Annotated in this window: 52 protein-coding genes and 1 pseudogene (1 of these 53 only partly in view); 33 read left to right on the top strand and 20 right to left on the bottom strand. The window is 60.8% G+C overall.

All coding sequences use genetic code 11. The features are described from left to right. Positions 1-346 carry the final stretch of a TonB-dependent receptor gene (locus tag RLO07_RS17880; RefSeq protein WP_462293497.1) on the top strand. Its footprint begins 1,832 nt before the window's first position, so the window shows 346 of its 2,178 coding nt (coding positions 1,833-2,178); its start codon lies beyond the left edge, outside the window; its stop codon occupies positions 344-346. A gap of 299 nt (positions 347-645) precedes the next feature. On the opposite strand, the gene RLO07_RS17875 is transcribed toward RLO07_RS17880, so the two are convergent. From RLO07_RS17875 to RLO07_RS17845, 7 genes are all read right to left on the bottom strand, one after another. Continuing rightward, positions 646-1,980: a short-chain fatty acid transporter gene (locus RLO07_RS17875; protein ID WP_462293496.1), complete on the bottom strand. Its 1,335-nt coding sequence runs from the start codon at positions 1,978-1,980 to the stop codon at positions 646-648. Between the two features lie 274 nt (positions 1,981-2,254). Then, the gene (locus tag RLO07_RS17870) at positions 2,255-2,665 is read right to left on the bottom strand and encodes a PaaI family thioesterase (protein ID WP_462293495.1); all 411 of its coding nucleotides are present in this window, start codon (positions 2,663-2,665) and stop codon (positions 2,255-2,257) included. A 114-nt stretch (positions 2,666-2,779) separates the two neighbouring features. After that, entirely contained in the window at positions 2,780-3,961 is a 1,182-nt protein-coding gene (locus RLO07_RS17865; RefSeq protein WP_462293494.1) for a thiolase family protein, read from the bottom strand. A gap of 167 nt (positions 3,962-4,128) precedes the next feature. After that, a complete protein-coding gene (locus tag RLO07_RS17860; protein ID WP_462293493.1) occupies positions 4,129-5,700 on the bottom strand; it encodes an AMP-binding protein in 1,572 nt (523 codons plus the stop codon). Between the two features lie 753 nt (positions 5,701-6,453). After that, positions 6,454-7,614, bottom strand: coding sequence for an L-lactate dehydrogenase (locus RLO07_RS17855; protein WP_462293492.1), 1,161 nt, complete (start codon positions 7,612-7,614; stop codon positions 6,454-6,456). A 4-nt stretch (positions 7,615-7,618) separates the two neighbouring features. Continuing rightward, positions 7,619-9,211 carry an acetolactate synthase large subunit gene (locus RLO07_RS17850; protein ID WP_462293491.1) on the bottom strand — a complete coding sequence of 531 codons (1,593 nt, stop codon included), beginning with the start codon at positions 9,209-9,211 and terminating at the stop codon, positions 7,619-7,621. A 138-nt stretch (positions 9,212-9,349) separates the two neighbouring features. Continuing rightward, entirely contained in the window at positions 9,350-10,027 is a 678-nt protein-coding gene (locus RLO07_RS17845) for a Crp/Fnr family transcriptional regulator (protein ID WP_462293490.1), read from the bottom strand. 282 nt (positions 10,028-10,309) lie between these two features. On the opposite strand from RLO07_RS17845, the gene RLO07_RS17840 reads away from it, so the two are divergent. Beyond that, positions 10,310-11,686 (top strand): FAD-binding oxidoreductase, encoded by a 1,377-nt coding sequence (locus RLO07_RS17840; RefSeq protein WP_462293489.1) that lies wholly within the window; start codon positions 10,310-10,312, stop codon positions 11,684-11,686. Positions 11,687-11,920: 234 nt separating this feature from the next. Here the strand turns inward: RLO07_RS17840 and RLO07_RS17835 are convergent, their stop codons facing one another. The 3 genes from RLO07_RS17835 to RLO07_RS17825 form a co-directional block, all read right to left on the bottom strand. Further along, positions 11,921-13,156 carry a penicillin acylase family protein gene (locus RLO07_RS17835; RefSeq protein ID WP_462293509.1) on the bottom strand — a complete coding sequence of 412 codons (1,236 nt, stop codon included), beginning with the start codon at positions 13,154-13,156 and terminating at the stop codon, positions 11,921-11,923. Between the two features lie 48 nt (positions 13,157-13,204). Next, the gene (gene istB / locus RLO07_RS17830; protein ID WP_462293508.1) at positions 13,205-13,933 is read right to left on the bottom strand and encodes an IS21-like element helper ATPase IstB; all 729 of its coding nucleotides are present in this window, start codon (positions 13,931-13,933) and stop codon (positions 13,205-13,207) included. Positions 13,934-14,428: 495 nt separating this feature from the next. After that, a complete protein-coding gene (locus tag RLO07_RS17825; protein ID WP_462293488.1) occupies positions 14,429-14,719 on the bottom strand; it encodes a hypothetical protein in 291 nt (96 codons plus the stop codon). Positions 14,720-14,851: 132 nt separating this feature from the next. Here RLO07_RS17825 and RLO07_RS17820 point away from each other — a divergent pair. From RLO07_RS17820 to RLO07_RS17800, 5 genes and pseudogenes are all read left to right on the top strand, one after another. Further along, positions 14,852-15,409 (top strand): annotated as a pseudogene (locus RLO07_RS17820) (IS3 family transposase); the annotation flags it as partial. A 395-nt stretch (positions 15,410-15,804) separates the two neighbouring features. Next, a complete protein-coding gene (locus RLO07_RS17815) occupies positions 15,805-16,053 on the top strand; it encodes a FitA-like ribbon-helix-helix domain-containing protein (protein ID WP_462293487.1) in 249 nt (82 codons plus the stop codon). Then, positions 16,050-16,478 carry a PIN domain-containing protein gene (locus RLO07_RS17810; RefSeq protein ID WP_462293486.1) on the top strand — a complete coding sequence of 143 codons (429 nt, stop codon included), beginning with the start codon at positions 16,050-16,052 and terminating at the stop codon, positions 16,476-16,478. The genes RLO07_RS17815 and RLO07_RS17810 overlap by 4 nt, the downstream gene beginning before the upstream one ends. Before the next feature lie 188 nt (positions 16,479-16,666). Further along, positions 16,667-16,951 carry a DUF167 domain-containing protein gene (locus RLO07_RS17805; protein ID WP_462293485.1) on the top strand — a complete coding sequence of 95 codons (285 nt, stop codon included), beginning with the start codon at positions 16,667-16,669 and terminating at the stop codon, positions 16,949-16,951. A gap of 14 nt (positions 16,952-16,965) precedes the next feature. Beyond that, positions 16,966-17,235 (top strand): ZIP family metal transporter, encoded by a 270-nt coding sequence (locus RLO07_RS17800; protein WP_462293484.1) that lies wholly within the window; start codon positions 16,966-16,968, stop codon positions 17,233-17,235. A gap of 75 nt (positions 17,236-17,310) precedes the next feature. Here RLO07_RS17800 and trxC read toward each other — a convergent pair whose 3' ends face one another. From trxC to RLO07_RS17780, 4 genes are read right to left on the bottom strand one after another with little or no spacing between them, the layout of a single operon-like run. After that, a complete protein-coding gene (trxC, locus tag RLO07_RS17795) occupies positions 17,311-17,760 on the bottom strand; it encodes a thioredoxin TrxC (protein ID WP_462293483.1) in 450 nt (149 codons plus the stop codon). Between the two features lie 46 nt (positions 17,761-17,806). Continuing rightward, on the bottom strand, positions 17,807-18,292 hold the full coding sequence (locus RLO07_RS17790; RefSeq protein ID WP_462293482.1) for a nitroreductase family deazaflavin-dependent oxidoreductase: 486 nt from the start codon (positions 18,290-18,292) through the stop codon (positions 17,807-17,809). A gap of 32 nt (positions 18,293-18,324) precedes the next feature. Then, on the bottom strand, positions 18,325-19,098 hold the full coding sequence (locus RLO07_RS17785; RefSeq protein ID WP_462293481.1) for an SDR family NAD(P)-dependent oxidoreductase: 774 nt from the start codon (positions 19,096-19,098) through the stop codon (positions 18,325-18,327). A gap of 56 nt (positions 19,099-19,154) precedes the next feature. Beyond that, positions 19,155-20,804, bottom strand: coding sequence for a M28 family peptidase (locus tag RLO07_RS17780; protein ID WP_462293480.1), 1,650 nt, complete (start codon positions 20,802-20,804; stop codon positions 19,155-19,157). Positions 20,805-20,976: 172 nt separating this feature from the next. Between RLO07_RS17780 and RLO07_RS17775 the strand changes: the two genes are divergently transcribed. The 4 genes from RLO07_RS17775 (at position 20,977) to RLO07_RS17760 (ending at position 25,479) form a co-directional block, all read left to right on the top strand. Continuing rightward, positions 20,977-21,915 carry an NAD(P)-dependent oxidoreductase gene (locus RLO07_RS17775; protein ID WP_462293479.1) on the top strand — a complete coding sequence of 313 codons (939 nt, stop codon included), beginning with the start codon at positions 20,977-20,979 and terminating at the stop codon, positions 21,913-21,915. A 33-nt stretch (positions 21,916-21,948) separates the two neighbouring features. Beyond that, positions 21,949-22,776 carry a M90 family metallopeptidase gene (locus tag RLO07_RS17770; protein WP_462293478.1) on the top strand — a complete coding sequence of 276 codons (828 nt, stop codon included), beginning with the start codon at positions 21,949-21,951 and terminating at the stop codon, positions 22,774-22,776. Positions 22,777-22,886: 110 nt separating this feature from the next. Continuing rightward, positions 22,887-23,615, top strand: coding sequence for an oxygen-binding di-iron domain-containing protein (locus tag RLO07_RS17765; protein WP_462293477.1), 729 nt, complete (start codon positions 22,887-22,889; stop codon positions 23,613-23,615). Positions 23,616-23,685: 70 nt separating this feature from the next. After that, complete coding sequence (locus tag RLO07_RS17760) at positions 23,686-25,479, top strand: hypothetical protein (protein ID WP_462293476.1); 1,794 nt, start codon at positions 23,686-23,688, stop codon at positions 25,477-25,479. A gap of 105 nt (positions 25,480-25,584) precedes the next feature. Here the strand turns inward: RLO07_RS17760 and RLO07_RS17755 are convergent, their stop codons facing one another. The 3 genes from RLO07_RS17755 to RLO07_RS17745 are packed head-to-tail and all read right to left on the bottom strand — an operon-like array spanning position 25,585 to position 28,767. Continuing rightward, on the bottom strand, positions 25,585-27,339 hold the full coding sequence (locus RLO07_RS17755) for an ArnT family glycosyltransferase (protein ID WP_462293507.1): 1,755 nt from the start codon (positions 27,337-27,339) through the stop codon (positions 25,585-25,587). 2 nt (positions 27,340-27,341) lie between these two features. After that, positions 27,342-27,938, bottom strand: coding sequence for a TVP38/TMEM64 family protein (locus RLO07_RS17750; protein ID WP_462293475.1), 597 nt, complete (start codon positions 27,936-27,938; stop codon positions 27,342-27,344). Further along, on the bottom strand, positions 27,898-28,767 hold the full coding sequence (locus RLO07_RS17745) for a glycosyltransferase family 2 protein (RefSeq protein WP_462293474.1): 870 nt from the start codon (positions 28,765-28,767) through the stop codon (positions 27,898-27,900). The genes RLO07_RS17750 and RLO07_RS17745 overlap by 41 nt, the downstream gene beginning before the upstream one ends. A 193-nt stretch (positions 28,768-28,960) precedes the next feature. On the opposite strand from RLO07_RS17745, the gene RLO07_RS17740 reads away from it, so the two are divergent. From RLO07_RS17740 to RLO07_RS17725, 4 genes are all read left to right on the top strand, one after another. Continuing rightward, positions 28,961-29,899, top strand: coding sequence for a histone deacetylase family protein (locus RLO07_RS17740; protein WP_462293473.1), 939 nt, complete (start codon positions 28,961-28,963; stop codon positions 29,897-29,899). Next, complete coding sequence (locus RLO07_RS17735; RefSeq protein ID WP_462293472.1) at positions 29,896-31,035, top strand: YcjF family protein; 1,140 nt, start codon at positions 29,896-29,898, stop codon at positions 31,033-31,035. Before RLO07_RS17740 ends, RLO07_RS17735 begins: the two co-directional genes overlap by 4 nt. Continuing rightward, positions 31,025-32,677 carry a GTPase family protein gene (locus RLO07_RS17730; RefSeq protein WP_462293471.1) on the top strand — a complete coding sequence of 551 codons (1,653 nt, stop codon included), beginning with the start codon at positions 31,025-31,027 and terminating at the stop codon, positions 32,675-32,677. The genes RLO07_RS17735 and RLO07_RS17730 overlap by 11 nt, the downstream gene beginning before the upstream one ends. 94 nt (positions 32,678-32,771) lie before the next feature. Then, positions 32,772-34,256 (top strand): FAD-dependent oxidoreductase, encoded by a 1,485-nt coding sequence (locus RLO07_RS17725; RefSeq protein ID WP_462293470.1) that lies wholly within the window; start codon positions 32,772-32,774, stop codon positions 34,254-34,256. Here RLO07_RS17725 and RLO07_RS17720 read toward each other — a convergent pair. Next, positions 34,163-35,257, bottom strand: a complete 1,095-nt coding sequence (locus RLO07_RS17720) for a DUF1853 family protein (RefSeq protein WP_462293469.1) — start codon at positions 35,255-35,257, stop codon at positions 34,163-34,165. The genes RLO07_RS17725 and RLO07_RS17720 overlap by 94 nt on opposite strands. A gap of 60 nt (positions 35,258-35,317) precedes the next feature. On the opposite strand from RLO07_RS17720, the gene RLO07_RS17715 reads away from it, so the two are divergent. Continuing rightward, a complete protein-coding gene (locus RLO07_RS17715) occupies positions 35,318-35,857 on the top strand; it encodes a manganese efflux pump MntP (protein ID WP_462293468.1) in 540 nt (179 codons plus the stop codon). Positions 35,858-35,963: 106 nt separating this feature from the next. On the opposite strand, the gene RLO07_RS17710 is transcribed toward RLO07_RS17715, so the two are convergent. Then, positions 35,964-37,958, bottom strand: a complete 1,995-nt coding sequence (locus RLO07_RS17710) for an LTA synthase family protein (RefSeq protein ID WP_462293467.1) — start codon at positions 37,956-37,958, stop codon at positions 35,964-35,966. 163 nt (positions 37,959-38,121) lie between these two features. Here RLO07_RS17710 and RLO07_RS17705 point away from each other — a divergent pair, with 163 nt between their 5' ends. From RLO07_RS17705 to RLO07_RS17670, 8 genes are all read left to right on the top strand, one after another. After that, positions 38,122-39,360 (top strand): cytochrome P450, encoded by a 1,239-nt coding sequence (locus RLO07_RS17705; protein ID WP_462293466.1) that lies wholly within the window; start codon positions 38,122-38,124, stop codon positions 39,358-39,360. A 4-nt stretch (positions 39,361-39,364) separates the two neighbouring features. Beyond that, on the top strand, positions 39,365-41,029 hold the full coding sequence (locus tag RLO07_RS17700; RefSeq protein WP_462293465.1) for a GMC family oxidoreductase: 1,665 nt from the start codon (positions 39,365-39,367) through the stop codon (positions 41,027-41,029). Continuing rightward, positions 41,026-42,474, top strand: a complete 1,449-nt coding sequence (locus RLO07_RS17695) for a coniferyl aldehyde dehydrogenase (protein ID WP_462293464.1) — start codon at positions 41,026-41,028, stop codon at positions 42,472-42,474. The genes RLO07_RS17700 and RLO07_RS17695 overlap by 4 nt, the downstream gene beginning before the upstream one ends. A gap of 100 nt (positions 42,475-42,574) precedes the next feature. After that, complete coding sequence (locus RLO07_RS17690) at positions 42,575-42,835, top strand: hypothetical protein (RefSeq protein ID WP_462293463.1); 261 nt, start codon at positions 42,575-42,577, stop codon at positions 42,833-42,835. Further along, positions 42,836-44,395: a sodium:solute symporter family transporter gene (locus RLO07_RS17685; protein WP_462293462.1), complete on the top strand. Its 1,560-nt coding sequence runs from the start codon at positions 42,836-42,838 to the stop codon at positions 44,393-44,395. It abuts the gene before it with no gap. Positions 44,396-44,432: 37 nt separating this feature from the next. Further along, entirely contained in the window at positions 44,433-45,404 is a 972-nt protein-coding gene (locus RLO07_RS17680; protein WP_462293461.1) for an AraC-like ligand-binding domain-containing protein, read from the top strand. A gap of 243 nt (positions 45,405-45,647) precedes the next feature. Further along, complete coding sequence (locus RLO07_RS17675; RefSeq protein WP_462293460.1) at positions 45,648-46,136, top strand: YybH family protein; 489 nt, start codon at positions 45,648-45,650, stop codon at positions 46,134-46,136. A gap of 52 nt (positions 46,137-46,188) precedes the next feature. Further along, positions 46,189-48,156, top strand: a complete 1,968-nt coding sequence (locus tag RLO07_RS17670) for an NAD(P)-binding protein (protein ID WP_462293459.1) — start codon at positions 46,189-46,191, stop codon at positions 48,154-48,156. Here RLO07_RS17670 and RLO07_RS17665 read toward each other — a convergent pair. Then, on the bottom strand, positions 48,131-48,811 hold the full coding sequence (locus tag RLO07_RS17665; protein ID WP_462293458.1) for a TetR/AcrR family transcriptional regulator: 681 nt from the start codon (positions 48,809-48,811) through the stop codon (positions 48,131-48,133). The genes RLO07_RS17670 and RLO07_RS17665 overlap by 26 nt on opposite strands. A 197-nt stretch (positions 48,812-49,008) precedes the next feature. Between RLO07_RS17665 and RLO07_RS17660 the strand changes: the two genes are divergently transcribed. Genes RLO07_RS17660 through RLO07_RS17620 form a run of 9 tightly spaced genes read left to right on the top strand, consistent with a single transcriptional unit; the run spans position 49,009 to position 57,639 of the window. Further along, positions 49,009-51,204 (top strand): TonB-dependent receptor, encoded by a 2,196-nt coding sequence (locus RLO07_RS17660; RefSeq protein WP_462293457.1) that lies wholly within the window; start codon positions 49,009-49,011, stop codon positions 51,202-51,204. Between the two features lie 28 nt (positions 51,205-51,232). Then, positions 51,233-52,654: an aldehyde dehydrogenase family protein gene (locus RLO07_RS17655; RefSeq protein WP_462293456.1), complete on the top strand. Its 1,422-nt coding sequence runs from the start codon at positions 51,233-51,235 to the stop codon at positions 52,652-52,654. 34 nt (positions 52,655-52,688) lie between these two features. Further along, positions 52,689-53,858: an amine dehydrogenase large subunit gene (locus RLO07_RS17650; protein WP_462293455.1), complete on the top strand. Its 1,170-nt coding sequence runs from the start codon at positions 52,689-52,691 to the stop codon at positions 53,856-53,858. A 1-nt stretch (position 53,859) separates the two neighbouring features. Further along, positions 53,860-54,399 carry a MauE/DoxX family redox-associated membrane protein gene (locus tag RLO07_RS17645; protein WP_462293454.1) on the top strand — a complete coding sequence of 180 codons (540 nt, stop codon included), beginning with the start codon at positions 53,860-53,862 and terminating at the stop codon, positions 54,397-54,399. A gap of 4 nt (positions 54,400-54,403) precedes the next feature. Beyond that, entirely contained in the window at positions 54,404-55,024 is a 621-nt protein-coding gene (locus RLO07_RS17640; RefSeq protein WP_462293453.1) for a redoxin domain-containing protein, read from the top strand. Then, the gene (locus RLO07_RS17635) at positions 55,021-55,539 is read left to right on the top strand and encodes a methylamine dehydrogenase light chain (protein ID WP_462293452.1); all 519 of its coding nucleotides are present in this window, start codon (positions 55,021-55,023) and stop codon (positions 55,537-55,539) included. The genes RLO07_RS17640 and RLO07_RS17635 overlap by 4 nt, the downstream gene beginning before the upstream one ends. Further along, positions 55,539-55,964, top strand: a complete 426-nt coding sequence (locus tag RLO07_RS17630; RefSeq protein WP_462293451.1) for a c-type cytochrome — start codon at positions 55,539-55,541, stop codon at positions 55,962-55,964. The genes RLO07_RS17635 and RLO07_RS17630 overlap by 1 nt, the downstream gene beginning before the upstream one ends. Positions 55,965-55,970: 6 nt before the next feature. Further along, complete coding sequence (locus tag RLO07_RS17625) at positions 55,971-56,534, top strand: c-type cytochrome (protein ID WP_462293450.1); 564 nt, start codon at positions 55,971-55,973, stop codon at positions 56,532-56,534. A gap of 19 nt (positions 56,535-56,553) precedes the next feature. After that, positions 56,554-57,639, top strand: coding sequence for an AraC family transcriptional regulator (locus RLO07_RS17620; protein ID WP_462293449.1), 1,086 nt, complete (start codon positions 56,554-56,556; stop codon positions 57,637-57,639). Positions 57,640-57,671 lie beyond the last annotated feature (32 nt).

Below are 57,671 nucleotides of genomic sequence, written 5' to 3'. Positions count from 1 at the left end.
AGAGGCTGTCGACTTGGACTTTGCTCGTGTACCTGAAAATCAGTATTCGGTGGCGTTGACGCATGAAAAAGATGTCGATGGGCTGGGAACCCTGATGAGTCGAATTAGCTATAGTTATACCGATGAAAGAGCGCTTGATGATAACAATTTCATTAATGTCTCATCCTATGAGGATCTATCTGCAAGTATCCGTTTGATGGATGCCAAGGGGCGCTGGAGTGTGGCCTTGTTTGGTAAAAACCTTACTGATGAGGAGGTTTTCACTTGGGGTCTAAATGTTCTGGGCGGTCTCGCATGGGGTGGCGCACCACGAACGTGGGGAGTTGAGTTAGCCTACGAGTACTAGAGCTTATAGCGAATCAGGGCTGTTGGCGGTTTCATGAAGTCTGAAGTCCCGTATCACGTACCGGGGACCGGAGGGTCACGAATGTGCCGTCATCGATAATGTTCTGCTCGCTGATGATGCCCCGGCACACATAGCGATCGGCTTCGGTCAGGACCGAAAGGCGCTTGCCGACACACGCAAAGTCGACAACCGGCTGAGTAGGTAGTCCGGGTGGCAGCACGAGGCCGATCTGGCGCAGCGCGTCAAGGATACGGGTGTGGGAGACCTTGGCCTGATAACTTTATCCTTGACCGACATAGTCACACCAACAGTAATGACAAGACGAAGACGGCGCCCGTCCAAAGAAGCGCCATGAAGGTGTAGCCCATCACAGCACGTGCGGGCAGCTGGGCCAGGGTCAGTACCGGGAGCAGTATCAGCGGTTGGATCAGGTTGGTCCATTGATCACCCATCGCCACCGCCATGGCGGTGAGCGGCAGGTCGGCGCCCAGTTGCTGGGCGGCGGTCAACATTATGGGGCCCTGTACCGCCCACTGCGCGCCCCCTGATGGAATGAAGACATTCAGCAGTCCTCCACTGAAGAAACCTAATAGCGGCAGGCTGTCGGCTGAAGCGGCAGCTGTGGCCTGCTCGACTATCAGGTTGCCTACGCCCGTGGTCGCAATCATGCCAGCGATCCCGGCGTAGAACGGGTACTGCAGCAAAAAAGGAATGACGATTTCGCCACCACCCGCCGCTGCTTTCAAGTAGCGACGCAGGTTGCCCGCACAGAGTATGCCGACGATCAGCAGCATTAAGTTCATGACGTTCAGGGTCAGTCCGCCGCCCCGGGTGCCATAGTGGGTGAACAGATAAAGTAATCCGCATCCCACGACTGATAGCGCCAGCCAGCGTGATTGTTCCAGCCGTGCAGCCGGCGTGTGCTCTTCAGGTGTGGCCTCGTGCGATTCAGCTTGCCGGTAGAGGTGATCGGGAATCTCGCGTATGGCCTCGGGCCGTCTCGGGTGAAGCAGTGTCATCATCCAGGGCAGCGTGAAGACAATCGCAAACGCAGTTAGTCCATTCCACCAGGTGAATAGCGTTTCGGCTGTGGAGATTACGCCTACTTGTGCTTCCAGGAAATGTCCTGGTGTGGCCAGCGTCAGTGGGATCGACGCGGACAGACCCTGATGCCAGACTACGAAGCCAGAAAAGGCTGCAGCAACCAACAATGGGTAGTGCACGCGGATTTCCCGGCGGCGGCAGTCTTCGCCAACGGCACGCGAGAGGATGCCGGCAGCCACCAGTGCCGTGGACCAGGAAAGCAGTGCAATGAGGCCGGTGAGCAGACAAACCAGCAGATAGGCCGAGCGCGCCGAGTGTACGCAGCCCGAGGCCCACAACAGGGTCTTATGCACTGGGGCTGTACTCGCCAGCGCGTAACCGAACAAAAGGGTCAGCGTGATCTGATTGGTGAAGGTCAGGAGGGACCAAAAGCCGTCACCCCAGGCATCAATGGCGCCGCGTGGCGTGGTATCGGTGAAGCACAATACCAGTATGAACGTGAGTAGTGTCAGGAGTACGGAAACCACCAGTGCATCAGGCATCCAGCGTTCGAAGAAGCGAACGATTATGGTAGTAATGTAGTCCAGCATATGGTGCGCCCCGGATGGTGTGGCAGATTGAGGAGCGCTGCCATCGGTTGTTGTGGATTGGTCAGGACTGTAAGGCCAGAACGCTGCCGGGGTTCATCCGCTGGCTGGGCTGGGACCAAACCGGCTAGCTGTGTCTTATGCCCAGCGACATTGTTGAGATTTTCAACAACAAAGCGAAACTGGCTATTGGAAAACTGTAGTGATTTAAAACCTGTCGTGCAGTTTGAAACGTTTTGCATCATGCACTTTCGGACCTGCCGGTACTGGGAGCAGCCTACGAGCTTTTGCCTGATCCCATAAGATAAACCATGCCGGTAAACGAGGCTATTAAAAGGTCCCGCTGATTAACGACATCTACACGATAAGTCGCCAATTTTCGCGACTTGGAAATTTCTTCTGCTGTTGCTGTGAGTATGTCGTCAACGCGCGCAGCTGAATTAAAAATAATACTTGCACTAATACCTGACGCCATAGTACCAGCAGCATTTGATGCCAATCCAAAGGCACTGTCAGCTAGCGAGAAAATAACACCGCCGTGACAGCCACCATTAAAATTCAGGTGGCGGTCTTCTATTTTACATCGCACCACAACCCGGCCCAGTGATACGTTGACAAGCTTGATTCCAATAGTTTTGGAATAGCGATCATCCGCTGCCAGATCTGCTACCAGACCAGTTTTACTCATTACCCCAAGACCATATAATTCAATCCCGTAGAAATAATCAAATGGGCCAGCGCCGACATCAAACTCTGAAGGCTACCCAAAGGAGATTGATATCGGCATTACGACGCGCAGTACTCAAGGGAGTCGTTCAATCAACATAGCCATCCCTTGGCCTGCTCCCAGGCACATGCTAATAATTGCATAACGGCCGTTTATAGCTTCTAAATGCTGCATAGCCATCATGGTCATTCGCACACCTGTTGCGCCAGGTGGGTGACCAATTGATATGCCTCCGCCGTACAGATTGGTTATTTCCCTTGAAATACCCAGCTGCCTTTCGGCGTGTAAATTGACCACCGCGAAAGCCTCATTAATTTCATAGTAATCTATATCGCTAACTTTTAGATTATTTTGAGCCAATAATTGCTCTATCGCAGGAACCGGAGCGATACCCATAATACGTGGTTCTACACCCACGATTGACCAATCAACGATTCTCGCCCGGGGCTTGATTCCATGCTTCTCAGCGGAAACTCGATCAGCGACCAGCGTAAACGCAGCGCCATCGGTAATGCCACTAGCATTTCCAGCCGTAACTGTGCCCTGGTGATGAAAGGCTGGTTTCAATTGCGCCAGTTTCTCCAGGGTTGTTTGCTTTGGATATTCATCGACGGAGAATAAGCGTTTGCCTTTCCGCTCTGGAACATGAATTGGAGAAATCTGATTTGCCAAAACACCGCTTTCAATTGCCATGGCGGCTCGCTCCTGGCTCAACTGTGCCCATCCATCCATCTCCTCTCGAGTGTAACCATACTGCTGAGCCACACTCTCTGCCGTGTCCCCCATTAGTTGTAGATCGAATGGATCGCGGTAGGCATAATCGAGAGAGTCTATCAGGCTTACCGGCCCGCGTTTTGCTCCCCAGCGAATATCGGAGCTCAGATACGGTGCGCGCGAAAAGTTTTCATATCCTCCAGCCAATGCCACGGACGAGTGACCGGTAGCTATCTGTTCGGCGGCGGAAATAATGGCCTGAACACCTGAGCCACAGGCGCGGGATACATTCAAGGCTCGGCTCTCTATCGATAACCCACTCTCTAAAGCAACAACCCGACTGGAAAAGTAACCACCCTGATCAACAGGTATTACATTGCCCAGAACTAAATGATCCACTTCGTTCGGCGACAACTTCAAATCGTCCAGGCAGGCTTTTGCTGCATGGGCGGCGAGCTCAGTGCCAGAGATGTCTTTTAAGGATTTTCCGAAATCGCCAAAAGGTGTGCGCATTCCTCCAGCCAAAATAATTTCGTTCTTCATAACTATTTCGTCTCCCTTAACAGAGTAGCTTAAGGATCAAAAAGGTGATCATTTCGTGGCTTTTACGATAGCCTGCGTTGCCGGGGCTACGGCCAACGAGGGGGCATGCTTGAGTTCAGCTTGTCTGCGTTTGGTGCCCCCCCCCGCTTCCAGGGTAATTATGCCAATCAGTCAAAAGTGGAGGCATATAACTCTTTGAGTTCTCGCTTTAGTATCTTGCCTGCGGTATTTTTGGGAAGGCTGTCTACGAATATGAACTTCTGTGGGCGCTTATGCTTTGCGAGGAACCTGCCGGATACTTCCGTTAGCGTCGATTCATCTGATTCAAACCCACGTTTTATAACGACTATAGCAACGATTGCTTCAATCCATTTCCTATGGGGCAGGCCAATGACAGCTACTTCGCCGACTGACGGATCATTGTAAAGTGCCTCCTCGACTTCACGACTCGCCACTAGTACACCTCCGGTATTAACGACATCCTTGATACGATCGACCAGATACAAGTAGCCATCTTCGTCAAAGTAGCCAAGATCGCCGGAATGGAACCAGCCGCCGACGAAGGCTTTCGCAGTTTCCTTCGGATTATTCCAATATCCCGTTGTTACATTCTGGGCACGGTAAACTATCTCCCCGTTTTCACCCGCCGCTAGTGGGTTCATTTCTTCATCAACAATCTTTACGCTTACGCCTAGTATGGGACGACCTACAGACAAGGGCTTTTTTTTATGTCCCGTTGGAGATAGCACCGTACTCACAATTTCCGTTTGGCCAAAACAGTTATAAAAACCTGCATCATCAAGCATGCCCATCATCTGCCTGATGACTTTCTCTGGCATGATTGACGCGCCATAGTAAACTTTATTCAGGCTGGTCAGGTCTCTGCATATACCGGCGTGCTCATCAATTTCTACTTGCTCCAAGAGTCCTATCCAAACCGTTGGTGGCGCAAAAAAAGAATTTATACGCTGCGCCTCTATCAAATCTAGACATAGTGCGCGCTCCGGGCTTTCAATCAATATTACAGTCGCCCCCATTATTAGCATGGGCATGGAAAAACCGTGTAACTGGGCGACATGATATAATGGAAGTGCCGCAAGGCAACGGTCGTCACTTGATACATCAAGATGAATAATATATGCGTTATAAAGCCCCATTAGGGAACGATGTGTATGCATAGCTCCCTTCGGGGCAGACGTTGTCCCAGAGGTGTAGCCTATCTGGACGACATCATCTTCCTGGATAATGATGTTCGGTTCGTCCGATGACGCATCGGAACATGTCATTGCCAGGATGTCATATTCTCTCCCCCCCCTGAAACTGCCATGCTTCAGCATGTCGATCTGACCAGCGATTTGCTGTAGATTCTCACGCGTCCCTTCGTCATCAAATATCGCCGAGGCGCCAGACTGCTGAATAATATAAATCAACTCCGCTCTTTGCAGTGCATAATTGATCGGTACATGAATTAGTCCAGATCGGGCACAAGCAAGCCAGAGGATATAATAGGCATCCGAGTTTTGCGCGTAAGCCGCAACCCGGTCTCCGCTTTTTAGTCCGGTGGCGAGCAAATAGTTGGCGACCCTGTTGACTGCGGAATCCAGTTGCTTGTATGTCCATGTCCTTTGGTCGAACTGTAGTGCTATTTTGTCGGGGAACTGATCAGCAGCCCGCCTAAAAGCATCGCCGATGGTATTTCGCCGACAACGTGTAATGTCTTGCTGAATACTGCCCGTCATGCCTTATCCTTTTTTAAAATTGGTACTTTTTTATAGCGGATTTATTTAGAAAGTTGTGCAGAAAAATAGTAATCGTCGCCAGCGAAGCTGGGTGCTTCAAAAGGTTCAGCAACAGTAGTGTTAGTTGACTTATACGATCTTTCTCAGCTTCTTAATGCGTTATATAAACTTTGGTAACTTGTTAGTCTCTGCCAACCTTTGATGCAAAATGCTCTCTCGCCCACAAGCTTTGTCCATATTTCGGCATAAAGTGCCCCTCATGTTTGGCCTGGGTGGTGCGTGGCGCTCGACGCTTGGGCCTCACTATGAGACTTCCGGGTCTTTTAAACCGAAAAGGTCCCCCGTAAAGTTGGGTGGTTCCCGTTTGCACAGGGACTTAAGTGCGTAACGCACACATTAACAAAACAACTGTTTGTTTAGTGGATGCTGTCATAGCACGGACTGACTGTCAAGCGACAGCCTTGTCGCTGATCGAACTGCGATAGCGTGAGCTTCCTCTCCAAGCAGAAAGGAGCAATGTCCCAGCTGGGGTTCTTGACGCATTCAAATTGGGGTGGTCGGCAAACAGGTAGTGCAGGGAAGAGGGGAGGTTGATAATTCACTTGCGCGGGATGGGTGAAACCGCTGTGGCAAATCAGTTCTGCCCAAGGGATCAACCCCGACGCAAAATGCCGCAGCTGTTCGCTCTGAAGCGCGGGGATTCATTATAGTAGTACGACGCGGGCACTTATCCCTCGGCGGCCTGTTTGCACGCTACCCGCTGTTGTCTAGCACCCGGGCGTCGATATCAGCGATACGGTTGACCCCCATGAGCGCCATGGCCGTGGCCACCTCGCGCCGGAACAGGTCGAGCAGATCTTCAACACCCTGCTGTCCCCGGGCCGCCACAGCGAAAACCCAGGGTCGACCGATCAGCACCCCGCGGGCACCGAGCGCGACCGCCTTGACAATATCGAGGCCGCTGCGGACACCGCCATCGACATAGACCTCGGCCTGTCCGCCAATGGCCCCGGCCACAGCCTGAACCTTGCTGGCGGAGCCGGCGACGGCATCAAGCTGACGCCCGCCATGATTGGAAACCACGACGCCATCGGCACCGGCATCGACCGCCGCGCGCGCATCTTCGGCCTCCATCACTCCCTTGATCAACAGCTTGCCCGGCCACTGATCGCGCAGCCAGTGGATATCTTCCCAGGTGCAGCTGGGATCGAACTGTGCATCCACGAAGGCCTTGTAGGCCTCCAGGTCTTCGGGATTGGCAACCTTGTCCGACAGGTTGCCAAAGCTGTGGGGCCGGCCCCTGAACCCGACGTCCCAGGCCCAAGCCGGACTGCTGGCGAGCTGCGTAAATTTCGACAGTTTGCCGGGAAGCCCACCGCCCAGCAGGCCGTTACGGAAATCGCGAAGACGCAGGCCCGCCACGGGCAGGTCCACGGTAAACACAAGGGTCTTGCAACCCGCATTGGCCGCGCGCTCCAGGAGGCCGCTGACAAACTCCCGGTCCCGCAGCATGTAGAGTTGAAACCAGAAAGGTCCCTGAGTCGCATTACTGATCTCCTCAAGCGAGCAGATACCCACGGTCGAGGCAGTGAAGGGAATCCCGGCCTGTTCCGCCGCGCGGGCCGCCTGCACCTCGGCACGGCGTGCAAACATTCCCGCCATCCCCACCGGCGCCAGCGCCAGCGGGAGGCTGGCCGTGCGCCCGAGCAGCTCGGTAGCAGTGTCAACGCCGGAGACATCCCGCATCACCCGTTGCTTCAGGCGCAGCCGCTGGAAGGCACTGACGTTCGCGGCGAGCGTCAATTCGTCGTTGGCGCCGCCTTCGGCATAATCGAACAGGAAACGGGGCAGGCGCCGCCGCGCCCGGCGCCGGTAGTCCGCCACGGTGATCGGAATCACGTCATAGATACTCATGGAGTCAATCCTGCGCGGCGCTCTCACCGTCGAAATTCAGGTCCAGGGGTGGAATGCGCGCATCGATCAGGTAAGGACCGCTGCCCGCCATCGCCGCGGCCAGCTGTTCGGAAAACGCCTCCGCGGTGGTGGCCACACTCGCGCTTACCCCCATGCCCTCGGCAATGGCCTTGAAATCCATGTCGGGCGTACCGATCGCAAGCGAGCTCGCGGCCTTCGGACCGGGTTTTCCACCGCGTGCGCCGGTACGGGCAAACTCGATCTCCAGCACGCTGTACTTGCGGTTGTTGAGCAGTACCACGGTAACATCCAGCTGTTCCCGGGCCATCGTCCAGAGGGCCTGCACGGTATACATGGCGCTGCCATCACCCTCCAGGCAGAGTACCTTCCGCTGCGGGGCGGCAATCGCCGCACCCACTGCCGCCGGTAGGCCCCAGCCTATGGCACCGCCGGTCAGGTTGAGCCAATCGTGCGGTCGCGCAGCGGCCGTCGCCGGAAAGCAGGTCAGACCCGAGGTGATGCCTTCGTCGACAACGATGGCGTTCTCGGGCAGGTGGCAAGCCAGCGCCTGGGCCACGGTGCCGGCATCCAGTGCCCCGGTGGGCGCGCCGGGCACCTGCAACTCGCGCAGCACCGGGGCGTGAGTGGTGTCGGCCAGCTGCTGCACCAGTGCCTCCAGCACGCCGTCGATGTCCTCCTCGGGGCCGGCCAGCGCCAGGGTGTCACAATCGGGCGGCGAGAGTTCACTGGCCACGTTCGGATAGGCGAAAAAAGAGACCGGGGCTGCTGTGCCCAGCAGCAACAGCTGCTCGGTACCCTCCAATTCGGCGATCGCAAGCTCTGCCAGATAGGGGAGGCGCTCAATGGCGGCGGTCCCGCCTCCACGCCGTACCCGGGCGGGAAAGGTTTCCGTCATGATCCGTGCACCCGTGGCCGCGCCCAGACGACTGGCCATCTCGCCCTGGCGCTGGCTGACGTTGCGCCCGCCGAGCATGATTACCGTGGGTTTGCCGTTTGTCAGCATTGCGGCTGCCTGCCCGATCCGCTCATCGGGAACCGGTGCCGGCAGGGCCGGTGCGACCGCGGCTACCGCGCCCGCGGGATTGTCACCCCAGGAGACATCCGCGGGCAGCATGAGGGTCGCAACCCGACCGATGCCCGCCTGGCTCACCGCTTCCGCGCCGTCGCGGGCGATATTCCCGGCATCACCGGACGTGCAGACCCAGTCCGACACCGGTCCGGCAATGCCCTCGATATCCGAGGTCAGCGGTGCATCGTACTGCAGGTGATAGGTGGCATGGTCACCGACGATATTGATCATGGGCAGGTGGCCTTTCCGCGCGTTGTGGACATTGGCCAGGGCATTGCCGAAGCCTGGGCCCAGGTGCAGCAGGGTTGAGGCCGGCTTGCCCACCATCGCCGCGTAACCGGCGGCCGCTCCGCTCGCCACGCCCTCGAACAGGCACAGAACGCAGCGCATACCCTCCACTTCATCCAGGGCCGCGACAAAGTGCATTTCGGAGGTGCCCGGGTTGGTAAAGCACACCTCGACACCACTGTTTACCAGGGTTTGAATTAGACTTTCTGCACCGTTCATGCTTATTCCTTTTTCTAACGTAGTGGCTCGACACCGCGGCTTGGGTTGGAGAACCAGAGCCTGGACCATAACTAGGTTACTGGAGTCATGCTCCGGAGACTGTCAGCCACGCGATAATTCTGCTTCCCGCGCAGTCACTCAATCATTCTGCATGGCCAAGCGCTCCAACTCGGCCATCTCGCGGACCACGAGGCTACCGTACGCGAGATCAATGACGCCGTCCTCCTGCCACTGGCGCAGCACTTTATTCACCGACTGACGCGAGCCGGCCACCAGAGAGCCAATGTCATCCTGGGTTATGCGAATATCAAAGTGGATGCCGTCGTCGCATTGCTGACCCATTGTCTTCGCCAGAAGCCACAGGCGCCGCGCCGTACGTCGGCACAAGGCATCCAGGCTGACTCGCTCGTAGAATCCGTATAGTCGTCTAGCCCGCGAGGTCTGGAGGCGAGCCACCGCCCAGGACACCTCGGGGTATACTTTCCACGCACGCTCGAAATGCTCGCGTGACAACACCTGCAGGACAACCTCGCCGATTGCCTGCGTTGTATGCGGTCTGAGGCCTCTGTCGATCAGGCTCGACTCACCGAAACAGGTACCCACTGGAAACAGGTCATAAAGGAGTTCCCTGCCGTCCTCGCTGACGTTGAAAATGCGGACATTGCCGCTCTCCACTCGGAACAGCTCATTCCCGGGCTCCCCGGCACGGTAGATTATATTACCGCTGCCGTAGTGGCGCCGGGGCATGCAGCGGAGCACTTCATCGCGCACCGGGGCCGGAAGCTCACTAATCCAGTCCTGCTGCCACAAGCTCATCACGCTGCTCCCAAACTGTCGCTGAGTCGACAGTAAACCAGAAAATTCCCTGCCGATACTAGTCCACGTACCAGGCCAGCCCAGCGTCGCGCAAGGGCGGCAGCTGGCGCCCGGTGTCTGATTTTGTTGAAGACAATGCAGGTTCCCGGAAATTCCCAGGCCGGTCGGAGAGGTGGACGATGTACTGCACGCGGCACATACTCCCCCTGGTTGCGGACTCTTCATCCTGGAACGGGCCCACCATCCAATGCTTACGTATTACCCGGATTGAGGTAACCCCATATGCACATCGCAACCGAACTCAAGGCATTTCTCGGGGATTCGGCGGTACTCGATGCCGATGCCCTGGCCACGCGCTCCGCCGGCTACCTGAGGCCTGACAACCTCCAGGCGGCCGCACTCGCTCGCCCGTCTAACACCTCCCAGGTTGCCGAGCTGCTGCGCTGGTGCCACCGGCACGATGTCAGCGTGGTCACCCAGGGCGGACTCACCGGCCTGGTGCACGGTGCCGACGCAGCGGCCGACCAGATCATTCTGTCACTTGAGCGGATGTGTGCGATCGAATACATCGATACTCGCCAGCGCTGCGTCACCGTCCAGGCCGGCGTCGTACTGCAGACCTTGCAGGAGAGCCTGGAAGAACACCACCTGATGTTCCCCCTCGACCTGGGTGCCCGCGGCTCCGCCACGGTGGGGGGCAATGCCGCCACTAACGCCGGCGGCAACCGGGTGATACGCTATGGCATGATGCGGGACATGGTACTGGGCCTGGAGGCGGTGCTGGCGGACGGGACGGTTATCTCCAGCATGAACAACCTGCTCAAGAACAACGCCGGCTACGATCTCAAACAGCTTTTTATAGGCTCCGAAGGCACCCTCGGCGTCATTACGCGTCTCGTCCTGCGCCTGCGGGAGGCACCCGGCACGCGAAATATGGGGCTGGTAGCGCTGGAGGATTTCGATACCGTCACGCGCCTGCTGAGGTTCATGGATCATCGCCTGGCGGGCACGCTGTCCGCATTCGAAGCAATGTGGCAGGATTTTTATCGTCTGGTCACGACCGCGCCGGCCCAGGGGTGGCCGCCAATTTCCCCTAACTATCCTTACTACGTCCTGTTGGAGTGCCAGGGCGCGGACCCGGAACTCGACAGCCAGCGCTTCAACAGCGCGCTGGAGGACGCTTTTGAGGCAGGCCTGCTGGCCGATGCCGCGGTCTCCCAGTCCGAAAGCGACTGCCAGCGCTTCTGGGCCCTGCGCGACGATGTCGGGCAGACCTTCCACGGCGGGCTGCCATTCGTGTTTGACATATCGCTTCCCATCACCGAGATGGAACGGTATATCGACGGCCTGCGCGCCTCGCTCGCGGAGGCGATCGGCGAGCACAAGCTTTGGGTATTCGGGCACCTCGGCGACGGGAACCTGCACGTGATCGTTCAGGTTCCCGGGGACATCAGCGGCAGCCAGCGCCCACAGGTGGAAACAGTGGTCTACGAACCACTGGCGGCTTTCAGGGGCTCCATATCAGCCGAACACGGTATCGGCCTCGAGAAAAAGCCGTGGCTGGGCATCTCCCGTTCCGACGCTGAAGTTGCCCTCATGCGCAGCCTCAGGCAGACGCTGGACCCGCGTGGCATTCTCAACCCCGGCAAAATTTTCTAGGGTCTGCGCCCTCGGCTGCTGTCACGCGTTCATAGTGGCGACGGTATCCACTGTGGTGGCGCCCATGTCAAAGGTGGGTCCGCTCAGGTAAGCCGCTTGAGCTGGCATTTGTCGCAGCCAACCGGGGGAAAACCGTGATTGAGGCGACCGCAATTCAGGCAGGCCTCGAATTCCCGGTGGACAGGGTGGGGCAGGGGCCTGCCATGGAGCTATTCGGCCCTTGGGTTTGGCTAATCAATGCACTGGGTGGAGGCTTGTTGTTATTCCGGTTACGTCTTCCGGTGAGTTGGCGAGCGTATCAAGCTCGCCCTTGAGCCAACTATCGAGTTGATCATCATAATAACGACTTGAAGGATGACCGTGCTGGCCACCTGGGGTAATCGCACGGACTTCCATGTCTTCCCCCATTTTCGCGACAACACGCACTGTTGCTCCCACGCGACCCTTGAATGGTTGATCATGGCTGTAACGAGCTCTCCCGAGCGTAGGGTTTCCTCCACCCCAGGGAATCGGGCCCCGGCTTAGCCAGCGATCCATAAATGGTGCTGCGCCATTGAGTTCGTGGACAAAACTTACTGAATGGGCGTCATCCCAGCGCCACGTTTCTGGACTTGTCCCGAAGAACTGGCTTAATTGCTGTATCGTTCGCATAAATGACTCACGCAATACCGTTGAGCGCTCAGCCCGCCACCACACCGAATGTGTTTCTTCAGCTATAAGCCGGTCCAGGGCATGGTTGAGAAGGTAATTCTGCTGCATTAGGCGGGTTAGCACGTCGTCCCCCAGGGCATGCCCAAACAGATTGCGTGCCAGTTCCGGATACCAATTTTCCCCTATCAGGGCGCCCGCCGAGTCCCGCGTGTTTTCAGGTTTTTGCGCCCACGACTGGAGCGTCCGAAACGCGGTAACATGAGCCTCATCCTTTAATTCGGAAAGGGCAGGCAGCATGAAGGGCAGCAGTCTTTCAGCTTGGCTATTATGGAGATCCAGTTGCAGGGCCTGCATGTCATCCAGTGTTAAGTCACTGCGCGAAGCGAGCACCGAGTGCAGGCGACTCATCCGGTAACCCCGCGCATTGTCTGCCGACACCAGAGGTGTACCTGGATGTACCCTGGCATTGGCGGCAGCAATATAGGCGGCAGACGGGTCTGTTAAACGCGGCATTTGTTGTAGCTCCACCACACCATTCCACTGGTTGCCTGAGAGGTTTCCGGCTTGCGGCACCAGCCCTCTGCCTTTGCCACGGTCCGGGATCAGACCGATGGTTTGAAAGGCAATATGCCCATTACGGTCCGCATAAGTGACGTTTGCCGAGGGCGCGTCGTGAAGCGCCATCGCCTGCTGGAAGCTCTCCATATCGACGGCAGTGTTCATCGCCAACAGTGATTCCATGCCCAAGCCGTGGAGATCATGGCCTGTCCAGCGCAGGGATAGTGGTGGGTTTTTGGTGCTAAATCGGCAAGATAAAATTGCCCCCCCTATCCCTTTACTGATGGCAATCAGACGACTGGTCTGTCTTCAACTGGACATTGCTCCGTCGTCCGGCATTAGCACGCCGGCCTTTCGTTTGTCTCTGAGGCGGTAGCTATCGCCTTTGATCTGGACAACATGCGCTTGGTGCAGCAGTCGATCGAGCATCGCCGCCGTGAGAGCCGAGTTCCCGGCAAAGGTCCGGTCCCATTCGCCAAAGGATAAATTCGAGGTCAGGATGACCGACCCGTGTTCGTAACGCTTGGCGATCACCTGGAAGAACAGGTTGGCCTGATTGCCTTGTAGTGGCAGGTAACGGACCTCATCAATAATCAAGATGCTCGGCCCAAGCAAGGAACGCCGCATATAGTGATCGAACTGGCCCCGTTGTTGCGCCTTCTCGAACTGCATGACCAGATCAGCAGCGGCGATGAAGCGCACCTTAATGCCTGACTGCGTGGCGAGATAGCCCAGCGCGATGGCCAGATGGATTTTGCCTGCGCCACTGGGTCCGAGGAAGATGACGTTCTCCTTGCGCTCAACAAACGCCATGGACAGTAGCGTCTGCACGGTCTTCTTCGGAGCGCCGGCTGCGAACTTGAAGTCGTAGTCGTCGATTAGCTTGATCGCGGGGAAGCCGGCAAACTTGGTCAGCATGGTTTGCGAGCGAGTGCGTCGTTCATCCTGCTCTGCCTTGAGGCAGCGCTCCAGGAAGTCGACGAAGCTGGCATCGTACAGATGGATCCGCAGGCGCTCATTGATCAATCGGACCGGCACCGAATAGAGCACCCGGCGCAGGGTGAAGGTACTGGAACTGGTGGCCCGCACGATCGCTTCGGTATAGTTCACACCGACTTGAAAGGGTAGCGGCGCCAGGCACTCGCGCTCGGTCCGAATGCGCGAGGCGTCGATTCCATAGTGCCGGCACAGCGTTTGGTACCGTTTGGTCACATCCTCTTGGGCCACCGGATCCAGGTTGCGGTAGGCGGCCGATAGACTATCGGTGCGGTGTTCAGCCGGTACGCCGCCAAGGTGCTCCAGGGAATCGGTCAGCCCTTCGGCCAATGCCGTGAAACTCTCGCCGCCGAGTACTACACGTGCATGGCACCAGCCGCTGAAGGCTAGCCTGAAGTGGTACAGCAAATGCACCAGTGCCACTCCGCCGACGTTGATCACCTGGTCCTTGAGCTTGGTGAAATCCGACAGGGCGCGCTGGCCGGGTGAGTGGGTCTGAGGGAACATGACTTCCTTGTCGGGCCCGTGCAGGGCGCGCTAGGCCTTGACCCGGCGCTGCAGGGTGCGCAGCAGATGGTCGGGATAGTCGCCGGGATAACGCTCCTGCAGCCACTCCAGCAGCGTCAAGGCCTGCAGCGAAGGCTCAAGCGCCAATTGCTCGGCGACTTCATCCCAGACCGCTGCAAACGGATCATTCCGCGTTCGCCACTGACGTGACTTGCGCCCCTTGCCGCTGCCTTCCCGCTCGATCCGACGGGCTGTTCGCTCAGAAATCCCGGCCTTCGCTGCCGCGGCTACCTGGTTTGCGCCTGCTGCTCTGCTATCCATGAATACTTTGACCTGTTGCTTGGTGGCAGCCATCCAAAACCCCTTTGCGGGTCCAATGAACAAGCGGCCAAGCTTAGTGGCAACCGGCCAAAATAGTTGTCGTTGACCGGCCAAAGTAATTGTCCTCTAACAACCACGCGCCGGCACCCGGAGAACAAAGTCTATCCGTATTTACTGCGTAATCTGGCAGTGACACGACCCAGACAGGCGTGGGCTATGGACATCACCTACATTCCCATGGCGCGCGGGTTTGTCTATCTTGCGGCTGTGGTGGACTGGTTCTCTCGGCGCGTATTGGCCTGGAAAGTCTCGACCACCATGGACGTCCGCTTTTGCCTGGAGGCTGTTGAGGAAGCCATAGAGCGGCATGGCAAACCAGAGATCATGAACACCGACCAGGGCAGCCAGTTTACCAGCCAGGAATTCACGGACCTGCTCAAGGACAATGGTATCCAGATCAGCATGGACGGCAAGGGGGCCTGGCGAGACAACGTGTTCGTAGAGCGCTTGTGGCGATCAGTGAAGTATGAAGAAGTGTACCTGCATGCGTACGATACGGTGTTGGTTGCCAAGACAGGACTGGATCGCTACCTCCGGTTCTATAACAGCCGCCGCCCACACAGCAGTCTTGACCGGCAGACACCGGATCAGTTTTACTTTGAATCGCTGCCACTACCCATGGCAGCTTAAACCCCGGGTAGGCATCCACTTATAGAATGGGTATTGCTGTTCAAACAATTGGGGCCACCTCTCCCTTATCCCCACTAGATATTTTATATAAATCATAAAGATACATATATAACCTCAAGTCGATTAATAATAAGTAACGATATCGTTACCAACAAAACTCGCGCGCCCACTGCGGCCACGCGTTAGCCATCTACCACCAAATACACGCCAGCCCGCCACGGACCCGAGACACGCAGCCGTTCCAGCCGTTGGCAGGTAATCACCGGTCGCTTTGATCGTGCGTGGTTGCGGCAGTCCGAGACCAGGCATGGAAACTAATCACGCGTTGCAAGTGTCTTATTCAATGCATAAAATGCAGTCATTGACTAATCGGCAGGGTACGGAGGGAGGTTGCCATGGCAACCATGACCATTCGCAATATCGATGATCAGCTCAAGGCCCGACTGCGGGTGCAGGCCGCGCAGCACAACCGCTCCATGGAAGACGAAGCCAGGGACATCCTGCGAGCGGCGCTTTCCCGGGAGCCGACCCGACCCACGTCGCTGGCGGCCGCGATTCGCGCGCGCTTGGAGCCTCTGGGCGGCATCGATCTGGAGTTGCCTGAACGAGAGTCCGTTCGCCCCCCGACGGTATTCGACACATGATTGTGCTGGACACCAACGTGTTGTCGGAAACCCTGCGCCCTGCGCCAGCCCCGGAGGTCATGGCATGGCTGGCCAGCCAGCCCAGTAGCGCGTTGTTCACAACGACAATCACTCGGGCCGAGCTGCTCTACGGCCTGCAGCTTCTGCCTGATGGCCAGCGCAAGGTTGGTTTTTTATCTGCTATCCACGGTATCTTCGATCAGGACTTGGCCGGGCAGGTCCTCAGCTTCGACGATGCCGCCGCCGATGCCTTTGCCCGAGTTGCAGCCTCCCGCAAACTGGCAGGGCAGCCCATTAGCCAGTTTGACGCCATGATTGCCGCCATTGCCCAATCCCGCGGCGCCACTCTGGCCACGCGCAATAGCAAGGACTTTAACGATTGCGGTGTTGAGTTGATCAATCCCTGGGATTTTGCAGGTAACTGAGCCAGCGCCGGATGCCATGGAGTGCAGGGTATACGATATGGTAGTGGAAGGGTCGTGCTGGACTGAGAAATGGCTCTACCCAACTAACGGGGGATGAGCCGGTTTTCACTAAGCGTGGCTGATGCTGAAAAGCCCGGAAACTCCGGTTTGTCGAGAACAGTCCACCCGTAGCCCGGAACCAGGCAGTCATGAATCACCCCTGCGCCGACACGGCAAAACTGAAGATCAAGGTAGTGCCGGGCGCCTCTCGTACCGGGATTTCGGGCTGGCTTGGTGACAGCCTGAAAGTCAGGGTTTCCCAGCCACCTGAAAAAGGCAAGGCAAACGCAGCGGTTGAGGTTATGCTCTGCAGGGCCCTTGACCTGCCGACTGGCTCGGTCAAGGTCGTTTCCGGTAGAACTTCACAGCACAAAATCATTGAGATAACGGGGTTGGGCGACGTGGAAGTACGACGGCAGCTGGGGAGGGGGTGATACCCAGGTTGTGCATGTCGGTTCGGCGGGCCCTGTTGCTGAACCTTGTCTCGGCATTGACCTTTCCCGCGGGTGCCCTTATCGCCTACGCCGTCTCCCGGCATTTCGAGGTGGCCTGGCTGGTGCTGTTTGGCGCCGGGAATTTCATCTATATTGCCGCTTCCGATCTGGTTCCGGAGATCAAGTTACTGACCAGCTTCCGTGCCTCGGTGACTCATTTCAGCTTCTTTGCTCTGGGCCTGGCGCTGACGCTCGGTATCGCTTGGGGTTTCCGCGGAATCTGAAAAGAGGGGCCCGGGTTAACAGCGCTACACTCCGCTGCCTGAGGTTACGACGGCTTGCTGGGTCTTGGTGCGATGTCAGCGCGGTAGGTTCCGCAGCACCCAGGCGCTGAACTGCTGCTTGGGCAGGGCTCCCGCCTGCTGGACCAGCTGCTTGCCACGGTGGAAGATCGCGAGGGTGGGGATGCTGCGGATATTGAAGTTGGCAGCCGTGCGCTGCGCCGCCTCCGTGTCCACTTTCACGAACCGGGCCTGCGGTTCCAGGCTCGCCGCGGTGGCGGCGAACACTGGCCCCATCATCTTGCAGGGGCCGCACCATTCGGCCCAGAAGTCGACCACCAGCGGCAGCTCCTCTTTCGCCAGCAAGCGACTGAACAGGGCATCATCCGCGGCCAGCGGGGCGCCGGTGAACAGTGCCTTGTGGCAGCGTCCGCAGTTTGGTTTCTGCCCGAGACGGGCTTGCTCGATACGGTTGATGGTGCCGCAATGGGGGCACAGTGTCTGCAGTACTCCTGCACGGGCATTCATGTGCTTGTTCTCCTGGCAGCCGGAAGTGGATTGTGGTCAGTAGAGCTTACCGCGGCGAGCATATAAAAACCGGGATGTTGCGGTCGGTGCGCGCCTGGTACTCATCGAAATCCGGGTACAGGCTCAACAGGTGGGGCCAGAGCTGCCGCTTTTCCTCGTCACTGGCCTGGCGTGCGAGCATGTCCCGACGCTGGCCACCGATCGTCACATCGATTTCCGGGTGAGCCTTGATATTGTAGTACCACACCGGATTCTGCTCCATGCCGCCCTGCGAGGCCACCAGCAGAATACTGTCTTTCCAGGGCAGGTGGATCAGGGCGATTTCGCGGCGTTTCCCCGACTTGCGGCCGGTGGTACCCACCACGCAGATGGGGTGGCCGCCGGGGAAATTCTTCATCAGCCGGCCCCTGCTGAATTTGAATACCCAGACATTCAGGCGCGTGAACCAGCGCATGAATACTTTCACCAGGCCCTGGTTGGGGATGGGGTCCACGTCCTCGCGGCGGGTCTTCACGTAGTCAAACTGGTTCACGGCCAATCCTCTTTACTATTGTGATTGTAGGTTCAGCGGGCGATGGTGGCGCCATCCACCACCAGGGAATGGCCGTTCACATAGGACGCCTGCGCGCTGCACAGCCACAGCGCCGCGGCGGCAATTTCATCCGCGGTTCCGAGCCGGCCACAGGGGATGCTGTTGAGAATCATCGTCTCCAGCTCTGGTCCCTGGCGCATGGCGTCTTCCAGCATGGGCGTGCGGGTGGAGCCGGGCAGTACCGCGTTGACCCGCACCCCGGTGCGCGCTACTTCCATTGCGGCGGTCTTGGTCAGGCCCAGCACCGCGTGCTTGCTGGCGCAGTAGGGGGCAAGACCGGGAGTCCCGATCAGGCCGGCGCCGGAGGAGATGTTGACGATCGCGCCGCTCCCGGCCGCTTTCATTGTCTTGAGCTGGTGCTTCAGACAGAGGAACACGCCGGTGAGGTTGATGCTGGTCACCCGCTGCCATTCTTCCACGGTGGTGTTTTCCAGCGGCGCTGGCGTACCCGCCACACCGGCGCTGTTGACTGCGTAATCCAGGCCACCGAAATGTGTCTGGCAGGCGGCAACTGCCTCAGCGACCGTCTGCTCCGCGGTGACATCGCCGCTGATCGCGTGCGCGCCCAATTCCGCGGCGAGCGCCGCCAGCCTGACACCGTCGCGGTCCAGCAGTACCAGGCGGCACCCCTGGGCGAGGAACTGGCGTGCGCAGGCCTCGCCAATGCCGGAAGCGGCGCCGGTCACCAGGGCGACTTTGCCCTCCATGTCGGTATAGCTGACCGCCGGCTCACTGACCTTGTTCACATCGCGTTTCCCCTGTGGTGCTGCCCTGGAGGGCAACTGGCTGCGGGCGCGGCAGCTTATTGCCTGGCAGCGCTACTGGCGTCGCGCACTGCCTTGAACTCCGAGCCGGCTTTCCACTCCGGCCAGCGCCGGGAGTTGCCCAGGTCTTCGATCAGCAGCTGGAACAGCTCGATATCCTGAACCACGCCGGCCAGGTTCCAGTCCGGGTCCCAGGCATCACAGGTCTGGTGGTAACAGTTGCCGACATAGTCAGCGACCCATTGATTGCCGGCAGCCCGGCCACCCTCGACCAGGTCATTGCCACCGGCGATGGCCATGAGCAGCAACACCGGGACACCGCCGCGGGCCATGGAGAAGTGGTCGGCGCGGTAGAAGAGGCCGTTTTCCGGCAGGTTTTCCGGGGTGACCACGCGGTCCTGCGTAGCGGCAAGCCTGGCCAGATCGTCCTCCAGTTCACTCTGGCCTTCGCCCACCAGGATCACGTCCCGGGCCAGACCGGCAGTTTGCAGGATGTCGAGGGTGAAATTGGCGACAGTGGTGGCCAGCGGATAGACGGGGTTGTCGGCATAGGCCAGGGACCCCAGCAGGCCGCTTTCCTCGGCGGTCCAGAGAGCAAAAAGCACACTGCGCTCCAGCGGTGGGCCAGCTTCCAGTACACGGGCCAGTTCAAGTACACCAGCAGTGCCCAGCGCGTCGTCGTTGGCGCCCGGACGTACGGTCCGGCCCTGATCGTCGGGCGCGCCCTGGCCATAGGAATCCCAGTGCGCCGCCGCCATCAGGATTTCATCCGGATAGGTGCTTCCGGGCAACAGGCCGAGCACGTTTTCGCTGTCGAATTCCCTGACCTGCACCTGGAAATCGGCGCTGAAGCCGGTGTCCTCCAGCTCAAAGGCTTCGAAATCCGGGTCGCGCGCAGCGACCCGCAACTGTGCCAGATCGTGCCCGGCGTCGGCCAGCAGGCGCGCTGCTGCATCGCCGTGTATCCAGCCCTGCATTGCCACCGGCTGTGCTTCCGCGTTGGCCAGGGCATAGTTCTCGCCCGGGGAGGAGGAGGCCACGCTCCAGCCATAGCCGGCGGCCTCGGTCTCGTGAATCACCAGCGCTCCCAGGGCACCGCGGCGGGCGGCCTCCTCGAACTTGTAGGTCCAGCGACCGTAGTAGGTCATGCGCCGGTTGCCGAAACGCCCGGCTACGGGCTCGTCGGCAGCCGCGGCGAAATCGGGATCATTGACCAGAAACAGGGCGATTTTGCCGCCCAGGTCGATGTCCCCGAAGTCATCCCAGTCGCGTTCGGGCGCCGACACGCCATAGCCGACGAAGACCATTGGGGCCTTGTCGACCACAAGGGCGGGGTCCGAGCGCACCGTGCTTATTTCGATATCAGCCGGCTGTCGCAGCGGATAACTGTCCCCGCCGTGACTGATCCTGAGGCTGCCCTCTTCGTTGAGCAGCGTGTGGATCATGGGCACGGTTTGGGTCCAGTTGCCGTCCGGGCCGCCGGGTTCGATGCCGATGGCTTCGAATTGCTCGATCAGGTAAGCAACTGTTTTCTCCTCTCCCGGCGTACCTGGCGCGCGCCCCTGGAACGCATCCGAGGCCAGTATCCTCACGTGCCCGGACAGGCGCTGGGCGTCAATCCGGGCCGGCTCCACGGCAGGGGTTTCGGCGGCAACCGGCGGTTGCTCTTTGGCACAGGCTGCAACCAAGAGCACTCCTGCGGCCAGAGTGAGTAGTGACAGGCGGTTATTCACAGGCATTCCCTCGCGGCGGATGGTGGTAACAGTGAGCGAACCTTAACACTCGGCCGGCCGGGTGACGAGCAGGCACGCGGGGCGCTGCTTGCGCTACACTGGGCGCGGTTTGGAGAAGGAGACCCCCATGCGCTTGCTCACAGACCTGCGACTCCCGGATCTGCCGGCCCGGATCGAGGCTTGTGCTCCGGGAATCGAAGTGGTCCAGATTGATAACGAGGTCGGCGTGCCTGCGGACCTGCGCGGCGATGCCCTGTTCACCACCGGCATTCCCGGTCCACACCTTGAAGCGCTGTTGGCACCGGGCGTTGGTGTGCGCTGGATTCATCTTTACGGTACCGGCGTAGACGGGTTTCCCCTGCACCTGGTGGGTGACCGCGTGCTGACCTGCTCCCGTGGGTCCACTGCCACTGCCACAGCCATCGCCGAGTGGGTGCTGGCGATGCTGCTCGCGGATGCCAAGCAATTGCCGTCCAGCTGGGTCGACGCTCCCCCCGCACACTGGTACTTCGCCTCGCTTGACACGCTGGCGGGCAGGCGGCTGGGACTGGTGGGGTTCGGCGCCATCGGCACGGCAGTGGCCCGGCGCGCGCTGGCCTTCGAGATGTCTGTCAGTGCCCTGGTGCGCACGCCCAGAGTCTTGCCGGAAGGGGTCGAGTGCGCCGCCGATGTCGAGTTCCTGCTGGCCGACAGTGATTACCTGGTATTGGCGGCCCCGGCCACAACGGCTACCCGGCATCTTCTCGACCGTGGGCGGCTCGCCCGGGCAAAACCCGGACTGCGGCTGATCAATGTCGCCCGCGGCAGCCTGGTCGACCACGATGCCCTGCGCTGGGCCCTGGACGAGGGCATTGTGGCCCATGCCTACCTGGACACCACGGAGCCTGAGCCGGTACCTGCGGGACACTGGCTCTATACGCATCCCGGCATCAGCCTGAGTCCGCACATTTCCTGGTGTGAGCCGGCGGCGCAGGAGCGGGTGCTGAGGCTGTTCTTCGCCAACCTGGAGCGTTTTGTGCGCGATCAGCCGCTGGCCGGGCGGGTCGATCCCGATGCCGGCTACTGAGCGGCGCAGGGCTCTGCCCGGACCTGAAGCTGCATGAACCTGTTGGCGGCGCTTCTGGTCGTGGTGCTGGCTACCCTGCTGATCTGTGTCCTGCCCGCATGGCGCCGTCGACGGACGTTGGCTGCTCCCTTTGCCCCCGCCTGGGATGCGCTGCTGACCCGGCGCCTTGAACCCTACGCAGGGCTGGCGCCAGTGGAGCGGCAGCAGTTGCAGGATCTTGTGCGCCTGTTTCTCGCCGGCAAGCACTTTCACGGATGCGGCGGGCTCGAGGTCAGCGAGGACATGCGCGTTTGCATTGCCGCCCAGGCCTGTCTGCTGTTGCTCAACCGGAGAACCCGCGTGTTTCCCGGGTTGCAACACATTCTGGTCTATCCCGGCGCCTTTGTCCGCGAGGGCGAGGAGTGGCACGAGGACGGTACCGTCAGTGAGGTCAGCAGCGAACTGCTGGGGGAATCCTGGGATGCTGGCAAAGTGATCCTGTCCTGGGAGGATGTCGATCACGATCTCGATCATTTCGGCGATGGCTTCAATGTCGTCCTGCACGAATTCGCTCACCAGCTCGACAGCGAAAGTGGTAGCGAGAACGGCACCCCAGTGCTGTCTGCCGCCGAGTCGGACGAGTGGGTGCGAGTGATGACGCGTGAGTACGAGGTTCTTGCGGCGGCGGCAGACCGCGGCGAGGACACCTTGCTGGATCCCTATGGTGCCAGCGCGCCGGCAGAATTTTTCGCGGTGATAACAGAAACTTTCTTTGAGCTCCCGGATCAACTGAGAGAGCGACATCCCGAGCTGTTTGCGCTGCTGCGGGATTACTATCGGGTGGATCCAGCAGGATGGTACCGGGTGCTTGCCACAGGGTGAGTAACGCCAAGGAGCCTGCTGGCAAGAGGTTAGCGCCCGGGCGCGCGCTGGTCTATTGTTGGCAGAGCGGTTACTGCGGGGAATTTACAGGGCTTGAGGGGAACAGCGCCATGATCATCAGCAACAGCCAGAGCGGTACCAACGTGTATGAGATAGCCGCTGGTATTTTCCGGATCAATACGCCTGTGCCACTGGCAGGAACCACGGGCTTCTCCTTCAATCAGTACCTCATCGTCGACGACGAACCACTGCTGTTCCACACGGGGCCGCGCAAGCTGTTTCCACTGGTGTGCGAGGCTGTGGCCACTGTCCTGCCGGTAGCGAGCCTGCGCCACATCGGCTTCTCCCATGTAGAGGCGGACGAATGTGGCTCACTCAATGAGTGGCTGGCGGTGGCGCCGCAGGCCACACCGCTGTGCGGGCAGGTGGCTGCCCTGGTGTCGATTGCCGACCTGGCTGACAGGGAGCCTCGGGCGCTGGCAGATGGGGAGCTGCTGAAGCTGGGTACGCACGCGGTGCGCTGGCATGACACACCCCACCTTCCCCACGCCTGGGACTGTGGATTTCTCAGCGAGGAAAGTACCAATACGCTGCTGTGCGGGGATCTGTTTACCCAGGGCGGGACTGACCTGCCGGCACTTACCGGCACCGATATCCTCGGTCCCAGCGAGGCTTTCCGCAAATCCATGGACTATTTCTCCCACACTCCCGATGCACGACCCATGCTCGAACGCCTTGCCGCCACCTCGCCATCCACTCTGGCCTGCATGCATGGCAGCGCCTGGCAGGGGGATGCTGCGGCGCTGCTGCGCGCGCTCGCGGACGAGCTGTCGGGCTGAGGGAGGTCTCGCGCGCTGTATGCGACAGAACCGACCAGTAGCTGACCCTGGGCACAGGCATGCATTGTCGTTGCCCGCTTTGCTGGGCATGACTCTCGCGCTGACATTGCTCTACTGCTACCCGCTGCAGAAAATGACTTCCCTGACTTTGCCGCTGGTGGTGGTGGCGCTGGGCTGGGTGATTTACCAGTATCTCGAGCCCTTGCGCCTGCTGCAGCGGCACGCCTACCTGGCCGAGCTGACCACGCGGGAGAGCTGGATCAGGCGCTGGTTTTGGCAGGGGTTCTTGCTGCGCCTGAGACTGGTCGCCGCGGCGCTGGTGTCTGCCGTGATTGCACTCCTGTATGGCGCCACGATCAGGCCCCAGGAATGGCTTTTCCTGCTTGCCAGCGTGCCCCTGTTCCTGGCCCTGTTCATATTGGCTTCGCGCCTGCTGCGCGGCCAGCTGGCCCCACGATATCATTTTCCGCTGGCGCTGCGCTGGGCCAGCCGGGGCACGGTGGCGTTGCTGGTCCTGGGGCTGGCGCTGTGGCAGGTGTACTGGCTGGAAGTCCCCGCGACCCATCATGCAACGCTGCAGCAGGTGCTGAGTAGTGGCTTCGAACGTGGCGCGGCGACAACCGCGATGCCGCTGGTAGGCCAGGTGTTGGGCCTTGCCTACGCGGTGGATGCCGGCACCTGGCACCTGATGCAGGTGACGACCACCGTAGCGGGCGCGAGCCGCTGGGTTTACCTCACTGCCTGGGCGGGTGTCCTGCTCTGGAGTGCGCTCAAGGTGGGTGCTGTCTGGATGCTGCTGCTCGGGGCTGTAACCCTGGCAGCGCGGTTGCAGGAGCGACCGCGGCAGGCGGCGGGGGATGGCGCCACGCTGCTGGCGTTTGCGCTTGTAGTGGCGTCCCTGGGTGTTGGCTATCTGGGATATGTTCGTATTGACCTGCGCCAGTTTGCCGCGCTGGTCGATCCGTGCCAGGTGGTGGGCAAGGCTGAGCAGGCCAGGCTCATCGCCGACGCCAGTGACCGTCTGCACGCACAAGAGCAGGCTTTCAACAGCGATATGAACAGTTTCGTCAGTACCCGTATTGATGCTGCCTACGCTCTTGCCGGGCAAGGCGTGAAGCATTTTCTCGACTGGAATTTCAGCCTCAAGGGGCAATACCAGCAACTGGCCTGGGTGCTGGCTGCCGGGGTGACCGATGTCTCCCTGGCGGATCGGGTCGGCATGCAGGTGGACCGACATGTACACGAACTGGTGGCGCCTGCACTCACGGTGTTTGGGTCTGACATGGAGGCGGAGCTGCAGGGTCGGGTGAACGCCATCTACTCGGGGCAGGAGGCCTTTGTCACAGAGTGGTTTGCGGCAGCGGATTGCCTGAGCTTGCCGCCAGCGGATGCGGGGCTGGCCGGGCTGGCGGAGAAGTCCTGGGTCGGTGGTGGTGCTGCCGTGGGCATTGTCGGCAGGCGCGTCGCCGCGGGCCTGGGCGCAGCTGCGGTCAGCCGCGTGGGCGTACGGCGCTTGCTGGCGGCCGTGGTGACCCGAACCGGTGCCAGGGCGGCGACGGCGGGGCAGGCCAGCAGTTCCGGGGCGCTTTGTGGCCCCATGGCCTGGGCCTGTATCCCGGCGCTGGCGGGCACGGCCTGGCTGGCAACGGATCTGGCACTGAATGAGGTTGACGAGGCACTCAACCGGACCCGCATGCGCGCGGAATTGCTGGCGGCGATCGAGGCCGAGAAAAGTGCCCTCAAGTCGGAACTTGGCAGGCACTATGGCCAGATCGCGATGCGGGTGTTCAGTGACATCGAGCGTCGTCAGGAAGAAGTCTTCAACCTGTACCGGGACGGAGGGAGAGTGCCGAAGGCGACCTGAGTGAACTCACTGCACGGAATGCAGCGGTGACAGCCGGACAAGGAAGATGAATCATCATGCAAAATACAAACATTCAAATGTCACTGGGGCCTGCGTCTGGCCGCTTTAGTTCTGGTCCAGCCACCGCCCCGGCCTGGGGGTAAAGAACGACTGAAATTTTTCGGGCGCAGGGCAGCGCCGCAGCTGTTGCTCCTGCGCAAGCAGAACCCAGGTTTCCCGGTGAGCGACACCAGCGTCGGTGGCGCCATTTTTCTGAAAGCAGGCCAGCGGCAGATCCTTCTCCACCAGCAGGTAACGATTCGACCCCTCGCTCATCCAGCGCCAGGCGTTGCGCTCCTGCTCATTGATACTGGTCGAATGGCTGAAATGCGTCACGTCCAGCGGCGAGAACAGGATGAACTGTTCAGAGAAATTGATCAGCCCCAGCTGTGACCCGGTGGGCAGGGCTGCGGCTACACTGCGAAGAACACTCTCTGGCGTACGGAATGGTTCCGCCAGTACGTATCCCCAGGTGCTGTATATCAGCCAGGTCAATGTCCAGGCAATGAACAGCCTGGCGAGAGCGTGGAAGCGGGGCAGCAATAGCAGTGTGCCGACCCAACAGAGCCCTGTGACGAGGATGAGCGTCCCTAGTTGATGCAGGTGGTCGGGGTTGCGGGAATAGTCGCCGATTTTGTCCACCAGAGTGGGGTGGTCTGCCCACGCCATGATGCCCAGTGTGACCAGGGCAATGGCCAGAAGGCCATGAATGCCTGTCAGGACTGGGCCCAGCCAGCGGGCGCCGGATTTGCCTTGCACGATGATCGCCAGGGCAAGGGCAAACATGGGCAGGGCCGGCAGCATGTAAACGCCGCGTTTACCCGGACTGACGCTGAAGAACAGGATGACCAGGGCGATCCACACCAGCAGTGTGAATACCACCCGGTTCTCTCGCAGGGATTGCCAGGCCGGGCGCCAGTACGCGATCAGTACCAGTGGCAGCGGGAACCAGAGTGATGGTATTGCATTGCTGATAAAGTAGTGCCACGGCAGGATATGGCCCCAGGAATCCGCGTACCGTTCCCCGGTCTGCTTGAAGAGGATGTTGTCACGGTAATTGAGGGCGTATTCCGTGCCCAGAGAGTCCACATACAGTGCCATGGGAACGACCCAGGTGGCCGCGGCTGCGAGCATGACCAGCGGTCCCAGCAGACAGCGCCATTTCAGCGCCTCCCGAAAGCGCTCCCGGTCACGCAGGGCAAGCAAGACGATGGGGGCCATCATGAACAGGGGCAGAAAGCCGACGCCTTTGGTAATGATGCCCAGCCCCATGGAACCCCAGCTGGCAAAGTACCAGCCCCAGTTGGGCCGCTCGAAAAAGTGGCGCAGTAGTCCATAGCAGGCGAGGGTGACCCAGCAGGCCAGCATGCCGTCTATCTGCGCACTCTTGGCCTGGATCAGGAACTGGGGGGCGAGCAGCAGGAAAAAGCCTGCGGTCAGGGCAGTGCGGTGGTCTACCAGCCGGCGCCCCAGGTCAAGCACCAGCCAAAAGGTGAGCAGTCCACAAAGCGCGTTGGGCAGCAGGAAGGCGGCTTTCAGACTGCCGGTGAGCCAATAGAAAAGGGCAATGGCCCACATGAACACGGGAGGCTTGTCCGGATAGAACTCGCCACCTCGCATGGGTATGAGCCATTGGCCGGAATCCACCATTTCCCGGGCTGCTTCGGCGAACCGGGGTTCGTCCGCCGGCCACGGCGAGCGCAGGCCCAGCCCGATAAAGATCGTGACAGCAGCAATCCCCAGTAGCAATAGTGTTTGGGTGCGCGGCGTCAGGCTGAAGAAACGCCGGGTCAGATTGCCCGGGAAGCTGTCGGTTATCATGATCAAGTGGGCAAATGAGGCTTGATGACGGATTCTGCAAGTATGCGGTTGCGGTGATCCCGGTATAAAAACAGGCCCAGCCCGGCAGCAACAAGGAACATGCAGGTGGCCAGTACAAACTGCAACTGGCTGGCTTGCCCAAAGCCGGCGCCAATCAGGGAAAAAATCATCATTTGTGGTAAATAACCGATGCCGCTTCCCAGTAGAAAAGGCCCGGCGCCAATCCTGCTGCTACCGGCGAAGAGGTTGGTCAGCAGGTTGCTGCCCACTGGAAGCAGCCGGATCATCAGAATCTTGATGAGGGGTTGATCCCGAGTCAGCGCGTTGAAGGTCTTCATGCGCTGGTGGGCACGGCTTTCAAGGGCAGACCTGAGAAACAGTCGCGCGATGTAAAAGCAGCCGATAGCACCTGACAGAGTGATTGCGGTGGCATAAACGGTCCCCCAGGCTGGCCCCAGAGCAAAGCCACTGATAAACGCCAGTAACTGCCGGGGGCCGCCAAAACCGGTAAAGATTGCCCCGGCGCCGCTGATCAGCACAGCATTCCAGAGGCCCTCTTCAAGGAGATGGTGCTGAAAGACCGTCTGGTTCGCCAGCATATCCAGCCAACCGAGTTTCACCGCGGCTACTCCCGCGCTGACAATAGCCAGGAAAAACAGGGGTCGGACCCACTTGCCCATGTGAGGAATACTCCCGATTGTCATCGGTTATAAAGTCTGGGTTCGGCGTGCGCGCAAGTAGCCAGCGCACGCCGAACAGGTCCACAATACCGACCCAGGCTCTGTTCCATGCGGAGTACTTGGAAATTCCTGCCCGCCGTGGTCTGTGGCCCACCCTCACTACCCGGATTTCACCGCCGATGCCCCGCACCAGGGCGGGAATAAAGCGGTGAATATGATCAAACCAGGGCAGCTTCAAGAACGTGGCCTTGGGTAACAGTTTAAGCCCGCAGCCAGTGTCCGGCACGCCATCGTGCAAGAGCGCATTGCGTACCCTGTTGGCCAGCCGTGACTGGAATCGTTTCCAGGCCGAATCCTGACGAGCAAAACGAAAGCCGGCGATGCAGTAGTCGGGATTGTTGATCATGGCTGCCTGTTGCAGCAGAAGGGGAATATCTGCCGGGTCATTCTGGCCGTCGCCATCCATGGTGATGACAAGAGCGCCTCGCGCAACGTTCACGCCGGACCTGAGTGCGCCGCTCTGGCCAATGCTGTGCCGATGGGCGACACCCTTGAAGGCGCAACCCAGGGCCTCGGCAGTGTTGCTCGCAACCGTCAGGGTCTGGTCGCGGCTGCCATCGTCAACCACCACTATCTCGTAGTGACGGTAGTCCCGAAGCACTGAGTGAATTTCATGGATGACACCGGCGATATTCTCGGCTTCATCTCGGGCCGGAATGACTATGGAGACGAAAGATTCAGATGTCATGTCGGGTTACCTCGGCACGGATCGCCTGCGCAAACAGTGAGTAGACCGGCCTGATTTATCGGAAGCAGGGTAATGCTACAGTCCAAGTCTTAAGGCAGGCTTAATTTCGCCCGGACAGCTGCCAGACTGATCCACACCCTATGCTGCAGTTGCGCCTGCTTGTACCATGAGGGGTGTTCAGGGGAGGTTCAGAGTGACTGTTGCGTATATTTCCCACCCCGACTGCCTGCTGCACGACATGGGCAGCGGCCATCCCGAGCAACCGGCCCGGCTGCGCGCCGTTCACCAACGGCTGGTCGAGAGCGGGCTGCTCGCCCGCATGCAGCAGCGCGAGGCACCCCTGGCCACCGACGCGCAGCTGCGCCTGGCCCACCCCGAGAGCTATCTGCGCCGGCTGCAGGCCTGTAGCCCCGGCAGGGGCCTGTATCCCCTCGATGCCGATACGCACATGAATCCCCACTCCCTGAAGGCTGCGCGGCGGGCCGTCGGAGCCGCACTGTTGGGGGTGGATCTGTTGCTGCGCAATGAGGCAAGCGCGGCCTTTTGCGCCGTGCGCCCGCCCGGGCATCACGCTGAACGCCAGCGCGCCATGGGCTTCTGCCTGTTCAGTTCGATTGCCATCGCCGCCCTGTATGCACTGGAGCACTGGGGGCTGCACCGGGTAGCGATTGTCGACTTCGATGTTCACCACGGCAACGGTACCGAAGACGTGGTGGCCGGGGATGAGCGGATCCTGTTCTGCTCCACCTTTCAGCACCCGCTCTACCCCTATTCAGGTACTGGTCCGGCTGCGCCCAATGTCATCAATGTACCGTTGCCGGGGGGCTGCGATGGTCAGCGGTTTCGCGCCGCGATGCTGGAGCAGTGCCTGCCCCGGCTGGCCACCTTCGCTCCCGAGCTGGTGCTGATATCTGCCGGTTTCGATGCCCACCGGGCCGACCCGCTGGCGGGCATGGCGCTGGAGGCCCCTGACTTTGGCTGGGTGACGGCACGGCTCGCGGAACAGGCTGGTCTCAGTGCCGACGGCAGGATCCTGTCCTGCCTGGAGGGGGGCTATGATCTGGAGGCGCTGGCGAGCAGCGTGCAGACGCACCTGGAAACCCTGCTCGCGGCTGGGACGGCGCCGCTTTGAGGGGCTTTGCCGAACGCCTCTACGCCGCCATCGTCAACCCGCCGGCGGACGCGACCCTGCAGGCGGTGCACGACGTCCTGCCACTGCCGGTTATCTGGCTACTCGGCAAGACCGGGGCCGGCAAGACGTCGGTGGTCCGGCAGCTGACGGGCGACAGCAGCGCCGCTGTCGGCACTGGTTTCCGACCCTGTACCTCGACTGCGAGTGCTTACGACTTCCCGGTTGCGCACCCGATTGTGCGGTTCATCGATACCCGCGGTCTGGGGGAGTCGGGGTATGACCCGGAAGCAGATGTCGCCGAGCTGGGCACAGGCAGTCATGCCCTGCTGGTCGTGGTGCGCCTGGATGATCCGGAGCAGAACACTGTACTGCAGTTGCTGCGGACGATGCGCCAGCGTTTTCCACACATTGGCGCCGACGCCATTGTGGCCGTGTACACCGGCCGTGATCTTGTCGCCGGCGCGGGGCGCGTGCGCACGCTGGCGCATCAGCAGTCGGAACTGGAGGCGGCCTGGGGCACGCCGGTGGCGCATTGCCTGGTGGATTTCAGTGAGACAGGCGAGGATCTTGCGGCCGACAACGGAGCCGTTGAGCTGCGGGAACTGCTGGCGGACAAGCTGCCGCAACTGGGCCTGTGGTTGCAACAACAGCAGGCCGGCAGTCAGGAACAGGCCAATTTCCAGCGCCTGCGTCCGGAAGTCCACTGGTACGCGGCCACCGCGGCTGCGAGCGACGCAGTGCCGGTCGTGGGTCTGGCTTCCGTACCGCTGGTGCAGGGCAAGTTGTTGCACAGCCTTGCGCGCCGTTACGGTACCGTCTGGGACCGGCGCAGCTTTTCTGAATTTGCCGGGGCCCTGGGATCCAGCGTTGCGCTCAAGTACGCACTGGGCCATGGTGCCCGGCAGTTGGGCAAGTTGGTTCCCGGCTACGGCCAACTGGTGGGAACTGCCCTGTCGATGTCCGTGAGCTACGCCAGCACCTGGGCAATCGGTCGTGCAGCCTGCTATTACCTGTATCAGCGCCAGCACGGCCTGGCGCCGGATCCGCAGGCCCTGCAGGCACTGTACCGGGATGCCCTGGCCAGTGGCCGGCAACAGGGGTCGGCGGTGGCCGAGCAGGCCCGGCATGAAGAGTAACTGGCTGCGCACGCTGTGGACCCAGCTGGGTGAGCGCCGGGCGGAGCTTTACCTCGCGGCCTTGCTGCTCTGGTTGTTGCCGGCGCTGGTGCTGCTGGCGCTGGGACTGGTCTGGTTGTGGCAGAACGGCTGGATGCTGTGGTTCAGCGGCGGCCTGTTCATGCTGGCTTTGCTGACGCTTGGGGGACGCTGGTTGCTGCGGCCCCGGCAGGATGACGCGCAGTCTTCGACAGCCGCAGTCGCGCACCTTGCGCCCCGACCGGACTGGGCGGCCCGGGACGAGGCTGTCTGGGGCAATGCGCTGCAGCGTATTGTGCAATTGGACCTTGCGGCAGTTGCCTGGGAAGAGATGCCCGCGCTGGCCATGGAACAGCTGTTTTTCGTGGCCCGTTGCTACCATGCCGACGACACCGAGGCAGAATATGCCTTCAGTGCGCCAGAATTCCTGTTGATGCTGGAGACCTGTAGCCACCGCTATCGCGCCGACGTGCTGGCACAGCTGCCGATGGCCCAGCGCCTGCGCATATCAGACTTGCGCCGGTATTGGCGCCGGGGTGAACGGGCCCATCGCCTGTACCAGCGCAGCTCGCCCTGGTTGCGCCTGGCCGGTGTCGGCCTGAATCCGGCCCAGGGGATTCTGCGTGAGCTCGGTTCCCGGCTGGCCGGCAGCATGCTCGGTGAATTGAACGCGCATGTGCAGCGTAATCTCAAGATCACCCTGCTGGAGCAGGTAACGCAGGTCGCGATCGACCTCTACAGTGGTCACCTGCAGCTGTCCGAGCGGGAGCTGGCCGCCTGGCGCCTGCAGCAGCAAGCGCCGGAGCCGGAAATCCTGCAGCCTTTGACTGTGCTGGTGCTGGGACAGGTCAATGCCGGCAAATCCTCGCTGGTAAACGCCCTGCGCGCGGCTGCAGTGGCTGAAGTTGACAGCCTGCCCAGTACCGACGGATTCCGGCGCTATCCTCTGCAGCTGGCCAACGATACGGAGCTGGTACTGATTGACAGCCCGGGCCTGGACGGCAGTGACACCGCGAGTGACCGGCTGCTGGCAGCCGCCGTGGAGGCTGACCTGTTGCTGTGGGTTAATGCCGCCAACAAACCGGCCAAGGCGCTGGACCATCAGTTCCTGCAGCGCTGGCGTGACTGGTGTGCTGCCAACCCGCGACGGCGGCCACCGCCACTGCTGCTGGTGACAACCCATAACGATCTGCTGCCTCCGCGAGGAGAATGGGAGCCGCCCTATGATCTGGCGGGAGAGGACAACCCCAAGGCCGCGGCGATTCTTGAGGCCCTGGAATACTGCCATGACGCCGTCGGATTCGATGCGGAGGAGCCCGCGTTGGCGATTGCGCTGCCCCCGGTGCAGCCGTCCTGGAATATTGAAGTATTGCAGGAACTGCTGCTGGAGGCAGCCGGGCAGGCGCGCTCGGCCCAGCTCAACCGTGAACGCCTGCAGGCGGCGGGCAGTGGCGGCCCGCCCCTGTCGCAGTTTCTGGCCCAGGCCCGGGGTCTGGTGCACATAGGCAAACAGGTATTGGGGGGGGCGGCGCTAGCGCTGTGTGAGCAGCCCGCACCCGGCGTGGGCAGGATTGGCGGCACACTGGGGATAGCGTGTCAGGCGCCACCTGGAATCACATGTTGAACCGGCACTGGCCACTTGCTCCAGGGCTTTGCAAATACCCGGTGAAGCCGACATATTGCCCCCCAGGCTTGTCTTTAACGAGAGGAATGCAACTGTGTCTCCCCGATTTTCCGCCGCCACTCCCTGCCGCCTGGACCAGGTGCCGCAGTGGGATACTGAAACCGATGTCATCGTTGTTGGCTTCGGCATCGCCGGTGCCTGCGCCGCCATTGAAGCGGCCAGCGCCGGAGCACAGGTCACTATTCTCGAAGTTGCCGGCACCCACGGTGGCAGCGCCGCCCTGTCCGGTGGCGAGTTCTATCTGGGTGGCGGTACGTCGGTGCAACAGGCCGCCGGCTTCGATGACAGCCCGGAAGAGTTGTTCAAGTATCTGTTGCTAAGCGGTGGCCCGGGCGCAGATGCGGAGAAAGTCCGCCTCTATGCCGATGGCGCTGTCGATCATTTCGAGTGGATCCGGGCCCAGGGCGTTCCGTTCAAGGGCACGTTCCTGCCGGGCAAGTGGCTGGAGCCGGTGACGGATGACACCTTGATCTGGTCCGGCAGCGAGGCCGCCTGGCCCTTTTCGACGGCGGCGAAACCTGCGCCGCGGGCTCACGCAGCGCAGATGGAGGGGATGGGTGCCGGCCGTATCGTCATGGATGCGTTTGCGGCGAGAGCCCTGGCAGCGGGCGCCGAGGCCCGGTTCAACGCCCGTACGCTGTGCCTGGTGGCCGATGCGGTGGACGCGGTCCACGGCGTGGTGGCGCGCATCGACGGGGAAGTGCGCTATCTGCGGGCCCGCAAGGGCGTGATCCTCTGCGCCGGCGGCTTCATCTGCAACACGGAGATGCTGCAGCGGTTTGCCCCCGCCGCCCTGGAGGCCGCCGGGCTGCCGACCACCGGCGGCAACGACGACGGCTCCGGCATCCGCATGGGCATGTCGGTGGGCGGCGCAGTGAGCCACATGGAGGAGTTCTTCGCGACCAAGCCCTCCTTCCCCCCGGACAACATGGTGTTCGGCATCTTCGTCAACGAGCGCGGCCAGCGCTTCATCAACGAGGATGTGTACCACGGGCGCGCTACCCGCTACCTGATGCGCCAGCCCAACGGTCGCGCCTGGCTGTTGATGGACAACGCGATTTTCGCGCGTCCGGATTTCAACCCGGATATCCACATCGCCGCGGTGGGGGAGAGCTGGGCGGAAGTGGAGGCGGAGCTGGGCCTGCCTGCGGGTGAGCTGGTGCATACAGTGGAGTCCTACAACCGCTACGCCGCTGCCGGCGAGGACCCGGTATTCCACAAGGGCGCCAAGTGGATGCAGCCGCTGGTGGAGCCTCCCTTTGCCGCCCTGAGCTTTGGCGCCGACGACTACCCGGCAACCGGGTTCACTCTGGGTGGGCTGTTGACGCGACCCACCGGCGAAGTGCTGAATGCCGATGGCGAGCCGGTGCCGGGGCTGTTTGCCGCCGGCCGCACCAGTTGTGGCCTGCCGCGCTGGGGCGAGGGCTACTGTTCCGGGATATCCCTCGGCGACGGCAGTTTCTTCGGCCGTCTGGCGGGGCGCCACGTGGCCGCATTGCCTGTGGACAAGCCCTGGTAGCCCTGGATTCCAGGCCAATCGCAATCGGTGAGGAAGAAACGCCGGATCTCGCAGCCGTGCTCGTCTACCTGGGCGACGAGCTGGGGCCGACCGCCGCGCGAGAAATAGTGCTCCATTTGTGTGGCGAGCGTTTCCGGCGCCAGCGCTCCGGTGCCGCGCAGCAGTGGCGACAGCCAGCACAGCCGCGGCAGGATGACGAACCGCGCTGCCGCCGGCGCCAGGGCCCGCCAGGCCGGCAGTGCATGCCAATCCAGCAGAGGCAGGGCAGGGTTGTAGCCCGGCGGCGGCACCAGAGGGTCCCGGGCCGGCTGAAAGAGAGCCCCGCGCAACGCGATCTCCCGCAGCGGTTGCGCCACGCCCCGGCTTGCCAGCAGCGCCCGGGCCGCCGGATCCAGAGACAATCTGCTCTGGTGCTGCAGCAGCCGCTGCAGCTTCAGGTCCAGGCGATCCACCGTGTTGGGCCCCAGCCACGTTACCGTCGTGTTCTGGTCAGCACCGGCAGCCGAGCTCCGGCAGCCCAGGTAAAATTTCACTGCCAGTTCCAGATGCACCGGCCGCCTCCGCTCGTGACAGTAGTACAGGCAGTCGAATTCGCCCACGGTTCTGCCATTGCTGCTTAGCGGCAGGTTATGGGCGATCAGCTCGGTTGCGCTATCCTGTTGCAGGAAAAAGTGCCACAGATGCTCGAAATACAGACCCAGGCGCGTAGCGGGGCGCGCCTCCAGCCAGGTGAGCAGTGGCTGTGGTTGCCGGTCCAGCTGCTGCAACCAGCGCGCCCTGGCGGCAGTCAGCGTCAGACTGGCGGTAGTGACTCCGCTGGCGGACTTCAGTGTTTCCATCTGCAGCAGGGGAGGGCCCAGGCAGGCCCAGGCGAGGTCGCGAACCCGGGGGTTCGTCAGCTCAAGCGCTACGAGTTCTTGACTGGTCTCGGGCAGGTGCACTGGCCACCACGCTTTGGTCTCGGAAGCCCATGATACCGGCGGAAAGTGCGTCAGTGCCATGGCACGGTCGGCAGGGCTTGCTTACAATTGCCGCCCCTTCGGCCGCTGTCGGGTATGCCCGTGATTGAAGTCCTGTTTCTCGCCATCGCCCTGAGCATGGATGCATTCGCCGTATCGATTGGCCTCGGTTCCAGGCCCCACGGCAGTTCGCGTCGGCTCGCTTTGCTGTGCGCCGTCTACTTCGGTGTATTTCAGGGCTTGATGCCGCTGATCGGCTACCTCGCTGGTACCAGCGTGCTGGGCTGGGTGGAAGTGTATGCGCCCTGGATTGCTTTCCTGTTGCTGGCGGTTATCGGCGGCAAGATGATTGTCGAGTCTTTTGGCGACGGGGTGGAGGAGGATATCCGCCGGGTCAGCCACCGGGTGATGCTGTTGCTGGCACTGGCAACCAGTATCGACGCCATGGCGGCGGGCTTCGCCCTGACGCTGCTGGAAGTTGGACCGTCGCTGGCCTGCATGATGATCGGTGTGGCCACTGCCTTGTTCAGCTGGGCCGGCGTGTATATCGGCAGGCGCAGTGGTACCTGGCTGGAAAGCAAGGCGGAGCTGCTGGGTGGTGGGGTATTGATAGCCATCGGGCTGCGGATTCTGCTCGCTTGAGTCCCGGGTAAACAGCCAGCTTCGTTGTTACTTCACGCTGGTTGATGGCTTTGGATCAGAATACGGTTCGCTGTGGTGCCTGCGTCTGTCTATGGCGATCGGGGTGTCAGCTGGCGCCGGGCCGTTGCGGGACGACCACGACAGGCGCCGGCTCCAGACTGTAACCCCCGGTGCGGTACAACCAGGATGGTAACAGGGCATGGGCCAGGGCGCGCTGGTGCGCCTCAGGGTGCTCTCCTGTAACAGGGGTCACTCGTCTCCCGGCCGGATCATAGTGCGCGAATACCGGTGGCTGCTCCGGCGAAAGTATCACCAGCTCGCTGTTTTCCATCCACGCGAAACTGTCGCCGAATTGCATCATGGCGCGTCCATTCCCCTGGTCGTCGACCGCGCTGAAGTCCCGTCCGAGCATGGGGTGGCTGGCGCTGATACCGATCAACGACAGGGCAGTGGTCGGCAGGTCGATCTGGCTGGCGACGGTCTCGATGCGGCGCGGAGCGATATCGGCTCCGAGGATCATGGCTGGAATGTGGAACCGCTCTACCGGTACCAGGTTGTCGCCCACTACCTGGTTGTCATGGTCCGCGACGACGACAAACACCGTGTCCTGCCAGTAGTCCCGGGTGCGGGCGATGGCGAAAAAACGCCCCAGGGAATAATCCGCGTAGCGAATGGCGTTGTTTTCCGTGGCTGCCGGCTCATCGTAGTGTTCGATACGACCTTCCGGGTAGTCGAAGGGGGTGTGGTTGGATGACGAGAACACCAGGGTAAAGGACGGCTGGTCTGCGGCGTGATGTCGCTGCAGGCGCTCATCGGTCTTGGTGAACAGGTCCTCATCGGAGACGCCCCAACTGCCTTTGAACACCGGGTTTTTGTAGTCCCGCTCGTCGACAACCTGGTCGAAACCGTTGGCGAGAAAGAAACTGGCCATGTTGTCGAAGTGGCCCTCGCCACCGTAAATGAATTCGCTGTGATATCCCTCCCGTCCCAGCAGGCTCGCCAGGGTGAAGAAGCCGCCGCGCGATCCCAGCAGTTTGACCATGGCCCTGGCCGGAGTGGGCAGGAAGCCGGTGGTCACGGCTTCGATGCCGCGCACGGAGCGGGTGCCGGTGGCATAGAGGTTCTCGAACCACCAGCCCTGGGTGCCCAGTTGCTCCAGGTTCGGGGTCAGGCCTTCGATGCCACCGAGAGTGCTCACATAGGTGGCTCCCAGGCTTTCCTCAAGAATGATGACCAGGTTCAGACGGCGTTGATCCGTGCGAGCGCTGGTCTGCTGGTGCAGCGTCGGCAGCTTGGGGTGATCGGCAAACCCGGTGATGCCATAGTCCGCCGCGGTGGTTTTCACTGTCTCCAGTATTTGCGCCTCGGTCATTTTGCCGTAGCGCTCCCCGGCGCGGGATTCGTGGCGCAGGTTGTACACCGCATGGGCAAGGGACCAGGTGGAGTTCAGCATCAACTGGTTCACCAGGTTGTCGCTCGCAAAGGCAAACCAGGACGGGTTGAGAGGACGGTGGTCCAGGGTGGAGCGGACGCCCATGGTCAGGGCGAGGAGCAACAGCGGCCAGGCGGCAACGGTGTGCCAGGCGGGTTTCTGGAACGGCAGGGCGGCGAGGGTGTGGCGCAGCCACAGGACCGCCGCCACTGTCGCCAGCACAATCAGCGCGCTGCTGGCCAGCAATTGCAGCCGGAATCCGCCCCAGAGCATGCGCAGGGTCTCGCCCGGCCAGGCCAGGTATTCGAAGAACAGCCGGTTGGGGCGTGCCTCGTACTGTCCCAGGAAGGCCGGGGTCGAGGCCTCCATGAACACCAGCAGCAGCACACAGGCCGCCAGCCAGGTTGCCGCCAACAGGCGCCAGAGCGGCCAGCTGCGCCGCCACCAGGCCAGCGGCATCAGCAGCGCCGGGGGCAACAGTATCAGGCTCATCATGATGCTGTCCGCCCGCAGCCCGTGCAGGAACACCTGCGGCAGCAGGTTCGAGGCGCTGACACGCTCCAGTTGCCACAGCACCAGGCCCAGCCGGGCGGTGAGCAGGAGCAGCAGGCCCAGCACCAAAGTGTGCAACAGCAAGCGGGTTGCGGGTGTGGCGGGTGGTACAGGCACTTCGACTCCAGGGCTGGTGCAGGACTGCAGGGAGAGTAGCGGCACCAGCTTAAGACTCGCTTAAACACCCGCCTTGACCAGTATTGTACTCCACAAGACTATACAAATGAGCAATTATGTCGCATTGTCTTGCTGCGACTACTCACTGCAAACGGAGTCCCCCATGTCAGGCTGTCCCTTCGTCAATCTCCTTGACCCCACCACCTATGTCGAGGGCATGCCCTACGCCGAACTGGCCAGGATCCGGGAGGTGGGCCCGCTGGTGAAACTGGATGATCCCCTCACCGGGGTCCCTTACTGGGTGGTGACGCGGCAGCGGGAGCTGGACGAGATCTGCAAGAACCCGCAGCGGTTTTCCTCCGCCGAGCGTTCGCCGTTTCCGACCGAGTATGACGACTGGTTGGTCGAGGAGGTGCATCGCCGGACCATCATCGGGATGGACCCACCGGAGCACCAGATCGTGCGCCGCATCGTTCGCGCCGCCTTTACGCCGGCGAAGATCGCCGCCCACGAGCCGAGCCTGCGCGCGCATGCCAGGCGCATTGTCGATGCGGTTGCGAGTCGCGGGGAGTGCGAGTTTGTGGAGGAGGTCGCCGCTGAGCTGCCGCTGATCGCGATACTGGAACTGCTCGGAGTCCCGATTGAGGACCGCAAGCAGTTTTTTACCTGGACCAACACCATGATTTTCGCCGATGACCCGGAGATGTCGGTGTCAGAGGAGGCTGGACAGATCGCCTCCGCGGAGGTGATCGGCTACGCCATGCAGCTGGCGGAGAAGCATCGCCTGAACCCGCAGCCGGGGCTGTTGCAGGACCTGCTGGAGGGCGAGGTCAAGGGTCGTACCATCACCGAGGAAGAGTTCGGCTGGATGTTCATTCTGATCCTGGTGGGGGGCAACGAGTCTACCCGTACGGTGCTTTCCCACGGCATGCGCCTGCTGATGGAGCACCCGGAGCAACTGCAGTATCTGGTCGACAACCCGGAGCGAATCGCGGATGCCTGTGAGGAGATCCTGCGCTACAACACGGCGTTTACCGCCATGCGCCGCACAGCGATGGAGGATGTCGAGATCGGCGGCCAGCAGGTGCGCAAGGGCGACAAGCTGGTGCTCCACTACCACACCATCAATCACGATGAGCACGTGTTCGGCGACGATGCGATGCGCTTTGATGTGCGGCGTGCCGAGCGCCAGCCGGACCTGTCCAACCAGCTGCGTTCATTCGGTATCGGCCAGCACTTCTGCATCGGCTCGCACCTGGCCCGGCTGGAGCTGCGTCTCATGCTGGAGGAAATCATCCCGCGCCTGCGCAATCCGCAGTTTGTGGCGCCGCCGCGCTATGTGCAGTCCTTTTTCGTGAATGGCATGAAGGACATGCACATTCGCTTCGACCCGGAGGTGTAACAAAGTGTCAGCAGAGCGGTACGACTACATCATCGTCGGCGCCGGTTCGGCCGGTTGCGCCCTGGCCTTGCGCCTATCCCGGGAAGCCAGCCGCAAGGTGCTGCTGCTGGAAGCCGGTGGCGCGGATCGCAATCCCATGATCCACATTCCGCTGGGCTTTGCGTTCCTGATGAAGAACCCGGCGGTGAACTGGTGCTATGAGACCGATCCGGAGCAGCGCCTGGCCAACCGCCGCATCGCCTGGCCCCGCGGCAAGGTTTTGGGCGGCACCAGTTCGATCAACGGCATGATCTACGTGCGCGGCCAGCGCGAGGACTACGATGGCTGGGCCGATGGCGGCTGCGAGGGCTGGGACTTCGACAGCGTGCTGCCGTATTTTCGTCGGGCCGAGCACAAGGCCGAGGGCGGCAGTGAACTCCATGGCACCGGCGGACCACTGTGGGTGGAGGAGGTTGCCGCGGCAGATAAAATGCTGCCGGCGGACATGTTCGTGCAGGCGGCGATGGAAACGGGTTTACCCTTTAACGCCGACTTCAATGGACCACAGCAGGAGGGTGTGGGTTTCTACCAGCTGAATACCCGCAAGGGTCGGCGCCAGAGTGTCAGCAAGACTTACCTGGCCCTGTGCCGCTCGCGTCCCAATCTGACCCTGGTGACCGGTGCTCACGTACAGCGGGTGCTGGTCGAGGACGGGCGTGCGGTGGGTGTGGAATATAAAACCCGGCAACGCAAACGAGAGCAGACCCACCGGGTGTGCAGCCATCGCGAGGTATTGCTTTGCGGCGGTGTCATCAACAGCCCGCAGTTGCTGGAACTGTCCGGCATTGGCAACGGCGAGCGTCTGGATGCGCTCAATATCAGGGTGGTGCAGGATCTGCCCGGAGTGGGGGAGAACCTGCAGGACCATCTCACCGTCAATGTGATCCAGGGCCTGCGCGGGGTCAGGACCTTCTACGAGGAGAGTCGTCCGCTGGCACTGGCCGCCAACATTGCCAAATACCTGGCGTCCGGGCGCGGCCTGCTGGCGCACCCGGCCTCCCAGGTGGGCGCCTTTTTCCGCACCTCGGAAACGCAGGACCGCCCCGACGCCCAGATTCACTTCACCCCTGCCGCCGGTGAGCCCGACGCCAATGGCGTGATGAAAACCCGTCCGGGAACCACTGCCACCGTCTGCCACCTGCGTCCGAGCAGCCGTGGCAGCGTGCATATCCGCAGTGGTCTGCCGGAGATGGCGCCGGCCATCATCGCCCGCTATCTGGATACCGAACACGACCGCCAGGTCATCATCGCTGCGGTGCGCAAAGTGCGGGAAATTTTTGCCGCCGCCACCTTCAACGGCTACCGCGACCGGGAGTACCAGCCCGGCGAGCGGGTACAGACCGACGCCGAGATTCTCGCCTCTGTCGCCGAGATCGCAGAGTCCGTATACCACCCGGTGGGGACCTGCAAGATGGGCAGCGACCCGTTGGCAGTGGTGGATGAACGCCTGCGGGTGCGCGGCGTCGATGGACTGCGGGTGGTGGATGCCTCGGTCATGCCCACCATTGTCTCCGGCAATACCAATGCCCCGACCATCATGATCGCCGAGAAAGCTGCGGACATGATTTTGCAGGATGCCGGGGTGCTCACCCATGTCCCAACCGTTGTCAGCAAGGAATTCGCATCATGAACCAGGCACTCGCCCCGAAACCGGTGGCTGCGCCACTGCAGGCATTACTGGACAACCAGCGCGCGGCATTTCGCGCCGAAGGTGAGGTTGCCCTCGCCACCCGCATTGACCGTCTCGACCGCTGCATTGCCCTGCTGGTGGATCACAAGGACGCCATCTGCGCCGCGGTGGAGCAGGATTTTGGCTGCCGCTCGCGCTACGTGACGCTGATGATGGATGTGATGAACTCCGTCGGCAGCCTCAAGCATGTGAAGAAAAACGTGAAAAAATGGATGAAGCCCGAGCGTCGCACGCCGCTGGTGCCGATGAATTTTCTCGGTGCGAAAGCCTATGTGCAGTATCAGCCCAAGGGTGTGGTCGGAATCATGACGCCCTGGAATGTGCCGATCAACATGATCTTCAGCCCGTTGGCGGATGTGTTGGGTGCTGGCAACCGCGCCATGATCAAGCCGTCCGAATTCACCCCGGCCACCGCCGCACTGATGCAGCGCCTGTTCGCCGACTATTTCGAGCCTTCGGAGATCTGTGTGGTCACCGGCGGGCCGGAAGTCGGCGCCGCCTTCAGCAGCCTGCAGCTTGATCACCTGATTTTTACCGGCGCCACCGGCATCGGCCGCCATGTGATGCGCGCGGCGGCGGAGAATCTGGTGCCCGTGACCCTGGAGCTGGGCGGCAAATCGCCGGTGATCGTGTCGGCACAGGGGGACCTGCGCAAGGCAGCGGACACCATTATTACGGGAAAGGCAATGAACGGTGGCCAGCTCTGCGTGAGCCCGGACTACTGCTTCGTACCCCGGCATCAGCTCGAGGCGTTCGTGCGCGAGTGCCAGGCGGTCGTTGCCGGAATGTTTCCCGGCATCCAGGGCAACCCGGACTTTGTCGCCTGCGTCAACGAGCGCCACTTCGATCGCATCAGCGGCTATATCGAGGAAGCGCGAGAGCGGGGCGTGAGAGTGCTGCCGTTGTGCCCGCCGGGCGAAGACCTGTCGGATCGGGCCGCGCACAAGATTGCCCTGCACTTGCTGATTGATCCTGCGGACGACCTGGCCTGCATGACCCAGGAGATTTTTGGCCCGCTATTGTGTATCAAGACCTATAGTGCGATCGACGAGGTGATCGACTACATCAATGCCGGCGAAAAACCGCTGGCCCTGTACTACTTCGGCACCGACAAGGCGGAAAAACAGCGGGTACTGGGCCGGACCAGTTCCGGTGGCGTGGCGGTGAACGCGATTGCCACCCAGGTGGGCTGCGACGACCTGCCTTTCGGCGGCATCGGCCACAGCGGCATGGGCAACTACCGGGGCCGCGACGGCTTCCGCACCTTCAGCCACGCTCGCGGTGTTTACGAGGAAGGCTGGGTGAATATTGCCAGGCTGGCCGGTACCCTGCCGCCCTACGGTGAGAAGATCGCGAAAATGCTGGAGAGCCAGATCAAGCGCTGAGTGGGCATTCATTGCAGGGAATCGTTGACGGCCGCCGGAGCTGGGCTGGTATATTCCCCTGCGGACTGAAACCTATAACCCTAAACCTCCGGGGCGCCGCATGGATACCGCTGCCAAACTCCAGGTGATCAGGGCCAGAACACGACGCCGTTTCGTGTTTACCCTGATCACGCTGGTACTGTACTTTTCCTTTGTCTTCAACTGGACCGCAGTCGGCGGCCGTCTTGGCGAGCGCCTGGGGGCGTCCCATATTACCGGTTCCCTGCTCATGTTTGCTGCGCTGATCGTTTTTTTCATCCTGCTGGAGCTGGTCTTCCTGCTCTTGAATCAGGCGACTTCCCGTTCCGGGGAGGAAACCTAGGTGGCCATCAGCATGTTCCTGGTGTTTGTCGTTGCGACGCTCGCCATCAGTTACTGGGCTTCCCGCCGCACCCACAGCAGCCAGGACTTCTATACCGCCGGCGGGCAGATGACCGGGCTCCAGAATGGTACGGCCATCGCCGGCGACTTCATGTCCGCGGCCTCGTTCCTGGGGATAACCGGGCTGATGTTCCTGGGTGGCTTCGATGGCCTGGTGCTGGCCATGGGCGCGTTTGCGGCCTGGCCACTGTTGCTGTTCCTGCTCGCGCGCCGGGTCCGCAACCTCGGCAGTTTCACTTTTGTCGATGTGGTGTCCCAGCGCCTGGAGCGTACCCGCATCCGTCTGGTTGCGGTGGGCGGAACCATCGTCGTGGTAGTGTTGTATCTCATCGCCCAAATGGTGGGAGCGGGCAAGCTGATACAATTGTTGTTCGGGCTGCCCTACGAAGTGGCGGTTATTGCCATCAGCGTGCTGGTACTGGCCTATGTGACCTTCGGCGGCATGCTGGCCACCACCTGGGTCCAGATCATCAAGGCGATCCTGCTGATGACCGGGGTGACCATCACCGCCTTCATGGTCATGTACCTGAGTGGTTTCAGCCTGGAAACCCTGTTTGCAAACGCTGTGACACAACACCCTCGGGGCGAGCGCATTCTGGCGCCGGGTGTGTTGTTCGATTCGCCGGTGCAGGTGGCGACCATCCTCGTCTCCATGTTGTTCGGAACTCTCGGGCTTCCCCATATCCTGATGCGCCTTTTCACGGTCCCCGATATGCACGAAGCCAAGAAATCCGCTTTTTACGCATCGCTGTTCATGGGCTATTTTTATCTGGCGCTGGTCATAGTGGGTTTTGGCGCGGTTGCCTTTGTTTATGGCAATCCCGCATTTTTCGCCGACGATGGCCAGCTGATTGGCGGCAGCAACATGGCTGCGATTCACCTGGCAACCGCAGTTGGGGGCAATCTGCTGACCGGCTTCATGTCAGCGGTAACCTTCGCCACCATTCTCGCGGTCGTGGCGGGGCTCACCGTATCCGGAGCCGCGGCGATATCCCACGACCTGTATGCGGAGGTGCTGTGCAAGGGCGCGCCGGATGCGCGCCGGGAATTGCAGCTCACCCGCATAACCACCATTGTCATCGGCGTCATTGCTGTCATTCTGGGCATCCTGTTCCAGGATGAGAATGTTGCCTTCATCGCCACCATGCCCATGGTGGTGGCGGCTTCCGTGAACTTCCCCATTCTCTTCCTCTCGCTGTATTGGTCGGGTCTCACCACCCGGGGCGCGATTGCCGGGGCCCTTGTCGGTCTGGTGTCTTCGGTGTCGCTGATCGTTGTCGGTCCCCAGGTGTGGGTATCGGTGCTCGGGTTTGAGCGGGCCCTGTTCCCGTACGACTACCCGGCCCTGTTCACCCTGCCGCTGGCAGTACTGGTGATGTCTGTAGTATCGTGGCTGGACAACTCCGAGCGAGCGGGTATCGATCGGAACAATTATCATTCACTGCTGGTACGCTCCGAATTTGGTGAGCTGGGCCGGTCCCCACCGGTGGCGAAACACTGAGGCTCCGACTGGGAGCGAAACAAGGGTCGGATTGGCAATGCTGACGACTACCGCATCTCTGGAACGCTTTGATGACCAGGTCAGGGAAACGTTTTTTCCCATGGACTGCGAGCTGGCGCGGGATTATCCCGGCGAATTCCGCGGCCTGCTCAATTCACGCCAGCTTGGCCAACTCGGATTTGCCGCGGTCAAAAGCACCCCCCTGGACGTTTACCGGCGCCGCAGCCATATTGGCGAGGTGGCGGATTCCATCTACCTGGTGAAGGTGCAAGTGGCGGGCGAAAGCCAGATTATCCAGCGCGGCCGTGAGGCCCACCTGCAGCCTGGAGACTTTACCCTCTGCCTCAGCTCAGAACCCTACGAGCTGCATTTTGCAGACGAGTATTCCCAGGTGGTGCTGGCTATTCCCTCGGCGCTGATGGAAGAGTGTGTACACCAGCCAGAGCGGCACCTCGGCGTACGCATGGCTGCCCAGAACGGCGCCAACGGTTTGTTCTCGCAGTTCGTGACCTCCATCGCGCAAAAACTGGATGGCATGGACGGTGTGCTGGCCCAGCGCCTGGAGGCCAACGTGATTGACCTGCTGGCCACCACCCTCGGTTACACCGGAGAAGCCCAGCGCCGCGATCTGCTGTGTAATGGCGTCAGGCAGGAATACCTCAACAGGATCCGCCAGTTCATTCGCAAGCACCTCGGTGATCAGCGCCTGACTCCGGACTGGATCGCCGCCGCTCACAACATTTCAACCCGTTATCTGCACATGCTGTTCGAGGCGGAGAGCGTTTCGATTTGCCGGTACATCCAGCAGTTGCGCCTTCAGGCCTGTAGCCAGGCACTGGTGGACGGTGCCTTTGCCCACTTTACGGTGGCCGAAGTGGCGTACCATTTCGGTTTCAAGGACGCATCTCATTTCAGCCGCGCGTTCAAGGCGGAGTTCGGCGCAACGCCGGTGCAGTTCCGGCGTGAACATGCCGCCGGTGTCAAAGGTATTTCCCTGCCTGATCAGTGATCATCGCGGCGGCCGCCTGGCGCCAGTTCGGTGCTGAACGCCCGGTCCAGCCATGCATTGCCCGTGAAACCTCAATCGCGAGTCGATGTAGTCACGACCCTCCGATAATTGGTTATGAGCTAGCTTCTTCTTAGAGTGAAAAATTCTTTGACGGCAGCTGTTCGGGATCTTAGTATTATTGGTCATATGACCTAATAAACATGCGTGCGCATGTCCGTCGTGAAGAGGTGAAGGGTGCTCGGTATGAAAACAGCAAAGTCCTTGATTCTGAGCTGGCTGCTCGCCTGTCCCGGTCTGATGGCCGGGGATGCGACCCAACTGGCGCATTTCAAAGCCGCTATCGAAACAAAATACAGCCTGAAAGAGGCAGCGTTCGCCGCTGCTGACGCCACGCCGATCATCGAAAACTTTTATACTGACGATGTGATCGCAACCGATAACGAAGGCAAAACCCTGTTTGGCAGGGCTGCAATCCGGCCACTCTACGAGGGACTTGTGCAGGACTTCAATGTGAGCGTGGAGTCAGTGCATACCTACGTCAATGGAGATGCAGGCTGGGATTGGGCCAATTTCCACGTCGTGCCCAAAGACCCGCAAGCCCAGGGCTTCTCCTTCAAGATACTGTTTTTGTGGGAGAGGATCGACGGCGAGTGGTGGTGCAAGGGTGATATGTATGTGCTCGGTGCTTTTGATGTTGCAGGCACCCCGCAGCGCCAGACTCTGAACCCATAGTGATTTGATCTGCACTGGGGACCCTGGCTGCGAACAATTGGAGGGTTATGCCATGAGCGACAAAAAAGCCGACGGAAATCGGGAGCTTGGTCCAGAGGTTACACGGCGCGACTTTGTCGGTGGCACGCTGGTCGGGGCGGGAGCTTCCTTGCTGGCGATGAAGGCCCCAGGTGCTCTCGCGCAGACTCAAGCCAATCAATTCAAGCTGGGACGATCCATGCCCATGCCGTTAACCGGCCTGGGTCCCGATTGGACTGGGCCCGGTGGCGTGGGTGATTATGCGAATGCGAACGGCAACACTCATGAATTGGTAAACGCCGCACACACTATTCGAAACCGCGATTTCAAGCGAGTTGTGCGGTCGGCCGAAGATACGGGTGAGGTATACGACCTTGTTGTCGTTGGTGCCGGTTTTGCCGGGCTCGCGGCTGCATACCGTTATCGCACAGAGCGCCCGAACAGCAAGGTTATTGTATTTGATGCTGCCCCCATTTTTGGAGGCGAGGCCAGACAAAACGAATTCGAAGTGGATGGCTATCGTCTCTGGGGGCCCCAGGGATCAAATGGAAACGTGTACCCGATCGACGAGGCGATTGATGCAGGCTTCGGGGCACCCCTCTGGCGCGAACTGAATTTGCCGGAACAGTTCGAGTGGCAGGATGCAGAGGGCCTCTCCAGAAAAATCACGATCCCCATGGATGTGTACAGTCCCATGCACGTGTCGTGGGAAAGCGCGGACCAGGCATTTTTCTATGAAGATCACGGCTTCGTGCTTAATCCCTGGCAGAACCGCTTTGCTGAGGCGCCTATTCCGGATCAGCTGAAGCAGGACATGATCTGGATGGAGACTTATCGGCAGCCACCGCAACGCGATGATTGGCAGCAGTGGCTTGATTCAATGACCTACAAGGATTTCCTGGTCAATGAAATGGGCATCAAGAGTGATGTGCATACCTACCTCAACCCACAGATGGCCGCGATGGGTACCGGGCTTGGCTCAGATGTCGCATCTGCCTATTCCGCCTACCGGTTTTTGCAACCGGGAGTGGTTGCCTATGACCGCTATCCGGGCCCACCTTTCTCTGATCCCACGGATCGCGTTTGGCTGGCAAGCTTTCCGGGTGGAAACACGGGACAGCTGCGTTACATTGTGAAGAACCTGATTCCGGGGGCGTTCCCCGGAGGGATGGGTCTGACTGATGTGCTATTTGGTTCCGTGCAATGGCAAAACCTGGACAGGGCCAATGAGCCCGTGCGCATTCGCCTGTCCTCCATGGTTGTCGATGTTAGACACATAGGCCACTCCGATTCAGCAAAAAACGTCAGCGTAACCTATCAAAACAATGGTCAACTCAGGAGACTGACCGGGAAAAACGTCATTGTCGCCGGTCAGCAGCATCTGAACAAGCGCATCGTCAGCGATTTGCCGCCGCACCTCCTGGATGCCATGGATACCTTTATGCATGCGCCGATCGCAACCGTGAATGTGGCGCTGCGGAATTGGAAATTTCTTGACCAGCTTGGAGCCAGCGCTGTGCGCTGGTTTGGTGAGTTTGGCTGGTTCTTCAGCTTGCGCCGGCAGATGATCATTGATGGCAAGGCCCCCATGCCTCTCGACCCATCGAAGCCGACCGTGGTGACCCTGTACAACTCCTTTTGTAACCCGGGATTATCGCCGGAACAGCAGACGGTAGCTGCGCGGATGCAGCTGTTCGGCATGTCGTACAAGGACATTGAGCGAAAAGTCGTTGATCAATTTACCAAAATGTTCGCCCCCTATGGTTTCGATGCCAAGCGTGATATAGCGGGAGTCGTCGTGAATCGCCAGGGTCATGCCTATGTCGTATGTCCTCCGGGCTTTCAGTTTGGTAAAGCGGGCAAGCCAGCTCCGAGAGAAGTCATTCGCGCCGGCTACGGCAGGGTGCGCTTCGCTCATTCGGAACTGGAGGGTGCGCAAATGTGGGAAGGCGCGGTGGCAGAAGGCGAACGAGCAGTCAGGCAGATTCTTGAGTTGGGTTAATCGGATCGGTACCGCTGGCAATAGCCAGTGCGGCTTGGACACAGGCCTCCAGCAGGGCCTGCCGTCGCCCGGTATCGTTGTCCGTGTCGCGGATCAGCAATAGCAGGCCCTCGGTAAGCGCCGCGATCAAGGTGGCGCGCTGTCGGAGCTCGCTTGCAGATAGTTCAGGGTGCAGGGCCCTGATGTGCGCGCTGAGCTGGCCGATGTCAATGGCATAGAGCTCCCTGATATAGTCGCCTTCAAAATCGTCCAGAGACCCCAGCAGGGCCCAGAGCTGGATGAAAAATCGCTGTGTGGAGGATTGGCTGATATCTTCCATGTTCCAGCGCAGGACGGCGGTGAGGCGTGCCAGTGGCTCCTCCGGCGCCGCAGCAATGCAAGCGGCGTAGGCCGCTTCGTAGCGCTCTCCAACGTCCAGGTACAGGGCCCGCGCCAGGTCTTTCCTGGTGGGGAAATAGTACTGTAGATTGGCGAGACCGACTCCGGCCCGATCCGCGACCGCACGCATGGTGAACCGTTCCAGATTCTCTGTCGTGAGCATGTCGCGTGCGGTATGGACCAGCCGCTGTGCAGTAATGCGGCCAGACCGGCGTATGGCCGTGCCGCGTTTGGTGCCCCCCTGGCCCCGGCTTTTCAGCTGCGATTGATTATCCATAGGTGAGCTGCTATACGTTGGTGGATATCGCGAAAGTCTAAAGCAGGGCTCATAGTTTGTCGATTGACCCAATAGCCAGATGTGGCGCTTCGCGCTCAGTCAAGCCATGACTTCGCTGGCGCGCAAACGTCTTCCCGGCAGGTCTGTTTTAATGGCAGGTTACAGAAATTCAGAATGACCACTTAAAGGGATAGCACATGAAGACTGCCAGACGACCCATTCCCAAGGCCTTGTCACATCTTGTGGGTAGCACCGCCATCTGTCTGCTGGCCACAACGGTTCAGGCACAAGTGCTGGAGGAAGTGACCGTCACCGCGCAGAAGCGGGAGCAAAACCTGCAGGACGTGGGGATTTCGGTCACCGCCTTCGACGGCAACCAGCTGGATGCGCTGGGGATGACCAACTCGGTGGATATCACCCAGCAGGTGCCCGCGATGCAGCTGCAGACGTTTACGCCCGCCTTCACCATCATCAACCTGCGCGGCATATCCCAGAACAATTTCCAGGACAATCTTGAGGCACCGGTAGCGGTCTATGTCGATGGGGCCTATGTTCCCAGCATGAACGCGATCAACGGCCAGCTGTTTGATGTCGACCGGGTTGAGGTGCTGCGGGGCCCGCAGGGGACGCTGTTCGGTCGCAATACTACCGGTGGCCTGGTCCACTACCTGACCAACGGCGCCAGGGATCAGGAGTTGAACGGTTACCTGCGCGTGCAGGGCGGCGAATTCGGCATGCGTGCCCTGGAGGGCGCCATCGGTGGCGGCTTCAGTGATACCGTGCGCGGCCGACTGGCCGGTCGTTGGGAGGAAAACGACGGCTACACGGAGTCCGTGGTGCCGGGTATCCGCGACGCGCACGGTGCGGACGGCTACACCCTGCGGGGGTCAGTCCAGGTGGATCTCACCGACGATCTGCTGTTCGACCTGCGGGTGACGAAATCCAAGGATGACGACGTGCCTTCAGGCACCTACTCCATCAACTTCGCCGACTTCGACCCCGAGACCGGCCTGGGCGTCGACGTGCCCGGGCGTCTCACCGGCGGGCTTGAGCATGCCTCCTCCATCGAGGGCAGCTACAGCCGCGACTCCACCAACGTCACCTCAACCCTGACCTGGAATCTGTCGGCGGATGTGGAACTGGTGTCCATCACCAATTACATGGATCTGGACAAGGACTACCTGGAAGACGCCGGTGGCGGTCTGTTTTTCTTCCCCTATGAAAACAATACCGAGTTCGAGACCTTCTCGCAGGAATTCCGCCTGTCGGGAGGCAGCGATCGCCTGCGCTGGCAGACCGGCCTCTACTACCTGGACATGACCACCGAAAACAACTCCAGCGTTCGCGGTGCGGCTATCCTCGAAGGGTCCGGAGCGATCTCCGATTCTGCAGCGCAGTTCACCGATTACACGCTCGACTCCAGCAACTGGTCGGTGTTTGGCCAGGTGGAGTATGACTTTACCCAGCAGTTGACCCTGATTGCAGGCCTGCGCTGGTCCGATGACAGCAAGGACCTGGAGTTCCTGCAGCAGTACGTTGAGCCGGACGCCGGGATTCCCCTGACCCAGGTGTTTGACATTTCCGCGGTGCCGATTGCCGGCCTCGATGAAATCGAATACGACGATGTCGCCGCGCGGCTGCAGCTCAATTACATGACCGGCAACGGTACCCTGGTGTATGGCTCCTGGAACCGCGGTATCAAGGGCGGCAACTGGTCCATCGATCCACTGGGCACGGTTGCTGCCATCGAACCGGGCAACCTCAAGCATGACGAGGAAGTCCTGACGTCCTGGGAGCTGGGCATCAAGACCGACCTGACGGACTTTGCGCGACTCAACGCGGCGATCTACTACTACGACTATGAGGACTACCAGGCGTTCTCGATTCTCGGCCTGACGCCGCAGGTGACCAACTCCGACGCTGACTCCAATGGCGGTGAAGTGGAGTTGACAATCAATCCCATGCCGGGGCTGGATCTCCTGTTCGGTGCGGCCTACATCAATTCCAGCGTGGACGCGGTGCCCGATGTCTTCGGGGGCACGGTTGAAGCGGAGTTCCCCAATGCGCCCAAGTGGAGCTTCAACAGCCTGGTGCGCTACGAGTGGGATGCCTTCGGCGGTAGGCTGGCGGCCCAGGTGGACGGTGTCTGGAACGACAAGCAGTTCATTGAAGCCACCAATTCCGATATCTCCGCAGAGGACTCCTATCTGGTCTGGAACGCGCGCCTGTCCTGGGCCAATGCGAACGATACCTGGGAAGTGGCCGGTTGGGTGAAGAATGCCGGGGACGAAGAGTATCGCCTGTACAACCTGGACCTGGGCTTGCTGGGGATCAGCGAGGAGGTCTTTGCGCCGCCGCGCTGGTATGGCGCCACCGTGACCTACAACTTCTAGCACACAGACAAGAATCGACGGAGTTTTCATGAGCGAGTACCAGATGATCATCAACGGCCAGAAGGTGGGGTCCGATGCCACTTTTCCGGTTATCAATCCCGCCACCGAGGAAGTTGCGGCCCGGTGCCCGAAGGCCACCGAGGCCCATCTCGAGCAGGCGGTTGCGGCAGCCAGGGCGGCGTTCCCCGCCTGGAGTGCGCGGCCCGGCGCCGAGCGCGGCGCCATCATTCATCAGATAGGCCAGGCGATCGAGGAGCACCAGGCGGAACTGGTGTCTCTGCTGACCCTGGAACAGGGCAAGCCCGGCACCGGCTTTGCCGGCATGGGCGCGGCCTTCGAGATCGGTGGCACCCTGGCCTGGTGCCACGCCGCGGCCGACCTGGAGTTGCCGGTGGATGTGATCCAGGACAACGAGGAGGCGCGCATCGAGGTGCACCGCAAGCCGCTGGGTGTGGTGGGCTCGATTACGCCCTGGAACTTCCCGCTCATGATTGCGATTTGGCATGTCATGCCCGCCTTGCGCAGCGGTAACACCGTGGTTTTGAAGCCCTCGGAGTACACGCCGCTGACGACCCTGCGGTTTGCGGAGATCATCAATGACCTGTTGCCTCCTGGCGTGTTCAACGTGGTCACCGGTGATGGCAGTCTGGGGGCGGCCATGACCAATCACCCCGACATCAACAAGATTGTTTTTACCGGCTCCACCGCGACCGGCAAGAAGATCATGCAAAATGCCTCCTGCAACCTCAAGCGCCTGACCCTCGAGCTGGGCGGCAACGACGCGGCCATTGTGTTGCCGGATGTCGATGTGGCGGCGATTGCCCCCAAGGTCTTTGCCACTGCCATGTTCAACAATGGCCAGACCTGCGCCGCGCTCAAGCGCCTGTACGTGCACGAGGATATTTACGAGGAGATGTGCGATGCCCTGGTGGCGCTGGCGAACAGCGTCACGACAGCGGACGGCAGCACCGACCCCGACTTTGGCCCGGTCCAGAACAAGGCCCAGTTCGCCAAGGTCTGTGCCATGGCAGACGAAGCCAGGGCGAGTGGCGCGCGTTTTCTTACCGGTGGCGAGCCCATGCCTGGTCCGGGGTACTTCTATCCGGTTACTATTGTGGCGGACATTGCCGATGATACCCGGCTGGTGCGGGAAGAGCCCTTCGGGCCGATTTTGCCGGTCATGAAGTTCAGTGACGTGGAAGATGCCCTGCGCCGCGCCAATGACAGCCCCAGTGGGCTCGGCGGTTCTGTGTGGTCGGGCGACCCGCAGAAAGCGGCGGCGCTGGCCAGTCGCCTGGAGTGCGGTACCGCCTGGGTCAATACCCATGCCATGATTCAGCCCGATGCGCCTTTTGGAGGTTCGAAGGAGTCCGGCATCGGGGTGGAGTTCGGGCGTTACGGTCTGGAGGAGTACACCAATATCCAGACGGTCTATATCAGCAAGACCTGAGACGGGAAAACAGACTATGTGGAAAGGACCTGAAATGCGCGCATTAGCCGCTGTGCTCTGTGGTTTGGTGGCAGCGACACAGTCATCGGCCAGCGACCAACCACCGCCACTGCCGGTGGAACCCATTGGCATTGTCGAGACCCTGCCACGGGATTACCCCGAAAGCTGGTTCCTGGTGCACGATGCTGCGTTCTACCATATGTCCGATGGCAAGGTCTGGGTGCTGGATAGCAACGAGGACACGGTAGCGCAGCAGGTACAGGGCAGTTTCAACGTTGCGATGATCGGCAATATCAAGCAGTCGGCCAGTCGCGCCGAGATCTACGCGACCGAAACCTTCCAGACCCGTGGTGCTCGCGGCGAGCGCACCGATGTTCTCACGATCTGGGATCAGGAAAACCTGAGCCCGGTAGCGGAGGTGGTCCTGCCCCAGGGCAAGCGTTTCATGGGACTGCCGGAGCGCGATGCGCTGTTGCTGCTGAACGAGGACCGCTGGCTGGCCGTTGCCAACTTCAGTCCCGCCGCGTCGGTCACACTGGTGGATCTCGAGGAGCGCAGGATCATCGGTGATATCGGTACTCCGGGCTGTGTCCTCACCTATCCCGCCGGCGAGCGCGGTTTCAGTTCACTCTGTGCCGATGGTCGCTTCCTGAGCACCGAACTGGCCGCGGATGGCAGTATCGTGACACAGGTGCGCACCGAGCCCTTCTTCGATTCAGATGATTCACCGATTTTCGAGCGCCCCGCCATTATCGGCGACATGGCCTACTTCCCAACTTTCGCCGGCGAAGTCATTCCCGTCGATGTCAGTGGCAAGGTGGCCGAGGTGGGGACAGCCTGGCACCTGGTGCCCGAAGCCGAGCGGGCACAGGACTGGGCTCCCGGTGGTATCGGCATCACCGCGGAGGACGACCTGGGCCGCTTCTACGTACTGATGCATCCCGAAGCCCAGGATGGCAGCCACAACGGTGGTGGCGCCGAGGTATGGGTCTATGATCCCGCCAGCCAGACGCGGGTGGCCCGTATTGCCTTGCGGGAGTGGGGCCTGTCACTGGCGGTCAGCCGGGGCTCGGAGCCGAAGTTGCTGGTCACCAATCCCGTGGACATGAGCCTGGAACTGTATGATGCACTGAGCGGTGAGTTTCTCAAAACCATCACCGGCCTGGGTCAGAACACGCCGCTGATGTTGCATGGTGCCCGCTAGCATGCTGTTGCCGGAAGTGGTGGCCATTGCCCTGGCGGGCTTCGTCGCCTGGCTGTTCGTGGTTGCCGGCCTGCACAAGCTTCGATACCCGGCGCAGTTCAGCGAACTCGCGGCGCAGTATCTGCCGGCGCCGCTGCGACCCCTGTGGCGGGACGTACTGGTTTACCCGGTCGGTGTTGTGGAAATTGTGATCGCGCTGGCGCTGTTGCCGCCACAGACGCGGGCAGCCGCTGCGATCGCAGCCGCCGCCCTGCTGGCCGCCTACGCGCTGATGATGGCCTGGCAACTGGTGCTGGGGCGCCGCGACCTGCGGTGTGGCTGTGCCGGCCCGGCGTCGGAGGTGCTGGTTAGCCCGGCACTGGTGGTCCGCAATCTGTTGATCGCGGGATTGGCCCTGCTGTTGGCGTTACCGCTCGAGCCCATGGCCCTGTCGGGCGCCGGTATCCTGCTGGCGCTGTGCATGGCCGGATTTCTCGTCGCCCTGTACCTCGGCGCCGAACAATTGATAAGCAATAGCCAGCACATGGCCAGGAGCAGGTAGGACTATGGAGTTGTTGGTAATTTCGAACATTGTCCTGTGGCTGGGCTTCGTCGCCATGGTGCTGGTCAACCTGGCGCTTGCTCGCCAGATTGGCGTTCTCTACGAGCGGGTGGCGCCCGCTGGAGCGCTGATGCTGAACCAGAAGCTGAAGGTGGGTTCTCCTGCGCCCGAGCTTGCACTGGCGACGCTTGACGGGCGCTCCGAGCAAATCGGTGGGGCGGGCAGGGCCAAGTCCCAGTTGCTGTTTTTCCTGTCACCGGACTGCCCCATCTGCAATGAGCTGACGCCGGCACTGAAGTCTGCGGCACGCGCAGAGGCTGACTGGGTGGAGGTGGTGCTGGTCAGTGATGGCGATGAGCAGGATCACGCGGGCTATGTCAAGCGCAAGGAATTGGCAGGCTTTCCCTACGCGGTATCGGAAATTGCGGGCAAGGCCTTCGGGGTATCCAAACTGCCCTATGGGGTATTGATCGATGAGCAGGGCACGATCGCCTCCATGGGTATCATCAATTCACGTGAACACCTGGACAGCCTGTTTGAAGCCAAGGAACGAAAGGTCGCGTCAATACAGGACTATATGAGCAAGCGCGAAGCCGTGCACTATGTGGAGGCAGACAAGGCATGAATTTCTTTGACAGGGTATTTGAGCAGCGCAGCAGGCAACTGGCGCAACACAGCTCCCGCCGCGGGCTGCTGAAAGGACTTGGCGCCATGCTGGTCGGTGGTGCCAGCATTCCCCTGTTGCCGGTTGCCCGTGCTGCCGGTAACGAGGGCACGGGACGACCGGTGGAGGAAGGTGACCCCAGCAGCTGTGACTATTGGCGCTACTGTGCCATCGACGGCTTTCTCTGTGATTGCTGTGGTGGCAGCGCCAACACCTGTCCTCCCGGTACTGAAATGTCACCGGTGACCTGGATCGGGACCTGTCACAATCCGGCGGACGGTCGCAATTACGTGATTTCCTACAACGATTGCTGTGGCAAGTCTTCCTGTGGTGCCTGCCTGTGCATGCGCGACGAGGGCGATCGTCCGGTCTACCGGCCCGACAAGACCAATGACCTGAACTGGTGTCTGGGTACTGCCAGTGTCACCTATCACTGTTCAACGGCCATTGTGGTCGGCGTGGCGTTTGACGACTGATGTTCAGGCTGATCCTGCTGCCGGTTCTGCTCTGGTCCACTGCGCTGCTGGCGGCGGCCGACGATAGTGGCCGGGTAGTATTCGACTACCAAATGAACTGCCAGGGCTGCCACACACCGGACGGATCCGGGTCCGGTAGTGTGCCGGCCATGAAAGGACACGTTGGTGTGTTTCTCCAGAGTGAGGCAGGGCGCGAATATCTGGTGCGGGTACCCGGTTCGGCAACGTCCGCGCTGAGTGACGAGCGCCTGGCGGCGGTGCTGAACTGGATAGTGTATGAGTTTGCCGGCGACAGCCTGCAATTACCCTTCACACCCTTTACCGCCGCTGAAGTCGGGCCGCTGCGCAAGAATCCGTTGAATGAAGTGGATGACTACCGGGAACAAGTTTTGCGCGCTATCGCCGGCGCCGATGCGAGAGAGTAGAACCTTATGAAAAAGCATTTGATTGTGGGCGCCGCGCTGCTTGCGGCTCTTGTTACTGGCGCGGCACAGGCCGAGGCGCCGCCGAAACAGGTTCAGGCCTGTGTGGCCTGTCACGGAGCCAACGGCGTGTCCGGCACCCCTGCCTGGCCCAATCTGGCGGGGCAACACGAAACCTATCTGGCACAGCAGCTCACGGCCATGCGTGCCGGTGAACGCAGCAATCCGCTGATGGACCCTTTCGTGCAGAATCTGAGCGATGATGACATTCGCGTCCTCGCGTCCTGGTATGCGGCGCAGGAACCGGCCACCGCGGCCAATGGCGATACCGGGTTGGTGGAGCGGGGCAGGCAACTTTCCGGAGGCTGCACCGCCTGTCACGGTTTCGCCGGCAAGCCGGTCGCCGATGCATGGCCGATCCTCGCGGGGCAGCACGCAGCCTATTTGCGGACCCAACTGCAGGCCTACAAGCACGATGTGCGCATCCATCCCTTCATGCAGGCTGCGCTAGCGAATGTAGCCGAAAAGGACTTCGAAGCGCTGGCTGCCTACTACAGCCAGCTTCAGCGCTGAGTGGGGGTGCCGGCTTGCAATGAATCGCCCCGGGGCTGAAGTCGCTGCTCTGGAAGCGCTGCGCCAGACGCCGGTGCAGAATGAACTTGAGCCATCCCTGTCCCCTCGCTTTGTCGCCTATGTGCGTGATTACCTGCTGGATCACGGCATTGCTCCGGAACCGGTATTTCGCCAGTGCGGTATTGAGTCCAGCCGCTGTGAAGAGCTGGATGCGGCGGTACCGGCGCGCCAGATCGCGAGCCTGCTGGAGTTGGCGGCGCAGTACAGCGACAACCCCTGCATGGGGCTGCACATGGCCCAGCGCTATCACTATGAATCCGCCAGCCTGCTTATCCTGGCCATGCTGGCTGCGCCCTCTGTAGGGGATGGCATCCGCTGCCTGTGCCACTATGACCGCTATGTCGATACCGCAATTGCAATCAACTTCGATTTCAGCAAGTCACTGGCTGAATTCAGTTATCGGGTAATCGTTCCCGAGGGAGTGGCGGTCAAGCAGCTGAACGAGTACCTGCAGGGCTTTCTGGTGCAGGCGCTCAATACCGCCACGCGGATACCAGTTCCCATCAAGCAGGTCTGTTTCAGCCACGACGACGACCGCAATGCAGAGGCACTGGAAGCGTTCTTCAAGGCACCCGTGAAGTTTTCCTGCCCGGATAACCGGCTGTTTTTCGATCGCAGCTACCTGCAGGAGCGATTCCACACCAGTCACAATCTGCTGCACGAGATTCTCGTCAACGCGATGAAGACCTATTTCGTCTCGGAGCAGTCGGGCAATGGATTTGTCGACATTCTCTGCCGGGAAATCATTCGCTGTGGCGCGGACGAGTCCGCCACTCTGGAAAAGATCGCGGAACGGCTGGCCATCTCTCCCCGCACCTTGCGGCGCAGATTGTCCAGCGAGGGTCGCAGTTTTCGGGAGGTAAAGAACCTGGCCCGGGCCAAACGCGCCAAATACTATCTCCGGCGCACCACCATGCCCATCGCCGAAATCGCCTATGAGCTGGGTTTTTCCGAGCTCAGCGCCTTCAGTCGTGCCTTTCGCTCCTGGGTGGGGCAGGCCCCGCAGGCTTATCGCGAGCAGGGCGAGCCATTGAGCGGTGAATAGAATCTTGCTGCGTACTGAATTGCGCAGGGACT

It is taken from the genome of Haliea sp. (genome assembly GCF_040221975.1).
In the GTDB taxonomy this organism is placed as follows: Bacteria; Pseudomonadota; Gammaproteobacteria; order Pseudomonadales; family Halieaceae; genus Haliea.
The sequence above is the reverse complement of the archived record's forward strand: the minus strand, read 5'-3'. Positions and strand labels throughout refer to the sequence as shown.

What these genes read in the sequence shown, in the direction of transcription:
- RLO07_RS17875 (WP_462293496.1), bottom strand. Translation starts at nt 1,980, where the DNA reads ATGCTGGACTACATTACTACCATAATCGTTCGCTTCTTCGAACGCTGG.
- RLO07_RS17870 (WP_462293495.1), bottom strand. Translation starts at nt 2,665, where the DNA reads ATGAGTAAAACTGGTCTGGTAGCAGATCTGGCAGCGGATGATCGCTAT.
- RLO07_RS17865 (WP_462293494.1), bottom strand. Translation starts at nt 3,961, where the DNA reads ATGAAGAACGAAATTATTTTGGCTGGAGGAATGCGCACACCTTTTGGC.
- RLO07_RS17860 (WP_462293493.1), bottom strand. Translation starts at nt 5,700, where the DNA reads ATGACGGGCAGTATTCAGCAAGACATTACACGTTGTCGGCGAAATACC.
- RLO07_RS17855 (WP_462293492.1), bottom strand. Translation starts at nt 7,614, where the DNA reads ATGAGTATCTATGACGTGATTCCGATCACCGTGGCGGACTACCGGCGC.
- RLO07_RS17850 (WP_462293491.1), bottom strand. Translation starts at nt 9,211, where the DNA reads ATGAACGGTGCAGAAAGTCTAATTCAAACCCTGGTAAACAGTGGTGTC.
- RLO07_RS17845 (WP_462293490.1), bottom strand. Translation starts at nt 10,027, where the DNA reads ATGAGCTTGTGGCAGCAGGACTGGATTAGTGAGCTTCCGGCCCCGGTG.
- RLO07_RS17840 (WP_462293489.1), top strand. Translation starts at nt 10,310, where the DNA reads ATGCACATCGCAACCGAACTCAAGGCATTTCTCGGGGATTCGGCGGTA.
- RLO07_RS17825 (WP_462293488.1), bottom strand. Translation starts at nt 14,719, where the DNA reads ATGGATAGCAGAGCAGCAGGCGCAAACCAGGTAGCCGCGGCAGCGAAG.
- RLO07_RS17815 (WP_462293487.1), top strand. Translation starts at nt 15,805, where the DNA reads ATGGCAACCATGACCATTCGCAATATCGATGATCAGCTCAAGGCCCGA.
- RLO07_RS17810 (WP_462293486.1), top strand. Translation starts at nt 16,050, where the DNA reads ATGATTGTGCTGGACACCAACGTGTTGTCGGAAACCCTGCGCCCTGCG.
- RLO07_RS17805 (WP_462293485.1), top strand. Translation starts at nt 16,667, where the DNA reads ATGAATCACCCCTGCGCCGACACGGCAAAACTGAAGATCAAGGTAGTG.
- RLO07_RS17800 (WP_462293484.1), top strand. Translation starts at nt 16,966, where the DNA reads ATGTCGGTTCGGCGGGCCCTGTTGCTGAACCTTGTCTCGGCATTGACC.
- trxC (WP_462293483.1), bottom strand. Translation starts at nt 17,760, where the DNA reads ATGAATGCCCGTGCAGGAGTACTGCAGACACTGTGCCCCCATTGCGGC.
- RLO07_RS17775 (WP_462293479.1), top strand. Translation starts at nt 20,977, where the DNA reads ATGCGCTTGCTCACAGACCTGCGACTCCCGGATCTGCCGGCCCGGATC.
- RLO07_RS17770 (WP_462293478.1), top strand. Translation starts at nt 21,949, where the DNA reads ATGAACCTGTTGGCGGCGCTTCTGGTCGTGGTGCTGGCTACCCTGCTG.
- RLO07_RS17765 (WP_462293477.1), top strand. Translation starts at nt 22,887, where the DNA reads ATGATCATCAGCAACAGCCAGAGCGGTACCAACGTGTATGAGATAGCC.
- RLO07_RS17755 (WP_462293507.1), bottom strand. Translation starts at nt 27,339, where the DNA reads ATGATAACCGACAGCTTCCCGGGCAATCTGACCCGGCGTTTCTTCAGC.
- RLO07_RS17750 (WP_462293475.1), bottom strand. Translation starts at nt 27,938, where the DNA reads ATGCTGGCGAACCAGACGGTCTTTCAGCACCATCTCCTTGAAGAGGGC.
- RLO07_RS17745 (WP_462293474.1), bottom strand. Translation starts at nt 28,767, where the DNA reads ATGACATCTGAATCTTTCGTCTCCATAGTCATTCCGGCCCGAGATGAA.
- RLO07_RS17730 (WP_462293471.1), top strand. Translation starts at nt 31,025, where the DNA reads ATGAAGAGTAACTGGCTGCGCACGCTGTGGACCCAGCTGGGTGAGCGC.
- RLO07_RS17720 (WP_462293469.1), bottom strand. Translation starts at nt 35,257, where the DNA reads ATGGCACTGACGCACTTTCCGCCGGTATCATGGGCTTCCGAGACCAAA.
- RLO07_RS17705 (WP_462293466.1), top strand. Translation starts at nt 38,122, where the DNA reads ATGTCAGGCTGTCCCTTCGTCAATCTCCTTGACCCCACCACCTATGTC.
- RLO07_RS17695 (WP_462293464.1), top strand. Translation starts at nt 41,026, where the DNA reads ATGAACCAGGCACTCGCCCCGAAACCGGTGGCTGCGCCACTGCAGGCA.
- RLO07_RS17690 (WP_462293463.1), top strand. Translation starts at nt 42,575, where the DNA reads ATGGATACCGCTGCCAAACTCCAGGTGATCAGGGCCAGAACACGACGC.
- RLO07_RS17680 (WP_462293461.1), top strand. Translation starts at nt 44,433, where the DNA reads ATGCTGACGACTACCGCATCTCTGGAACGCTTTGATGACCAGGTCAGG.
- RLO07_RS17675 (WP_462293460.1), top strand. Translation starts at nt 45,648, where the DNA reads ATGAAAACAGCAAAGTCCTTGATTCTGAGCTGGCTGCTCGCCTGTCCC.
- RLO07_RS17670 (WP_462293459.1), top strand. Translation starts at nt 46,189, where the DNA reads ATGAGCGACAAAAAAGCCGACGGAAATCGGGAGCTTGGTCCAGAGGTT.
- RLO07_RS17665 (WP_462293458.1), bottom strand. Translation starts at nt 48,811, where the DNA reads ATGGATAATCAATCGCAGCTGAAAAGCCGGGGCCAGGGGGGCACCAAA.
- RLO07_RS17660 (WP_462293457.1), top strand. Translation starts at nt 49,009, where the DNA reads ATGAAGACTGCCAGACGACCCATTCCCAAGGCCTTGTCACATCTTGTG.
- RLO07_RS17655 (WP_462293456.1), top strand. Translation starts at nt 51,233, where the DNA reads ATGAGCGAGTACCAGATGATCATCAACGGCCAGAAGGTGGGGTCCGAT.
- RLO07_RS17650 (WP_462293455.1), top strand. Translation starts at nt 52,689, where the DNA reads ATGCGCGCATTAGCCGCTGTGCTCTGTGGTTTGGTGGCAGCGACACAG.
- RLO07_RS17645 (WP_462293454.1), top strand. Translation starts at nt 53,860, where the DNA reads ATGCTGTTGCCGGAAGTGGTGGCCATTGCCCTGGCGGGCTTCGTCGCC.
- RLO07_RS17640 (WP_462293453.1), top strand. Translation starts at nt 54,404, where the DNA reads ATGGAGTTGTTGGTAATTTCGAACATTGTCCTGTGGCTGGGCTTCGTC.
- RLO07_RS17635 (WP_462293452.1), top strand. Translation starts at nt 55,021, where the DNA reads ATGAATTTCTTTGACAGGGTATTTGAGCAGCGCAGCAGGCAACTGGCG.
- RLO07_RS17630 (WP_462293451.1), top strand. Translation starts at nt 55,539, where the DNA reads ATGTTCAGGCTGATCCTGCTGCCGGTTCTGCTCTGGTCCACTGCGCTG.
- RLO07_RS17625 (WP_462293450.1), top strand. Translation starts at nt 55,971, where the DNA reads ATGAAAAAGCATTTGATTGTGGGCGCCGCGCTGCTTGCGGCTCTTGTT.
- RLO07_RS17620 (WP_462293449.1), top strand. Translation starts at nt 56,554, where the DNA reads ATGAATCGCCCCGGGGCTGAAGTCGCTGCTCTGGAAGCGCTGCGCCAG.